This is a genomic window from Gluconacetobacter takamatsuzukensis (genome assembly GCF_014174275.1).
GTDB classification, from domain to species: Bacteria; Pseudomonadota; Alphaproteobacteria; order Acetobacterales; family Acetobacteraceae; genus Gluconacetobacter; species Gluconacetobacter takamatsuzukensis.
This window is the reverse complement of the sequence record NZ_JABEQK010000004.1, coordinates 230,687-287,752: the sequence shown is the minus strand read 5'-3', so window position 1 is coordinate 287,752 and position 57,066 is coordinate 230,687. Positions and strand designations below refer to the sequence as shown.

The 57,066-nt window shown below is 63.3% G+C and carries 53 protein-coding genes and 3 pseudogenes (2 of these 56 only partly in view); 15 read left to right on the top strand and 41 right to left on the bottom strand.

What is annotated here, in order from left to right; genetic code table 11:
* On the top strand, positions 1-290 hold the 3' end of the coding sequence (locus HLH27_RS07595; protein ID WP_182949203.1) for a glutamate racemase. It extends 529 nt beyond the left edge of the window; 290 of the gene's 819 nt are visible here — the last part of the coding sequence; the start codon falls outside the window, past its left edge; its stop codon occupies positions 288-290.
* 137 nt (positions 291-427) lie between these two features.
* On the opposite strand, the gene HLH27_RS07590 is transcribed toward HLH27_RS07595, so the two are convergent.
* Complete coding sequence (locus HLH27_RS07590; protein WP_246375608.1) at positions 428-1,504, bottom strand: polyprenyl synthetase family protein; 1,077 nt, start codon at positions 1,502-1,504, stop codon at positions 428-430.
* 43 nt (positions 1,505-1,547) lie between these two features.
* Here HLH27_RS07590 and HLH27_RS07585 point away from each other — a divergent pair, with 43 nt between their 5' ends.
* Positions 1,548-2,387 carry a tRNA1(Val) (adenine(37)-N6)-methyltransferase gene (locus HLH27_RS07585; protein WP_408870813.1) on the top strand — a complete coding sequence of 280 codons (840 nt, stop codon included), beginning with the start codon at positions 1,548-1,550 and terminating at the stop codon, positions 2,385-2,387.
* 147 nt (positions 2,388-2,534) lie between these two features.
* On the opposite strand, the gene HLH27_RS07580 is transcribed toward HLH27_RS07585, so the two are convergent.
* The 7 genes from HLH27_RS07580 to uvrC all read right to left on the bottom strand — a co-directional run bounded on the left by HLH27_RS07580 (position 2,535) and on the right by uvrC (position 9,795).
* Entirely contained in the window at positions 2,535-3,563 is a 1,029-nt protein-coding gene (locus HLH27_RS07580; protein ID WP_182949199.1) for a ribonucleotide-diphosphate reductase subunit beta, read from the bottom strand.
* A 69-nt stretch (positions 3,564-3,632) separates the two neighbouring features.
* Positions 3,633-5,570, bottom strand: coding sequence for a ribonucleoside-diphosphate reductase subunit alpha (locus HLH27_RS07575; protein WP_182949197.1), 1,938 nt, complete (start codon positions 5,568-5,570; stop codon positions 3,633-3,635).
* Positions 5,571-5,801: 231 nt separating this feature from the next.
* Positions 5,802-6,272 carry a molybdenum cofactor biosynthesis protein MoaE gene (locus HLH27_RS07570; protein WP_182949195.1) on the bottom strand — a complete coding sequence of 157 codons (471 nt, stop codon included), beginning with the start codon at positions 6,270-6,272 and terminating at the stop codon, positions 5,802-5,804.
* Between the two features lie 4 nt (positions 6,273-6,276).
* Positions 6,277-6,537, bottom strand: a complete 261-nt coding sequence (locus HLH27_RS07565; RefSeq protein ID WP_182949193.1) for a MoaD/ThiS family protein — start codon at positions 6,535-6,537, stop codon at positions 6,277-6,279.
* A 57-nt stretch (positions 6,538-6,594) separates the two neighbouring features.
* On the bottom strand, positions 6,595-7,128 hold the full coding sequence (locus HLH27_RS07560) for a hypothetical protein (RefSeq protein WP_246375604.1): 534 nt from the start codon (positions 7,126-7,128) through the stop codon (positions 6,595-6,597).
* A gap of 88 nt (positions 7,129-7,216) precedes the next feature.
* Positions 7,217-7,813 carry a CDP-diacylglycerol--glycerol-3-phosphate 3-phosphatidyltransferase gene (gene pgsA / locus HLH27_RS07555; RefSeq protein WP_182949191.1) on the bottom strand — a complete coding sequence of 199 codons (597 nt, stop codon included), beginning with the start codon at positions 7,811-7,813 and terminating at the stop codon, positions 7,217-7,219.
* Positions 7,814-7,914: 101 nt separating this feature from the next.
* Positions 7,915-9,795, bottom strand: a complete 1,881-nt coding sequence (gene uvrC / locus HLH27_RS07550) for an excinuclease ABC subunit UvrC (protein ID WP_182949190.1) — start codon at positions 9,793-9,795, stop codon at positions 7,915-7,917.
* Positions 9,796-10,126: 331 nt separating this feature from the next.
* Here uvrC and HLH27_RS07545 point away from each other — a divergent pair, with 331 nt between their 5' ends.
* The 6 genes from HLH27_RS07545 (at position 10,127) to HLH27_RS07520 (ending at position 17,108) form a co-directional block, all read left to right on the top strand.
* A complete protein-coding gene (locus HLH27_RS07545) occupies positions 10,127-10,948 on the top strand; it encodes an exodeoxyribonuclease III (RefSeq protein WP_182949188.1) in 822 nt (273 codons plus the stop codon).
* A gap of 192 nt (positions 10,949-11,140) precedes the next feature.
* Positions 11,141-12,379: a polysaccharide biosynthesis/export family protein gene (locus tag HLH27_RS07540; protein WP_220790323.1), complete on the top strand. Its 1,239-nt coding sequence runs from the start codon at positions 11,141-11,143 to the stop codon at positions 12,377-12,379.
* A gap of 77 nt (positions 12,380-12,456) precedes the next feature.
* Positions 12,457-13,647 (top strand): capsule biosynthesis protein, encoded by a 1,191-nt coding sequence (locus HLH27_RS07535; protein ID WP_182949186.1) that lies wholly within the window; start codon positions 12,457-12,459, stop codon positions 13,645-13,647.
* Positions 13,644-14,450 carry an ABC transporter permease gene (locus HLH27_RS07530; protein WP_182949184.1) on the top strand — a complete coding sequence of 269 codons (807 nt, stop codon included), beginning with the start codon at positions 13,644-13,646 and terminating at the stop codon, positions 14,448-14,450. The genes HLH27_RS07535 and HLH27_RS07530 overlap by 4 nt, the downstream gene beginning before the upstream one ends.
* Positions 14,451-14,462: 12 nt before the next feature.
* Positions 14,463-15,110 carry an ABC transporter ATP-binding protein gene (locus tag HLH27_RS07525; protein ID WP_182949182.1) on the top strand — a complete coding sequence of 216 codons (648 nt, stop codon included), beginning with the start codon at positions 14,463-14,465 and terminating at the stop codon, positions 15,108-15,110.
* A 162-nt stretch (positions 15,111-15,272) separates the two neighbouring features.
* On the top strand, positions 15,273-17,108 hold the full coding sequence (locus HLH27_RS07520; protein WP_182949180.1) for a glycosyltransferase family 9 protein: 1,836 nt from the start codon (positions 15,273-15,275) through the stop codon (positions 17,106-17,108).
* Between the two features lie 19 nt (positions 17,109-17,127).
* Here HLH27_RS07520 and HLH27_RS17055 read toward each other — a convergent pair whose 3' ends face one another.
* The 12 genes and pseudogenes from HLH27_RS17055 to HLH27_RS07480 all read right to left on the bottom strand — a co-directional run bounded on the left by HLH27_RS17055 (position 17,128) and on the right by HLH27_RS07480 (position 25,983).
* Positions 17,128-17,589, bottom strand: coding sequence for an IS66 family transposase (locus HLH27_RS17055; RefSeq protein ID WP_275943895.1), 462 nt, complete (start codon positions 17,587-17,589; stop codon positions 17,128-17,130).
* Positions 17,528-17,674, bottom strand: coding sequence for a hypothetical protein (locus tag HLH27_RS17335; RefSeq protein ID WP_408870817.1), 147 nt, complete (start codon positions 17,672-17,674; stop codon positions 17,528-17,530). Before HLH27_RS17335 ends, HLH27_RS17055 begins: the two co-directional genes overlap by 62 nt.
* 202 nt (positions 17,675-17,876) lie before the next feature.
* A pseudogene (locus tag HLH27_RS17050) lies at positions 17,877-18,062 on the bottom strand (IS66 family transposase); the annotation flags it as partial.
* Positions 17,986-18,318 carry an IS66 family transposase gene (locus HLH27_RS17045; RefSeq protein WP_246375601.1) on the bottom strand — a complete coding sequence of 111 codons (333 nt, stop codon included), beginning with the start codon at positions 18,316-18,318 and terminating at the stop codon, positions 17,986-17,988. The pseudogene HLH27_RS17050 and the gene HLH27_RS17045, both read right to left, overlap by 77 nt.
* 104 nt (positions 18,319-18,422) lie before the next feature.
* Positions 18,423-18,518 (bottom strand): IS66 family insertion sequence element accessory protein TnpB, encoded by a 96-nt coding sequence (gene tnpB, locus HLH27_RS17330; RefSeq protein ID WP_408870816.1) that lies wholly within the window; start codon positions 18,516-18,518, stop codon positions 18,423-18,425.
* A gap of 40 nt (positions 18,519-18,558) precedes the next feature.
* A pseudogene (tnpB, locus tag HLH27_RS17325) lies at positions 18,559-18,708 on the bottom strand (IS66 family insertion sequence element accessory protein TnpB); the annotation flags it as partial.
* A gap of 80 nt (positions 18,709-18,788) precedes the next feature.
* On the bottom strand, positions 18,789-19,055 hold the full coding sequence (locus tag HLH27_RS07505) for a transposase (protein ID WP_182949178.1): 267 nt from the start codon (positions 19,053-19,055) through the stop codon (positions 18,789-18,791).
* Between the two features lie 335 nt (positions 19,056-19,390).
* Complete coding sequence (locus tag HLH27_RS07500; RefSeq protein ID WP_182949177.1) at positions 19,391-21,517, bottom strand: glycosyltransferase family 9 protein; 2,127 nt, start codon at positions 21,515-21,517, stop codon at positions 19,391-19,393.
* Between the two features lie 292 nt (positions 21,518-21,809).
* Positions 21,810-22,685: a hypothetical protein gene (locus HLH27_RS07495; RefSeq protein ID WP_182949175.1), complete on the bottom strand. Its 876-nt coding sequence runs from the start codon at positions 22,683-22,685 to the stop codon at positions 21,810-21,812.
* Positions 22,686-22,732: 47 nt separating this feature from the next.
* A complete protein-coding gene (locus tag HLH27_RS07490) occupies positions 22,733-23,851 on the bottom strand; it encodes an AGE family epimerase/isomerase (RefSeq protein WP_275943894.1) in 1,119 nt (372 codons plus the stop codon).
* Between the two features lie 102 nt (positions 23,852-23,953).
* On the bottom strand, positions 23,954-25,408 hold the full coding sequence (gene rfaE1, locus HLH27_RS07485; RefSeq protein WP_182949173.1) for a D-glycero-beta-D-manno-heptose-7-phosphate kinase: 1,455 nt from the start codon (positions 25,406-25,408) through the stop codon (positions 23,954-23,956).
* Complete coding sequence (locus HLH27_RS07480; protein ID WP_182949171.1) at positions 25,405-25,983, bottom strand: D-glycero-alpha-D-manno-heptose-1,7-bisphosphate 7-phosphatase; 579 nt, start codon at positions 25,981-25,983, stop codon at positions 25,405-25,407. The genes rfaE1 and HLH27_RS07480 overlap by 4 nt, the downstream gene beginning before the upstream one ends.
* A gap of 484 nt (positions 25,984-26,467) precedes the next feature.
* Here HLH27_RS07480 and HLH27_RS07475 point away from each other — a divergent pair, with 484 nt between their 5' ends.
* A complete protein-coding gene (locus HLH27_RS07475; RefSeq protein ID WP_182949169.1) occupies positions 26,468-27,880 on the top strand; it encodes a glycosyl hydrolase family 28-related protein in 1,413 nt (470 codons plus the stop codon).
* Positions 27,881-27,910: 30 nt separating this feature from the next.
* Here the strand turns inward: HLH27_RS07475 and HLH27_RS07470 are convergent, their stop codons facing one another.
* Positions 27,911-29,416, bottom strand: a complete 1,506-nt coding sequence (locus HLH27_RS07470) for a polysaccharide pyruvyl transferase family protein (RefSeq protein ID WP_182949167.1) — start codon at positions 29,414-29,416, stop codon at positions 27,911-27,913.
* A gap of 398 nt (positions 29,417-29,814) precedes the next feature.
* Here HLH27_RS07470 and HLH27_RS07465 point away from each other — a divergent pair.
* Positions 29,815-30,586: pseudogene (locus HLH27_RS07465) on the top strand (GDP-mannose 4,6-dehydratase).
* Positions 30,587-30,719: 133 nt separating this feature from the next.
* Here HLH27_RS07465 and HLH27_RS07460 read toward each other — a convergent pair.
* Positions 30,720-31,436, bottom strand: a complete 717-nt coding sequence (locus tag HLH27_RS07460; RefSeq protein ID WP_182949305.1) for a response regulator transcription factor — start codon at positions 31,434-31,436, stop codon at positions 30,720-30,722.
* A gap of 258 nt (positions 31,437-31,694) precedes the next feature.
* On the opposite strand from HLH27_RS07460, the gene HLH27_RS07455 reads away from it, so the two are divergent.
* Complete coding sequence (locus HLH27_RS07455) at positions 31,695-32,153, top strand: L,D-transpeptidase family protein (protein ID WP_182949165.1); 459 nt, start codon at positions 31,695-31,697, stop codon at positions 32,151-32,153.
* Positions 32,154-32,192: 39 nt separating this feature from the next.
* On the opposite strand, the gene HLH27_RS07450 is transcribed toward HLH27_RS07455, so the two are convergent.
* The 3 genes from HLH27_RS07450 to guaB all read right to left on the bottom strand — a co-directional run bounded on the left by HLH27_RS07450 (position 32,193) and on the right by guaB (position 36,965).
* Positions 32,193-34,031: a cation:proton antiporter gene (locus HLH27_RS07450; RefSeq protein ID WP_182949163.1), complete on the bottom strand. Its 1,839-nt coding sequence runs from the start codon at positions 34,029-34,031 to the stop codon at positions 32,193-32,195.
* A gap of 99 nt (positions 34,032-34,130) precedes the next feature.
* Positions 34,131-35,423 carry an RsmB/NOP family class I SAM-dependent RNA methyltransferase gene (locus HLH27_RS07445; RefSeq protein WP_182949160.1) on the bottom strand — a complete coding sequence of 431 codons (1,293 nt, stop codon included), beginning with the start codon at positions 35,421-35,423 and terminating at the stop codon, positions 34,131-34,133.
* Between the two features lie 39 nt (positions 35,424-35,462).
* A complete protein-coding gene (guaB, locus tag HLH27_RS07440; RefSeq protein ID WP_182949158.1) occupies positions 35,463-36,965 on the bottom strand; it encodes an IMP dehydrogenase in 1,503 nt (500 codons plus the stop codon).
* A 117-nt stretch (positions 36,966-37,082) separates the two neighbouring features.
* On the opposite strand from guaB, the gene HLH27_RS07435 reads away from it, so the two are divergent.
* Positions 37,083-37,679, top strand: coding sequence for a nucleoside 2-deoxyribosyltransferase (locus HLH27_RS07435; RefSeq protein WP_182949156.1), 597 nt, complete (start codon positions 37,083-37,085; stop codon positions 37,677-37,679).
* Between the two features lie 145 nt (positions 37,680-37,824).
* Here HLH27_RS07435 and HLH27_RS07430 read toward each other — a convergent pair whose 3' ends face one another.
* The 15 genes from HLH27_RS07430 to HLH27_RS07360 all read right to left on the bottom strand — a co-directional run bounded on the left by HLH27_RS07430 (position 37,825) and on the right by HLH27_RS07360 (position 54,315).
* Positions 37,825-38,268 (bottom strand): cystathionine beta-lyase, encoded by a 444-nt coding sequence (locus tag HLH27_RS07430; RefSeq protein WP_408870812.1) that lies wholly within the window; start codon positions 38,266-38,268, stop codon positions 37,825-37,827.
* A gap of 222 nt (positions 38,269-38,490) precedes the next feature.
* Positions 38,491-38,946 (bottom strand): c-type cytochrome, encoded by a 456-nt coding sequence (locus HLH27_RS07425; RefSeq protein WP_182949154.1) that lies wholly within the window; start codon positions 38,944-38,946, stop codon positions 38,491-38,493.
* Entirely contained in the window at positions 38,943-39,515 is a 573-nt protein-coding gene (gene mauA, locus HLH27_RS07420) for a methylamine dehydrogenase (amicyanin) small subunit (RefSeq protein WP_182949152.1), read from the bottom strand. Before mauA ends, HLH27_RS07425 begins: the two co-directional genes overlap by 4 nt.
* Before the next feature lie 36 nt (positions 39,516-39,551).
* Positions 39,552-40,763, bottom strand: a complete 1,212-nt coding sequence (locus HLH27_RS07415) for an amine dehydrogenase large subunit (protein ID WP_182949150.1) — start codon at positions 40,761-40,763, stop codon at positions 39,552-39,554.
* A gap of 318 nt (positions 40,764-41,081) precedes the next feature.
* On the bottom strand, positions 41,082-42,641 hold the full coding sequence (locus tag HLH27_RS07410; protein WP_182949148.1) for a SpoVR family protein: 1,560 nt from the start codon (positions 42,639-42,641) through the stop codon (positions 41,082-41,084).
* Positions 42,641-43,948, bottom strand: a complete 1,308-nt coding sequence (locus HLH27_RS07405) for a DUF444 family protein (RefSeq protein WP_182949146.1) — start codon at positions 43,946-43,948, stop codon at positions 42,641-42,643. The genes HLH27_RS07410 and HLH27_RS07405 overlap by 1 nt, the downstream gene beginning before the upstream one ends.
* Positions 43,949-44,134: 186 nt before the next feature.
* Entirely contained in the window at positions 44,135-46,081 is a 1,947-nt protein-coding gene (locus tag HLH27_RS07400; RefSeq protein ID WP_182949144.1) for a PrkA family serine protein kinase, read from the bottom strand.
* Positions 46,082-46,469: 388 nt separating this feature from the next.
* Positions 46,470-47,261, bottom strand: a complete 792-nt coding sequence (locus HLH27_RS07395) for an MBL fold metallo-hydrolase (RefSeq protein WP_182949142.1) — start codon at positions 47,259-47,261, stop codon at positions 46,470-46,472.
* Positions 47,262-47,264: 3 nt separating this feature from the next.
* Positions 47,265-48,068 carry a TatD family hydrolase gene (locus tag HLH27_RS07390; protein WP_182949140.1) on the bottom strand — a complete coding sequence of 268 codons (804 nt, stop codon included), beginning with the start codon at positions 48,066-48,068 and terminating at the stop codon, positions 47,265-47,267.
* Positions 48,065-49,603 carry a methionine--tRNA ligase gene (gene metG / locus HLH27_RS07385; RefSeq protein ID WP_182949138.1) on the bottom strand — a complete coding sequence of 513 codons (1,539 nt, stop codon included), beginning with the start codon at positions 49,601-49,603 and terminating at the stop codon, positions 48,065-48,067. The genes HLH27_RS07390 and metG overlap by 4 nt, the downstream gene beginning before the upstream one ends.
* The gene (locus tag HLH27_RS07380; RefSeq protein ID WP_182949136.1) at positions 49,600-50,577 is read right to left on the bottom strand and encodes a DNA polymerase III subunit delta'; all 978 of its coding nucleotides are present in this window, start codon (positions 50,575-50,577) and stop codon (positions 49,600-49,602) included. The genes metG and HLH27_RS07380 overlap by 4 nt, the downstream gene beginning before the upstream one ends.
* Positions 50,578-51,213, bottom strand: a complete 636-nt coding sequence (gene tmk, locus HLH27_RS07375; RefSeq protein ID WP_182949134.1) for a dTMP kinase — start codon at positions 51,211-51,213, stop codon at positions 50,578-50,580. It lies immediately after the preceding gene.
* A gap of 5 nt (positions 51,214-51,218) precedes the next feature.
* Positions 51,219-52,478, bottom strand: coding sequence for a D-alanyl-D-alanine carboxypeptidase family protein (locus HLH27_RS07370; RefSeq protein ID WP_182949132.1), 1,260 nt, complete (start codon positions 52,476-52,478; stop codon positions 51,219-51,221).
* A 2-nt stretch (positions 52,479-52,480) separates the two neighbouring features.
* A complete protein-coding gene (locus HLH27_RS07365) occupies positions 52,481-53,344 on the bottom strand; it encodes an SPOR domain-containing protein (RefSeq protein ID WP_246375597.1) in 864 nt (287 codons plus the stop codon).
* The gene (locus tag HLH27_RS07360; protein WP_182949130.1) at positions 53,344-54,315 is read right to left on the bottom strand and encodes a lytic murein transglycosylase; all 972 of its coding nucleotides are present in this window, start codon (positions 54,313-54,315) and stop codon (positions 53,344-53,346) included. Before HLH27_RS07360 ends, HLH27_RS07365 begins: the two co-directional genes overlap by 1 nt.
* Positions 54,316-54,543: 228 nt before the next feature.
* Between HLH27_RS07360 and HLH27_RS07355 the strand changes: the two genes are divergently transcribed.
* Both HLH27_RS07355 and HLH27_RS07350 read left to right on the top strand, forming a co-directional pair.
* Positions 54,544-55,119 (top strand): DedA family protein, encoded by a 576-nt coding sequence (locus HLH27_RS07355; protein WP_182949128.1) that lies wholly within the window; start codon positions 54,544-54,546, stop codon positions 55,117-55,119.
* Positions 55,116-56,213: an ATP-grasp domain-containing protein gene (locus HLH27_RS07350; RefSeq protein WP_182949126.1), complete on the top strand. Its 1,098-nt coding sequence runs from the start codon at positions 55,116-55,118 to the stop codon at positions 56,211-56,213. The genes HLH27_RS07355 and HLH27_RS07350 overlap by 4 nt, the downstream gene beginning before the upstream one ends.
* Positions 56,214-56,253: 40 nt before the next feature.
* On the opposite strand, the gene HLH27_RS07345 is transcribed toward HLH27_RS07350, so the two are convergent.
* Entirely contained in the window at positions 56,254-56,721 is a 468-nt protein-coding gene (locus HLH27_RS07345) for an MlaD family protein (protein WP_182949299.1), read from the bottom strand.
* Between the two features lie 116 nt (positions 56,722-56,837).
* Here HLH27_RS07345 and HLH27_RS07340 point away from each other — a divergent pair, with 116 nt between their 5' ends.
* Positions 56,838-57,066, top strand: partial view of an undecaprenyl-diphosphate phosphatase gene (locus HLH27_RS07340; RefSeq protein ID WP_182949124.1) — the 5' portion only. The gene runs 614 nt beyond the window's last position; 229 of the gene's 843 nt are visible here — the first part of the coding sequence; it begins with the start codon at positions 56,838-56,840; its stop codon lies off the right edge, out of view.

The following is a 57,066-nucleotide window of genomic DNA, read 5'->3' as shown; positions in this document are numbered from 1 at the left end:
GCAACCGGATCGACGTGGTCGGCATCGGCTGCACCCACTACACGTTCCTGATGGATACGTTCCGCGCAGCCTCGCCACCCGGCATGATCTGGCTGGACCCGGCGGATGCCGTGGCGCGCCGGGCCGCAACGGTGCTGGAAGCCCTCCCCCCTCGGCCGGCAACCATCCCCCGGCCCGACCGGGCCTACTTCACCGCCATGCCGGCCGAACCCGCGCGCATGACGGAAGCCATGGCCGCGCTGGGCTATGGATCACCAACCCTGTTCGCACAGGAACAGGTCCCGACCTGACTGCATCGGGACCACGTCATTCCGATTGAAAACAGGGACCTGCGTACCGCAGCGCCCAGCATCGTGCGGTTGGGTTTCCAAAGGGCGACTGCCCTTTGGTGGGTCAAGGGCAAAGCCCTTGCCGGCACTCCCCCGCGTCAGCGCGCCCGGCTGACGGTATAGGACGCCGTATCCTGCAACAGGCGCCGCAGATGCGTATCGGGGAAGATATCCAGCGCCTCACGCGCCGCCCTCGCATAGGCGGCGGCACGGTCGAGCGTGATCCCGATGGCATCGGTCCGGGCGATCAGGGCCAGGGCGTGGTCGAGATCCTCGGGCGCCTGCTCGCTCTCCTCGATGACCCGCCGCCAGAACTGGCGATCTTCCTCGCTGCCGGCGGCATAGGCGGCCAGGACCGGGAGCGTGATCTTGCCCTCGCGGAAATCGTCGCCCACGGTCTTGCCCAGCACGGCCTGGTCCGCCGCGTAATCCAGCGCGTCATCGACCAGTTGGAACGCCATGCCCAGGTTGGTACCATAGGCTTCCAGCGCCAGTTCCTCGGCCTCCGGCCGCTTGGCCACCACGGCACCGACGCGGCAGGCAGCGGCGAACAGGGCCGCCGTCTTGCCGTGAATGACCGTCAGATACTGGTCGACCGAGGTCGAGAGGTCGTTCTGCGTCGACATCTGCAGAACCTCGCCCTCGGCGATGGTGGCCGATGCCGAGGACAGGATGGCCATCACCTTCAGCGAGCCGTCATCCGTCATCAGCTGGAACGAGCGGGCGAACAGGAAGTCGCCCACCAGCACCGACGCCTTGTTGCCGAACACGGCATTGGCGCTGGCCAGCCCGCGCCGCAACTGGCTCTCGTCCACCACGTCGTCGTGCAGCAGGGTCGCGGTGTGGATAAACTCCACGCACGCGGCCAGCGCGACATGGCGCTGATGCTCCGGCCCGGCCGGATAATCGCACAGGCGGGCCGAGGCCAGCGTCAGCAACGGCCGCAGCCGCTTGCCGCCGGCCGCCACCAGATGGGCCGCCAGCTGGGGAATCAGGGCAACCGGGCTGTCCATCCGCTCGACGATCGCGCGATTGCACGCGGCCATGTCGTCGGCCAGATAGTTCGACAATTCACGCAGGGCAGCCTCAGCCCCCTCCTGCGCCGAGGCGCCGGGGCCGGAATGCTTCGCGGTTGCCGTTTTCTCGGATTCCGGCAGGGTGACTGCAACGCCCAAAAGGTTAAACTCCCCGGCTCCGTTGGATTGGTCTGTAGAACATATGAGCGGCGTGAGAATGACGGTCAAGCCGAAGGACACCATACATGAGCCCGCGCCGGATCTGGCATGTCCTGCGGACGATACACCTATCGAAGCCCTGAGCGACGGAACCTTGCTCGACGGCCGCCTTCGCTACCGGCAATTCCGCGACGGCTACCGCACCGGGCTCGAGCCCGTCCTGATGGCGGCATCCATCCCCGCCCGTCCCGGCCAGCGCATTCTGGAGGGCGGATGCGGTGCCGGCGCGGGCCTGATGTGCCTGGCCTGGCGCGTCGCCGGCATCACCGGCGTGGGCGTGGAGCGCGATCCCCGTACCGCCGCACTGGCCCAGGCCAATTTCAACGAAAACGGCCTCGACCGGTTGCGCGCCCACTGCGCCACGCTGCCCGACCTCCCCGCCATCCCCGAATGTCCGGCCCAGGGTGGCGGATTCGACCACGCCTTCGCCAATCCCCCCTGGCATCGCACCGATGCCAGCGCCTCGCCCGATCCGCGCCGCGACATCGCGCGCCGCGTCGGGGCGCATGACATGCTGAATGTCTGGGTTCGCAGCCTGGGGCGGCAGGTGCGCCATCACGGCACGCTCACCCTCGCCCTGCCCGCCGCCTCGCTCGACGCCGCGATCGCCTCCATGCGCGCGCACGGCATCGGGTCGATCCGCCTGCTCCCCTTCTGGCCCAAGGCCGGCCGGCCCGCCAGAATCGTGTTGGTCCGGGGCCGCGTCGGCGGCCGGGGCGATGCCGCCTTGCTGGCCGGCATAACACTGCATCGGGCAGACGGACATTTCACGCCGGAGGCCGAGGCGATCCTGCGCGAGGGGGGGGCATTGGATGGGGTTTAAGGCCTTCTTTTTCTGAAGAAAAAGAGGCAAAAAGACTTTTATCCATTCAGGGGCGTCGTGTGTCCCAAGCACAATGCTCCTGAACGAATCAAAGTTTTTTGGTTCTTTTTTTCAAAAAAAACGAAGACCTGAAACTACTTCCGGCCTTCAGCCATCCGACTGGAAGATGCTTTCCTCGAACGCCTCTTCCCACGTCCCGGACGTCGAGGCCCGGCTATATTCCGTCGCGCGGTTTTCGAAGAAATTCGTGTGCTCGACGGCATTCAGCATGTCGTCCAGCCACGGCAGCGGGTTCGCGGGCACATGGTACATTCCATCCAGCCCCAGCAGGCTCAGCCGGCGGTCGGCCACGAAGCGGATATAGGTCTTGACCAGATCGGCATCCAATCCCTCGACCGGCCCCATCTCGAAGCACAGGTCGATGAACGCATCCTCGTGGTCGACGATGTCGCGGCAAACCTGGCGGATGTCCTCGCGCAGCTTCTCGGTCCAGATTTCCGGATTTTCATGGATGAAGGTGCGGAACAGCCGGGCCATGGACAGGCAGTGCAGGGTCTCGTCCCGCACCGACCAGGACACGATCTGCCCCATGCCCTTCAGCTTGTTGAAGCGCGGGAAATTCAGCAGGATGGCAAAGGACGCGAAGAGCTGAAGCCCCTCGGTAAAGGCACCGAAAGCCGCCAGCGTCCGGGCGATGTCGTATTTGCTGTCGACCGAGAAACCCTGCATATAGTCATATTTATCCTTCATTTCCTTGTACTTAAGGAAAGCGGAATATTCGGACTCGGGCATGCCGATCGTGTCGAGCAGATGACTGTACGCGGCGATATGGATCGTCTCGATGTTCGAGAAGGCCGACAGCATCATCAGCACTTCAGTCGGTTTGAACACCCGGCTGTAATGCTTCATGTAACAATTGTTCACCTCCACGTCCGACTGCGTGAAGAAGCGGAAGATCTGGGTGACCAGATGGCGCTCGCTCTCGGTCAGGGTGCGGTGCCAATCCTTCACATCATCGGCTAGCGGCACTTCTTCCGGCAGCCAGTGCACGCGCTGCTGCGTCAGCCACGCATCGTACGCCCACGGATAGCGGAACGGCTTGTAGACCGGGTTCGCCGTCAGCAGGTCGAAATGGGTTTCGCCCTCGGGCTGGGGCGCGTTGAGGGATTCGGTCATGTCGTCTTCTCCGCGACAGCAATGCGGCAAACAGCCCGTAGGGGTAAGGCAGCGCGCCGCCCTACCGGGTTACTGGCAGGCCAGGCACTCGTCGTAATTGGTGGATGAGGTCGGCGTGGCCGCCGGTGCGGCCGCTGCCGGCTCCGGCACCAGCATATCGCTCTTGTCCAGCACGTTGCTCACGGTATCCGCCCGCTGGATCGACAGCGAACGGCAATAGTACAGCGATTTCACGCCCCGCTTCCACGCCAGGTAATGGATCTGGTGCAGGTCGCGCTTGTGCACGTTCGCCGGCAGGAACAGGTTGATCGACTGCGCCTGGCAGATATAGCCGGCACGGTCGGCCGCGTGCTCCACCACCCAGCGCTGGTCCAGTTCGAAGGCGGTCTTGAAGACGTCCTTCTCCTGCTGGGTCAGGAAATCCAGATGCTGGACACTGCCCTGGGTCAGGGTGATCGACGACCAGACCTCGTCCGTGTTCTGCCCCTTGTCGATCAGCAGCTTGGTCAGGTGCCGGTTGCGCACGGTAAACGAGCCGGAGAGCGTCTTCTGCAGGAAAACATTGGCGGCGATCGGCTCGATCCCCGGGCTGGAATTCCCCGCGATGATGGAAATCGACGCCGTCGGCGCGATCGCCAGCTTGTTCGAGAAGCGCTCCATCACGCCATATTCCGCCGCGTCCGGGCACGCGCCGCGCAGTTCCGCCAGCTTGCGCGACGCCTTGTCGGCCTGCTCGCGAATATGCTTGAAAATCCGCTTGTTCCAGACCTTTGCGATCACGCTCTCGAAAGGCACGTTGTTCGCCTGCAGGAAGGAATGGAACCCCATCACCCCCAGCCCGACCGACCGCTCGCGCGAGGCCGCGTATTTCGCGCGCGCCATGTCATCGGGCGCCCGGTCGATGAAATCCTGCAGCACATTGTCGAGGAACAGCATCACGTCCTCGATGAACTGCGGATCGTCCTTCCACTCTTCCCAGGTTTCCAGGTTGAGCGAGGACAGGCAGCACACGGCCGTCCGCTCCTGGCCGTGATGGTCGATGCCGGTCGGCAGCGTGATCTCGGCGCACAGGTTCGAGGTCTTGACCTCCAGCCCCGCCAGCTTGTGATGCTCGGGCCGGGCGTTGTTCACATGATCGGAATAGATGATGTAGGGCTCGCCCTGCTCCATCCGCGCCGTCAGGATACGGATCCACAGCGACCGGGCGGAGACGTGGCGGATATGCGCGCCATCCTTGGGCGACAGCAGCGCCCATTCCGCATCCTCGGCCACGGCACGCATGAAGGCGTCCGAGACCAGCACGCCGTGATGCAGGTTCAGCGCCTTGCGGTTCGGGTCGCCGCCGGTCGGGCGACGGATCTCGATGAATTCCTCGATCTCGGGATGCCAGACCGGCAGGTAGACGGCGGCCGACCCCCGGCGCAGCGACCCCTGGCTGATCGCCAGCGTCAGGCTGTCCATCACGCGGATGAAGGGGATCACGCCCGAGGTCTTGCCGTTGCGGCCGACATTCTCGCCGATCGAACGCAGATTGCCCCAGTAGGAGCCGATGCCGCCGCCCTTGCTGGCCAGCCAGACATTCTCGTTCCACAGGTCGACGATGCCGCGCAAGCTGTCATTCGCCTCGTTCAGGAAGCACGAGATCGGCAGGCCGCGCGTCGTCCCGCCATTGGACAGCACGGGCGTCGCCGGCATGAACCAGTGGCGCGAGATATAGTCGTACAGCCGCTGCGCATGCCCCGGATCGGCGCCGTAATAGGACGCGACCCGCCCGAACAGGTCCTGGTAGCTCTCGCCCTCCAGCAAGTAGCGATTGTCCAGGGTCGCCTTGCCGAACGGCGTCAGCAGCGCGTCGCGCGACCGGTTGACCCGCACGGGGTGGTGGCCGGGCAACTGGACGACATCATCGAACATGTCGGGCGTCTGGCCGGATTCGTGGTCCTGAAACAGGCCACGCTCCTCGGCCGGACGATCAGACACGGTTCCGGATACGTCATCCAGGCTCATCCATCATCTCCGTGAAAATCGCCGGGACACGGCGTCTGTGCCTTGTGTCCAGGGCGGCATTATGACGCTACATATCGCGTCAGGGCAACCAAGAACGCACTAGATATATGAAGATGACGAGACAGCAAGGGCACGTTTTTCCGCGAAGTCAGGACTTTCCGCGTCAAGCAAAAAGTTTTTTTTCTTCGCCTGCCCTCACCGGCACCGCAGCCCCCCGCGAAGCCGGAATCGTTACGATTCCGTCGGCCCGTCCATGCCCCATCGGGCGGCAGCGGCCTCGTCGCTTTCCCGCGCCGCGACCCACCGCCCCTGCCCGTCCGGAAACTCCTCGCGTTTCCAGAACGGTGCCTGCGTCTTCAGCCAGTCGATCACGAATTCCGTCGCCTCCAGCGCCGCCCCGCGATGCGCCGCGGCGCACAGCACCAGCACGATCGGCGCCCCCACCGGCAGCCGCCCCACCCGGTGGATGACCGTGCAGGCCAGAAGGCCGAATCGGGTCCCGGCCTGCGCCACGATTCGCGCGATCATGGATTCGGTCATGCCCGGATAATGTTCCAGGACCAGCGCCGCCAACCCCCCATCCCCCCGCACCAACCCCATGAAGAGGCCGATTCCGCCGACATCGAGTCCCACCCCGGCCAGCCGCGCCAGCTCGGCATCCAGCGAGAACCCCTCTTCCTGCACACGGATATCGACCAGCACGGGATTATCCCCCCGTCATGGGCGGAAAGAAGGCCAGTTCGTCTCCCGCATGCACGGGCGAATCGAGGGCCGCGAATTCCTGGTTGATGGCACAGCGGATCGGCCCGCCCCCTGCGGCAAATACCTCTTCATAGGCCGCGCCGCGCCGGCGCAGCCCATCCATGATGTCCCGGACCGAGGGCACCCCGTCATCAGGCAGCACAAGCGTCTCCCGCGACCGGCCCAGCCGATCCCGAAGCCACGCGAAATACAGGATTTCCACCATGCGCGCTGCCTCCCCGTCATCGCCGCGCCGCCTCCCGGCCCGACCGCGAGGCTGTTCCTATCTGGAAACGCCTTGCGTGTCCCGCACCGTCTTCACGGTCCCGTCCGGGGTGATGATCGTGCTGGTCCCGTCGCCATTGGGAATGACGATGGTCGAGGCCGCCTGGCCCGATTGAGCAGGCACCGCATCCTCATGCCCAGCCGCCGGGCTCGGCGCCCGGACCGAAGGCACCTGCACGCCGCCACGAATCTCGGCCTGTTCGCCCGCGCTCAGCGTGCCGCCCTCGGGCAGGTCGGGGCCGGTCGCCGCGTCGGCGGGTAATCCGTCATCGGCGCCATGATGCTCCCGCGTCGCATCGCCCAGGGTGGGCAGCGGCGCGGGCGGACCGGGCCACATATTGCCCCCCTGCGGCAGGATCGGCCGTTCGGCGACCCCTTCCCCCCGCGCGCGGCGCAGATTTTCGGCATCCCCCGCCGGCAGGTTCGGATTGGCACCGGGAAACGTCGCGTCGTCGGCCATCAGCTTGCCGAAGCCGGCACAGCCCGTCTGCAATACCAGCAGCGAAAGCACCACCGCCCTGCGCATCATCATTCCCTCCGTCCGCGCCCGTTCCGCCGACGCCTGGAAGTCTGCCTATTCGTCTCTGCAACCACAAGTGGCATGAAATATGATGATACAATCAGGACGCGATTTTCGACGCACCGTCCTGCCGGCCGATATGCCGCAGGGCGGTCAGCAGGTAATCCCACCCGGTAACGACCGTCAGCACCGCCGCGATCCACAGCAGGACCGACCCGATAAGGCCGACGGGAAGCCACGGCATATGCAGCAGCACGCCCGTCCCGTCCCCGGCCAGCAGGAAGCCGATCGCCGTCATCTGGATGCCCGTCTTCCACTTCGCCAGGCGCGTCACCGGCAGGCTGATCCGGGTGGAGGCCAGGAATTCGCGCATGCCGCTGATCAGGATTTCCCGCGCCAGGATGATGATGGCGGGATACAGCGCCCCGAATGGCAGATTGTCGGTGCCGGCCAGCATCATCAGCGACGCCCCGACCAGCAGCTTGTCGGCGATCGGATCGAGCATCCGGCCAAGTTCGGAATATTGGTGGCGCGCGCGCGCCAGCCGACCGTCCAGGTAATCGGTGATCGCAGCCGCGATAAACAGCAGGCACGCGGCGAGGTCGGTCGTCGCGCTGCCCATCGCCACAAGGGCGACCAGAACGGGAATCGCCCCAATCCGCGACAGGGTCAGGATATTGGGCAGGTCGGTCAACATCGGGACACACCGTACAGCAAGACAGAACGAACAGGAACGGTACTTCACGCCGGTCTGATGAAGAAATCGCTCACATCTGCCGCACCGCCGCCAGCGGCAGGTTATCCGCCGTTCCAGCCGGGATGGAAATGGCCGTAGACGACGCGCGCGGTCTCGCGGTTGATCCCCGGCGTCGCTTCCAGTTCCGCCAGCCCCGCCTGCCGCACCCCCCGGGCCGAGCCGAACTGGTTGAGCAGCGCGCGCTTGCGCGCCGCGCCGACACCCGGGATCTCGTCCAGCTCCGACTTCACCAGCGTCTTGGATCGGCCGGCGCGATGGGTGGAAATGGCGAAACGGTGGGATTCGTCGCGCAGCCGCTGCAAATAGTACAATACCGGGTCGCGCGGCGGCAGCTGGAAGGCCGGGCGATCGGCCACATGGAACCATTCCCGCCCGGCATCCCGATCCGGCCCCTTCGCAATCGCCACCAGGGTCACGTCCGACACGCCAAGCTCGTCCAGGATCGCCCGCACGGCGGAATACTGGCCCGCCCCGCCATCGATCAGCACGATATCCGGCCAGTCCGCCGCCCCTCCCTCCGCCTCGCGCTCGCGCAGGGCACGGCTGAAGCGCCGCTCCAGCACCTCGCGCATCATCGCGAAATCGTCCCCCGGCGTGATCGGCCCGCGAATCGCGAATTTGCGATAGCTCCGCCGGTCGAACCCTTCCGGCCCTGCCACCACCATCACGCCATAGGCATTGGTGCCCATGATATGGCTGTTGTCGTAGATCTCGATCCGGCGCGGCGCGGCATCCAGCCCGAACAATTCGGCCACCCCGTCCAGCAGCCGGGCCTGGGCCGTGCTTTCGGCCATCTTGCGTTCCATCGCCTCGCGGGCATTCGTCTCGGCATGCTCGACGACCGCGCGCTTCTCCCCCCGCTGCGGCACCAGGATCTCCACCTTCCGGCCGCGCTTGATGCCCAGCGCGTCGGCCATCAGCTCGTGCTCCGCCAGTTCGCAGTTCAGCAGGATCTGCGCCGGCGGCGGCTTGTCGTCATAGAATTGCGACAGGAACGCACTCAGCACATCGCCCGGCGCCTCATCCCGCGCATGGATGGGGAAGAAGGCGCGGTTGCCGTTGTTACGGCCGCCACGGATGAAGAAGACCTGGATGCAGGACTGCCCCGCCACCTGGGCGATCGCCACGATATCGGCATCGTCCAGCGAAGCGGGATTGATGACCGACGAATCCTGCATCGCCGCAAAGCCGCGGATCCGGTCGCGGATGGTCGCCGCGCGCTCGAATGCCAGGCTGGCCGCCGCCTCCTCCATCTCTCGCACCAGCTCGTCGCGCAGGCCGTTGCGCTGCCCGGACAGGAAGGCCCGCGCCTGCTCCACCAGATGGGCATACTCCGCCCGGTCGATGCGCCCGACGCACGGCGCCGAGCAGCGCTTGATCTGAAAGAGCAGGCATGGCCGCGTGCGCGCGTTGAACACGGCGTCCGAGCAAGATCGCAGCAGAAACACCCGCTGGAGCAGGTTCAGCGTCTGGTTGACCGCCCAGGCCGAGGCAAATGGCCCCCAGTAGGATGCCCCCTTGACCAGCTTGCCACGATGTTTCGCGATCTGCGGAAACGCGTCGCCATCGCTCATCACGATCCATGGATAGCTCTTGTCGTCGCGCAGCAGGATATTGAAGCGCGGCTTCATGCGCTTGATATAGTTGGCTTCCAGCAGCAGCGCCTCGGCCTCGGTATGCGTGGTGACGATCTCCATCGTCACCGTCTCGGACACCATCCGCCGCAGCCGCTCGGGCAGCTTGCCGATATGGGTATAGGACGTCACCCGCCGCTTCAGCATTCGCGCCTTACCGACGTACAGTACCTCTCCCTTCTCGCCGATCATGCGATAGACGCCGGACGAGAGCGGCATGGTCTGCAAGGCCTGCTGAATCGCCTCGACCCCCCGCAGGCGCGGGGCGGCGGTCGCGTCGCCATCCATCAGGCGCCCCCCTCATTCATCCACCGATCATGTGGATAAGTCTGTGGAGCAGGCACGGGCAGAATCGTGCGGCGGGCAGTTTTCCTGCCCCCGGCTTGGATTGCATAAAAAAACAGCACAGAAAATAACCCGCTGATAATTATAAAAATTATCCCAATCCAACCTTGATGCCCGATGAACTCCAGGCAACCCGCCGAAAAATCGGGAATCGTTCGTCCCCTCCCGACAGGGCCCTGCACCATCCACCGCCCGGCCGCAACCCGATCCCCTTTTGTTCCTGACAGCGGGAATCGCTCTTGCCAGCCGGCGCGCGATGGGCAATGCCACTGATATGCGCATCGTGACGTGGAATATCAATTCGCTCCGCCTTAGGCTGCCCCTGCTCGCCCGCCTGGGCGAGGACCTGCGACCGGACATCATCTGCCTGCAGGAAACCAAGGTCCCCGACGACCTGTTCCCGGCCGATGCGGTCCGCGCGCTAGGATATACCCATATCCTGTATCGCGGGATGAAAGCCTATAACGGCGTCGCGATCCTGTCCCGTGTGGAACTCACCTCGCTCGACGACACGCCGGACTGGTGCGGGCGCGGCGATTGCCGCCACATCGCCGCGTCGTTCCCGCTCGGGGGGGACGCGGTCGAACTGCATAATTTCTACATCCCCGCCGGCGGCGACATCCCCGACCCCGAGGCCAATCCCAAATTCGCGCACAAGCTGGCATTCGTGGACGAAGCGACCACCTGGTTCGCCAACCGCCCCAACCGCCGCACGATCCTGGTCGGCGACCTGAACATCGCGCCGCTGGAGCAGGATGTCTGGAGCCACAAGCAATTGCTGACCGTCGTCAGCCACACCCCACCCGAAACCACCCGGCTGCTGGCCTGGCAGCAAAACGGCTTCGTCGACGCCATGCGACATTTCGTCCCGGCGGACGAAAAGCTGTACACATGGTGGTCCTACCGCAACCGCGACTGGAAAGCCTCCAACCGCGGACGCCGCCTGGACCATGTCTGGATCACAGCCGATCTGACGGATCATCTGGCCGGCATGACAGTACTACGTGACGCACGCGACTGGCCCACCACGTCCGATCACGTCCCGGTCGCTGTGGATTTCCGGGATTGCGAGCACGGGATCGGGGGCCTGCCCTAGCCCCCCGACTAGCCTGCGGCAGCAGCGATGGGTGACCGGGTGTTTTCTTGTCAATCTGTCCAACCTTTGACATAGAGCGTTGGCAATCTGACCAGAGGCGGATTTTTCTTGGTGGTATGTCGCGTGGTTCATATGATTCCCCAACACTCTCGCTTACGCACTGGCACCGCCAAATACCGTATGGCAGCACAGATGTCCGGCGTGCTGGCGAGCGGCCTGCTCTTCCTGTCAGGCTGTAGTTCCCTGCCCAGCAGCGGTCCCACAGAATCACAGTTTATTAGCGCACAAAAAGACCCGAAGAAAAACACGCTGGGGTTCGGCCTTGTACAGATCAGCTCCGACCTCCTGACAATTCTTGCCGGTGATTCTCCAACCCCGCTCTCCACTCTCGACAAGGTGACCGACCGGCCGACGAGCAACGACATGATCGGTCCAGGCGATACGATCCAGGTTTCGATCTACGAGATCGGCAACGGCCTGTTCGGCGGCGGGGGCGGCAATGCCAGCGGCGCGTCGATGGCCGCCGCCATGGCGGGCGGTTCTACAACCACCCAGAGCACCGGCAGCATTCTGTCGTCCGGCGGCACCGGGCAGGACCCCCAGAGCGCCAAGGCCATGCTCAGCAATCTGCCGCCGCTGAACGTCAGTGCTGATGGGACGGTCATCGTCCCCTACGCAGGCACGCTTCATGTAGCCGGGCGAACGGTGGATCAGGCCGCCGCGATGGTACGCGAGGCCCTGGCACGGAAATCGCAGGCGCCGCAGGTCATCGTGCGTGTCGTCCAGAGCGTAACCAACTCCGCTATCGTCTATGGTAACGTCGCGCGTCCTGGGCGCGTACTCCTCACCCCCACGCGTGAGCGCCTTATGGATGTCATCGCTTTGGCGCAGGGTAGCCCCCATCCGCCGGAGGATTCCGTCATTCAACTGACGCGCGGCAGCCATGTGGCGCGCGTGGCGATGAGCGTTCCGGAAAACGACCCATCGCAGAATATTGCCGTTCATCCCGGCGACCGGATCGAGGTCATCTACAAACCCAGAACCTTCACCGTCTTCGGTGCCACCGGCAGGGTGTCGGAAGTTCCATTTACAGTGCCTGAACTCTCCTTGTCCGAAGCCATCGCCAGGACGGGTGGCCCGCTGGACCAACAATCCGATCCCAATGGCATTTTTCTTTTGCGCTACGAAGACAACGACGTTGTCCGCCGGCTAGGCCTGCCCGTGACCGAGGGAAAGCCGGTCACGCCGATCGTATATCAGATCGACATGATGAATCCCGGAAACTATTTCCTGGGGCAGCATTTCGCCATGAGAGACAAGGACATGCTGTACTACTCCAACGCCAAGGCGAATAATTTCTACAAGCTGTTCGCCCTTATCAGCACAATCATCCAACCGGGTATTACGGCGGGCTACATGGTGGCGCGCTAACGCGTAAGCCAGGAAGCCCGCAACGAAACAGGATACGTGCAGTTTTTCGATTGAGGTTGGAGCAGGAAAGTCTTTCGATGTCAGATGAGTTTCAGGAACACCCTTCATTAGCCTTGGCACCCGCATCCCGGCCCGCCCGTATGGCGATGCCGTTTGCGAACGGCGTGGCTTTCGTTCAGAATAAGATCGGGACAGGACTTTTCTTTACCGTTATCGTGCCCAACATCTTGCTGTTTCTTTACCTTACACTCATTGCCACCCCACAATATATTTCCGAAGCCCATTTCATGGTGCGCGGCGAACATAGCATGGGCAGCATGCCGCTTTCCCTCGCGATGCAGACCGGCGCAGGCGAGTCCGTCACCAGCGATGATACGTTCGCCGTGCAGGACTATCTGATGTCGCGCGACGCCATGGCGCTTTTGCTCCGCAACGATAATCTCGCCCAGGTTTTTTCCCGTAAGGAGGGGGATTTCCTGGCCCGCTTCCCGAACTGGTATTCGCGACAGGACCTGGAGAGCTTCTATAAATATTACAAGAGGCACATCAAGGCTCAGATCGATTCCGACACATCCCTGTCCGTTCTGACAGTCCGGACCTTCAGCGCGGACGATTCACAGCGGATTGCAAAAGCGCTGATCGCGGCGGCGGAAGATTTGGTGAACGACATCAATCGCCGGCAGCGCGCGAATCTGGTTGACGCCGCGCAAAGGGAAGTGACCGAAACGCTGGATCAGATTCGCGACCTACAGACCCGCCTTGCTTCGTTCCGCAATACGAGTGCGATGATCGATCCAGAAAAGCAGAGCGTGCCGCTGATTTCGACGCAATACGCGCTGCAATCGCTGTTGACCGCCACACAGATGCGTCTGGACCAGACCCGTCAGACCTCTCCGGACAGTCCGACCATAGAGGTCTATCAGCAGCAGATCGAGAACCTGCGCAAGGAACTGGACGCAGCATCCTCCCGCCTGACGGGGGACACGCACTCCCTGGTACCGCAGTTGACCGAATTTGACGCCTTAACTATCCAGCGGCAGATCCTGCAGCAGATTCTAGCGGCGGAAGTGACCTCGCTGCAGAGCGCGAAGGCCCGGGCAGACCATCAGATGGTATTCCTCGAAGAGGTTACGCAACCCGACAAGCCCGATTATCCCACCTATCCGCCAACGATCGAGGTGATGGCGGTTTCCATCCTCTGCTGTTACGGTATTTTCATCATGGGACGGCTTCTCATCGCGGGCGCGAGGGAGCATCGGATCACATGAAGCGGCAATCGAAGCGGAGCAATACGCTCTTCTCCCATTTCAGGCTTCAATACAAGGTTATCCACGCCCTCATTCTGCGAGAAATCCATACCCGCTATGGACGCGACAATCTGGGCTTTTTGTGGGTCATCGGCGAACCCATCCTTTTTTGCGCAGGTGTCGCCATTGTATGGACGGCAATCCGCCCTGCCCGCGAACATGGATTGACCATGACGGCTCTCGTGGTGACGGGGTATGTCCCCCTTACCATGTGGCGCCATTGCATGGGGCGTGCCATCAAGGCGTATGAATCCAATGGTAGCCTGCTTTTCCACAGGCAGGTAACGCCTTTCGACATCATCACGGCACGCACATTCCTGGAAATCATAGGAACGATCATGGCAGGGATCATGGTGCTGGGCGGGGCTGTCGCGCTCGGCTACATGAAACCGCCGGAAAATTACGGCCTTATCGTTTTAGGACTGATCTATCAGTCCTTTTTTTCCTATGCCACGGCCCTGCTTGCGGCGTCCCTGAGCGAAATGTCCGATCTTGTCGAGAAAATCGTGGCCGTTATTTCCTACCTGTCACTCCCGTTTTCCGGGGCATTTATCATGGTCGCCTGGCTTCCCCTTCGTTACCAGTGGATTCTGATGCTGTCCCCTATGGCCAACAACATCGAGATGATCCGGGGCGGCCAGTTTGGCATCGAGGCCAGCGTCAGGTACGATCTTTTCTATGACACATGGATGACCGTCCTATTGATGCTCATCGGTATCATTCTGACCGCAGGCGTCAGAAAACATCTGGAAATCACGGGGTAAAGTCGTGAAGCGATGATAAAGTGCGTCGACATTGTCAAGGAGTTTCATACATCGTCGGGCGTGCGCCGTGTACTCAACGGCGTGAACTGCACGGTCCAGCGCGGCGAGAAATGGGGAATCCTGGGACATAACGGTGCTGGCAAATCAACTCTGCTCCGCATTATCGGCGGCGTCGACCTGCCAACATCTGGGCAGGTCGAACAGGACATGTCCGTCTCCTGGCCGTTGGCGTTTGGCGGCGCGTTCCAGGGCAGCCTGAGCGGGCTGGACAACCTTCGGTTCATCGCACGCATCTACGATCGCGATTACGGGGAAATGCGCCGCTTTGTAGACGATTTCGCGGAGTTGGGTCAGCATCTTCGGGAACCGGTCAAAACCTATTCTTCCGGCATGCGTGCTCGGCTAGCCTTTGCTCTGTCCATCGCGATCGAGTTCGAGTGCTATCTGATCGATGAGGTCATTATGGTCGGTGACGCCCGCTTTTCTGAACGGTGTCGCCGTGAACTTTTCGAAAAGCGCGCGGACCGGTCGCTCGTGATCGTTTCCCATAGCATGGATTTTATCAAGGATACCTGCGACCACAGCATGGTTTTGCGAGATGGCAAGATGACCATTTGTGACAGCGTGCAGGAAGGCGTGGATATGTATAACAGTTTTTAGCCGACCAATTTGGGGAATGCATCGTGCCTTCTCTCGATACCCCAGCCTGGCGACAGGGGAGACACTTACTTTCAACACCGGAGCAAGTGACCAAAAGGCGCCTTAGGCAGAGGCATGGGCGCTTTCTGAAGCAGGCTCAAAAACGGAATTCTACTAAGAACGATGGTAAAACAGACGAGCGGGTATCCCGAGCCGCCCCAAAGTACGCTCGACACGCGTGCCTGTTCCGCAGCCTCCTATCAGGGGTTGGATACGGACCCGGATGCCCCCCTGCCCTCTCTGAGCGACAGAGAAACGCAGTCGCCGTTTTCCGATCTGATGACACTTCCCTTGCCACGCAACGTCAAATGGTTCCTGACACGTCTCGTACCCGCAATCAGCCAGAAACTTCCCCGCGTCGACAGGCTATTGTCCACACTCTGTTACGCGTTCATCTTTTTGTTTGTCGCCTTCAGAACGCGTATCACACTGATCCAGATCGGAAGCATGAAGGCGGCAACCGGTCTCCCGATTTTATCAGGCGTGATCGCTTTTCGTGTTCTCGTTTTGTCGCGCCATGACCTAACGCGAGCCTGTGTCAATCCCGATGGCGCCACAACTGATATTGCCATGGCTACCCCGGTCCCGGTCCGCAAGATCGGCTCCCTGAAAATTTGGGTTGTCAACGCTTGGGTGGATACCGCCCGCCTGCCGGTTGGCCGACAGAAATTGCATCTCAATATTTATGCAGGCTCGCGTCATGCCGGGCACATTCGTCGCTTCGTAACTATCCGGCCGCAGGAGGATATTGCCGCCTGCCTTCCCGACGGCATCCAGGATTCTGATGCCTTCGTTCCCTCCCCATCTGACAAGACGATGGGGACGATCGATCACGTCCTGTCCTTGCCGGTCGAGCGGCATCGACCCCAGAGGCAGATTTTTTCCGGTGCTATCCGCTCCATTCTGATCCTGCGTACGGACCAGTTGGGAGACGTTTCGGCCTCGCTGCCCGCCATGGCGCGACTGAGGACGCTCTTCCCCGAAGCGCGCATCACCGTCCTGTCGCAAAAGGCCATTGCGCCCGTTCTGGTCGCCTCGGGGGTTGCCGACGAATATCTTTCGCTCTCGCTCTCCTACAACAGCAGAACCGAGCGGCGCTTCCTGACCGCCGAGGCCGAACATGCGGTGCGCGACAGCCTGCGCGGGCGAGAGTTCGATCTGGCGATCGACCTTTCTCCCGGAACCGAAAGTCAGCCCCTGATGCTGCTGTGCGCCGCACGCTATAGGGTGAGCTTCAAACCCGGCCAGTTTCCTTTCATTGATTTCGGTATCGAAGTTACCTCACGCGACAAGATAAATCGCAAGGCCGTCGTCAATCACGCGGCCCATGTCAGCATGCTGGTCTCCGCCCTCGAGGGTGCGATGCACATGCGCCAAACTGTCGTCCCCCGCCTTCCGTCGAACAGTGACGCCTCCATTCTTGGCGATCATGGGGTGGAGAAGAAGGGATACATTGTCGTGCATTCGGGCGCACGCCATCCCATCAATCGATGGCCGCTGCCCAATTTCCTAGCATTTTGCGCAGATTTCCAGGCCGTCGCGCGCATTCCGATTCTGTTGTTCATCGACAAGGATGATCTGACGGACGCCATAAAAGCGCAATGCGAGGGCCTGGATGGCGTCAAACTGATGCCATCCATCGACATGAATGCATTCGATACGCTTCTGTCGCATACCCTGCTTCTGGTCGCCAACGATACCGGACCAAAGCACCTGGCGGCCACCCGGGGCGTTAATGTCGTCAGCATCGCCATCCCGCGCGTGAACTGGCAGGAATGGGGGCAGAATCGCGGTGGTGTCATTCTCTCGCGCCGCGTTCCCTGCGCCGGTTGTGGCCTGAACGACCGGCATGCCTGTGGCATGGACGCGGCGTGCGTCGTGTCGGTACCCGTCGCAACCGTCCTGGAGGCCGCACTGGAAGAAATTGCTTATGGGAAGGGGGACACCCGGTCTGATTGACCGTGTACCGCGTGGGTAATTAAACCCGGATCAATCTGCTGTAGGCCATGGCCGCGGCAACGGGAACCTTCTTTGACAGGCGGGCACAACTCTCACGCATCCAAGCCAGCAGGTCATCGACCATGGGCGCGATGTGCTCCTGCCGCGCGGCGAGACGCTGCACCAGCGTTGCGGCATTGACGGCGCGCTCGGCCTCGAAGATCGCGTCGATCCTACGCACGGCTTCCACGGCGAGCGGTGCCTTACCGAGTTCGGCCAGCTTGAATAGGCCGCGCCGCGCGTGAGCCCAGCATCCCGCCGATATGACGGGCGCGGGTTTGCGGTCGGCGTCGAACAGCCGGTTATAGCCACCATAGGCGTCGGATTGCAGGATGCCGCTCCAGCCGGCGAGATGGTCCGTGGGATGTTTGCCCTTGCGATCACGGGAGTAGCGGAACCAGGCAGCGGGCGGTGCCGGTCCGCCGTTCCGCCGCCAGCACATGGGCGCGGACCAGCGCGAGCAGCGGCGCCAGGGTGGCAGTGCTCGCCCCCACCCAGTCGGCCAGCGTGGAAGTGTCGAGGTCGATCCCTTCGCGGGCAAAGGCCTCGCTCTGGCGGGTCAGCGGCAGGTGATCGGCAAACTTTGCCGGTTAGGATCGTCGAGAGCAGCCATGGTCCAGCGCAGCCCAGGGTGATCGGATGGAACGGTGCCGGCGGCTGGGTGATGCTCTCGCAGTCCCGGCAGGAGAATCTCTCCCACACCGTCTGGATCACCTTGAACCGGCGCGGGATCACCTCAAGCGTCTCGGTGACGCTCTCGCCCAACTTCGCCAGACGGGATGAACCACAGCACGGACAACGCGCGGGCGCGGGGATGACGACCCGCTCACGCGGCAGATCAGCAGGAAAGGGCCGACGCGGGGCGCTGCCGTTCGGATACCACTTCAGGCGAGACAATCGCGGCGCCCGGCACATTGGACGGATCATCCTCGGCGATTGCCGCTTCCAGATCCTCGAGTTCGAGTTCCAACTGGTCGACCAGACGCCGGCCGCGCTCCGAGGACGCGCCGAAGCGGTCCAGCCATATCTTGGCGATCAGCAGCTTCGGGTGCGCGACCATCGCCTCGGCACCCGTGGCGCACTGTTCCGCTTCCTGGCATGCCGCCTCGGACGCCGCCAGGACCGCCCGTAGCCGATCAATTTCCGACCTGTCGGTTTCCATGTCGACCATAAAAACACGGATCGGCCCGGTTGGGTATCAGCAACCGCGTCAGCCCGCCAATTCCGGCCGCCATACGCGCTGCGGATGCCGCCAGTCGATCCCTTCCAGCAAGGTTAACCGAGCTGGGCGGCAGAAAGAGCCACCACGCCATCTGCCGGAGACGGCCAGATGAACCGGCCGCGTTCCAGCCTCTTGGCGTAGAGCGACATGCCCAGCCCGTCGTGCCGGAGGAACCTTGATCAGGTCGCCGCGCCGGCCCCGGAACACGTAAAGACCGCCCGCATGCGGATTGCGGCCCAGAGTCTCCTGCACCCGCAGCGCCAAGCCCGGCATGCCAAGGCGCATGTCCGTCGAACCCATCGCCAGCCAGACCTGACCGCCCGATGGAACCGGGATCATCGTCGCAGCAGCGTCAGCACACGCTCGACCAGACCAAGATCCTTCCTGGCCGTCACGCGCAGGTGCAACCCATCAGGCAGCTAAATCTCCAGCCCCGCGTCAGTGCCCCCATCGGGCAATGCTAGACCGGACGGCAAGGCCGGGATCGTTACCGCCAGGAATTCCTGATCCGTCCTGCCGCCAAGCTCACCCCGCCGCAGTTGCCGCCGCCACGTCCAGAGCAGAGCCCGGCTAATATCATACAGCCGCGAAACCCGCGTCACGCTGTTGACCGGCGCATCACCCTCCACAACAAGCCGGAGCTTCTCCTCCACGCTCCGCCTTTCCATACCCGTGATGATTTCCATCCGATCTTCCGCTCTTAAAAACGTCCTTAAGCTCGCTCTTAAGATCAGAAATCACCGTTCACCACAGCAAGGCGGCTTTCACCGGACGGATACTCTAAATGAGCTATGCTGGGTTGTCGTCGTGTCGACACGTCTGATGACGTCGGCGTGTTCCTCGACACCAAAGGTTATGAGAATTAATTATCCGCAATCTAGCGGCCTATCCAAGAAATTCTCATGAGAATTTCTTGGATTAACAGAATACTAAAATATTGCGCATGCTTTCTCCATGTGTAGGGTAGCTACGAAACGATCATTGCCGCAACGTGCCTCCCTACCAACATGTGCGTTTGGGGCTAACCAACTTGTCCCAATACAGACATTTTTCCTTTTTCTTTCGGTTCCAGAAGCATTTTTTTTACTTCGCCGAAAACCTCGTCCACCGTGATGTATTTAATGCATGCTACATCATGCCCACATTCTTCGTAGTCATGATGCAATGAACAGCCAGCACATGGCACACGCCGGCTAATGGCTACTCCCGTCAGTTCCTGACCCCATTCAACCCAGCCAATCCGGGAAGAATGAATGCTCACCACTTGTGCGCCCCGCAGTGAAGCTAGGTGTTTGGGGCCGGAATCATTGCCGACGAAAACTGAAGCAAAGGATAAAAAGGCGTCGAAATCGTCAAATGGAAGCTTCTGATTGATATAAATGATGCGCCCGTCGGCCAGCATCGGCGCGGGCAAAAGGGCTTTCTGGTCCTCCGTCTCCGCCATGAAGACAACAACCTTGCCGAGTTCCTCGACGATCTTGCGGGCAAGGTCAGTATAATGCGGCCATTGTGTGAACTTGATCCGCGAGCCACTGTGGAGGACCACATAATCGACATCCTCCAACAGACCGTAGGAAATTAATGAAGTGCGTGAGAGATCGTCGCGCCGGACAATCTTCGCGCCGCTGTTTACGGACAAGGCAAGAGCTTCAACGAGCATCCGGGTACGCGCCGAATGCTTCATGAAGTCATTGCCCGTGCGGGGGTCATGACTGGAAATACTGACTTCGATTGATTTAAGACTACCACCGAAGCCGACTGTAAGCGGAGCCCCCACCAGCGGCAGCAGTCGGAACGAATTGCCGCTGACAGGCATGTCGATGACGAGGTCAAATTTGTATGGCTCGAGTTGGCGCATCAGGGCTTCCTGCCCCTCACGCTCCATGACGCGCATCTGCTGGTAGGGGTCATCCGGAAAATCGACGATAACGATATCGTCGAACACGCCCAATGTGCGTGCAAGGCCCTCATTCGCGTGACTGAGCAATCCGGTGATCTTCGTGTCCGGGAAGATCTCCTTCAGACGCATGAGCGCCGGCACCGACACCACCATGTCGCCAAGCTGGTCGGGACGAAGTACGGCGATATGCTTCGGCTTGAATGGCAGCGAGTTGGGCGAGCATTTGTGAACGACGCTCGGACGTCCATTGATCTGCTCGACAAGCGACCTAGATGAGTTCGGGTCGGGCGGTGCCACCACTCCGTCGGAATCGCCGAACAACACTGAGTCCACCGGATCGGCGACGATGATTCGATCGCGCCGCCAATCCACTCCCTCTCGCATGTCGCCGCGGATGTTCACGGCGCGGAACACGAGGTCGTGCCAGCCTCTTGAGACGTCACTAAAATCTATCCACGCATTATATACATATTTCTTGATGTTCCTGTTCGTCTTTTCCCGGCGCTGTGGGGCAGCGATAAGGTCGCCCTTGTAGATCCGTTTCCCATCAAGAAAAATTTCGATATGGGTATAAAGAATGTCCGAGACGATATAGCCGCGCAGACAATCTACGCCCCGGACAGTCGCCCCCCGGCCCCAACGGGTAATCTGATTGAGCCCATTTCGCGTAAAAACGAAGGCCTCGCGATGCTCGATATAGAGTTCGTCCTTGCTACGGGCAAAGATCTCCGGATCTACCAGCGGGTTGAGCGTGGGATTGTCGATCTCGTCGCCACGAGCAAGAAGCAGCTTCTCTGCCTCGATCTGCTGGCGTTCCTCCTCGCGTTGAAGTTCGAAACTTGACCTCAGATTCTTAAGTTCGCGGCGAGGTTCATCCCAGTCCGGCGCAACGATCAACGATCGCTGATAATACCGCTCAGCGTCCTTGAAGCGGCCAACCGTCTTGTAGAAATGGCCCAGTTGCAGGAGAATTTCCTTATTGTCTGCGTCTAGCGCATCAGCTTGGAGATATCGCTCTTCGGCGGCGGGAAAATCGCGCGCCTCCTTATGCATATGCCCGGCCTGAAGAAGAGTCCCCGCCGTAACGCCGCCGCAACGCAGAACTTCCTCGTAGAGTTCAGCAGCTACCACGTAACGCTTCTGCTCACGCGCTGCTTCGGCCCGCCGCAGAATGTCGCGCCGGGTTGCCTTGCCGAGGAGCCGCAGGTTATCGACGATATGTAGGAAGTGGGACTTACTCTTTGTCAAGAAATCACCTGTCTGTTCTCGATTGAATATTGCCGATGTGAAAGTCGTTGTGTTTTTCACAGGAAGCCTGCCCTGCACCGATGATTCGTGTTAAACATATCCTCCCGATGGCTATGGTCGGTCTATCATTCGTCCATTCACCCTCAACTCTTTTTTAAATAACTTTGATAATGTCTCAACTTCTTCTCTCTATATGAATTGAAACTCAATAGCATCATGAAACAAAAACTCATTGTAAACACTTTAGCAGGTTACGAATATCAGAAGTCTATGTCACATGTCACATGTCACGTCAGGACGTGACGCGCCAGACCTTCTGATACCCGCAATAGAGAACGGTAGCCCCAATTGTCGTAAGAAATTGATTGACGATCAACCCTTTGCCACCCAGCCCGAGGGGGGCGACGTCAAAGTCGTCAATGCACACAATCGTCCCCGAACCGATAAGCCGGCGAGCTGCCATGACCTCCATGGCATGATGAATCGCGCTCGGCATCGGATTCGCGATGTCGAGGTCAAACGAATCAAGATAGATCAGCGCGGCTGGCTCCCCCGCTATCGCCCCGAGCATATCGAGAGCAGCGACCGAGTCATTCAGGATAGTACTCGTGGCGCTGCTGCACGCACGCCTGGCGCTGTCGATGCTGCGTTCGTTGACGTCGATCGTAACGACCCGCCCCTGACGTTCGCGGACATACCAGTCGAACTGGAAGGTACTTTGTCCATCTCCCTCCCAGTTACCTGGAACGCGGAGACACCCCGTCTCGATGATCAGGGGGTTCGCATGCGGATCGAGCGCATCAAAGATCGCAGCGAAGCCATCCGCCCGCTTACCGAGACGCCCGCGCAGATAGGTCTCAAAGCCCGTGCGAAAATCGCACCGCGAAGCATCCGGTGGTAAACCGACATATTCATAATCCGCTTGCGTGACCCAGTCTATGCCGCCGGTATTCGTCCGAGCCAGTTTTGACAAAATCTCGACCGACGGCCCACTCGCGATCTCGGCCGCGAGCGCTTCCACAGTCTCGGGTCCGTCATGGAGTCGGGACAGGAAAGCTTCCCCCTCGCCACCGCTCAGCTTGTCCATCAGTGCTAGCAGCCGGCCTTTTTTCGTTCCGGAAAACTGGGTATCGGACGCCTTCTGTCTGCGAACTGGTTTCCTCGCCATGCCTCTCTCCGGGAGCATCCTGTGAATCTGTTCGGGCGGAAACTGTCCTAATCCGGCAATACCGTCTCGAACCGTACCATTTCTCGGCCCGCCCCATAGATATGATAAAGCGAACTGGCAGGCATATGATCGACGAGAGGCGCGCCCGCCTCGTCAAGGCGATCAATCCATCCCCCCCCCAGACGGACTGGGGCGTAGCGCTCGAGAAACCCCAGGCTGATGCGATGTGTCAGCACACCGTCATTCCTGCCTAGATCGCGTCGGCGGCAAAGCAAGCGTAATAGCTCCGTTTGAGGCCAGATGCGGGTGGATCGCTCGAAGACGACGCCGTCATCGGTCATCGCGTCATACACGAAGCCGGTACGTGATGGATCGCTCCCCTTAGACAGCCCCACATGAAACAACCGCTCCGTCGTCGCATGCAGCAGGTCCGCCTCTGCTCCGCCTGGCGCGGCAAGGCGCTCATATTCATGCAGTAGCCATGCCCATTCGAAAAGATGTCCCGGTTCGACCCTATTCCGGCCCGCAGGCTCGGACGGCAGCCACCCGCAGTCGAAAAATTCAAGCAGCAGGCCCGACCGAGGATCGATCAGATGATCGAGGCCGAGCTTCGTGAGAGCGCGGATCCGATCATGATAGAATGCATCGCCTGTCACCTCGAACAAAACGAGATAAGCTTCAAGCAAATGCATGTGCGGATTTTGCCGACGTAGCTCGTCCATCGCCGGAACGACATCCTTATAACCGCCATTTTCGGCCGCAAAAATGCGCTCGATCTCGTCGGCCGTGCGGCGAGCGATGCGCCGATAGCGATCTTCGCCGGTCAGGCGGATCGCCCAGCCATACGCAAATAGTATGAAAGCATGGGCATAGAGATCACGCCGCCGATCCGCTGGGGCCCCATCTGCCGACAGCGAGAAGATCCAGCCAGGCGAGCCGTCGCTGCCGTGGTAGAGGCGCTCCACTATGTCGAGGCAGCGTACCGCCGCCTGCGAAATGTCATGAAGGCCGTCGAGAGCGGCACGGCAATAGGTCGCGACTTGACGGGCCTGGACCATCAGGCGTAGCGCCCCCATGGGCACCGGACTTCCGTCCCAAGCGAGGCGCTCGTGGAAAAGGCCGCGATGGTGATCGAAACCGTCACCGCACCATAAAGGCAGTGCCATGGAGACGAGCCAGTCTCTCCAAGCCACGTTCGGGGGCGTTCCGTTCGTGGACGGACACACCGAAGCATTATCATATTCTGGCATGATTATTTGGTTCATACCTTAAACTGCGGCCTGCGCCATAGGCACGCCCTGCATTTTCTGGACAATGGAGGTCGTCGAGCGTCCGGAAATAAGGTCGACGAGTACGACGGAACCACCATAAGATTTCACGAAATCGCCGCCAACGACCTCATGTTCCTGATAGTCAGCACCCTTGACAACAACGTCTGGCCGAAGGGCCTGGATGGTTTCGAGCGGCGTGTCCTCATCAAAGACTACGACCAGATCCACGTCGCGAAGCGCGCCGATAACGGTCGCCCGCGCCTGCTCGTCCTGAAGCGGGCGGCTAGCCCCCTTCAACCGCTTGACCGAAGCGTCGCTGTTGATGGCAACGATCAGTTTGTCGCCGTGGCCGGCTGCCGCTCGGATCAGCGCGATATGACCGGGATGCACGAGGTCAAAACAGCCGTTGGTGAACACCACCCGAGCGCCATGATGGTGCCACTCATCGATAATGGCGCTGGCGCGACCGAGCGCGACGGTTGCTCCGCTCTCCTTCATTTCCGCCATCAATGCGGCGCTCAATTCGGCGCGCGAGACTGTCGCCGTGCCGAGCTTACTGACGACAATCGAGGCCGCACTCGTGGCGATGACGACAGCCGTTTCCAGGTCCTGACCCGCCGAAAGCACGCTGGCCACCGTCGCGACCACCGTGTCCCCTGCCCCGGATACGTCGTAGACTTCCGATTTATGCGCGTGGACATGGGTGACTTGCCCCTCACGTCGGAACAGGGTCATACCCTCTTCCGATCGCGTCACCAGAACATTACCGCCGAACTGTGCTGAGACCACACGAACAGCTTGCTCAATCTCGTCATCGGTGCGTAACGGCAACCCGGTTGCTTCGGCAAGTTCGTTACGATTGGGCGTAACGAGGAAGGCGCCACGATAGGCCGAAAAATCCTTGCGTTTGGGATCGACGATCACGGGAACGCCTCGCGCGCTCGCGATGGCAATCACCGCTGCCAAAACGTCATCGGTGAGCACGCCTTTGGCATAGTCCGAACATACGACGACGTCAGCCTTGTCGATAGCGATGCGCGCGGCCTCGATAAGCCGGCTACGCGTCGCTTCCGTCGGCAATTCGATCCGCTCATCGTCGATCCGCACGATCTGCTGGCGCCCGCTAAGGACGCGTGTCTTGGTAATTGTCGTCCAATCCGGATCGGCCACAATCCCGGCAATGTCGATACCAGGTGTCCCCACGAGTACAGCCCTCAGCGCCTCCGCCGATTCATCTTGGCCGACCAGACCAACCAATGTGACGGAACAACCAAGCGTCGCGGCATTCATCGCCACGTTGGCCGCGCCTCCAGGAACGGCAGTCTGATGGGCGCGCAGCAGCACGGGCACAGGTGCCTCGGGGGAAATCCGGCCTACCGAACCATGGATATAGCAGTCAAGAAGGAGGTCGCCGATGATCGCCACCCGCCCAAAAGTGAAATCATTAATCATGAGCCTGTTCCAGTGACCGTCACAGAGAGGAAAGAAGAAAGGAAGGTGGACAAATCGCCTCCTGGAAAAAGCTGGCCCGCGATTCCGGCCGCCGCCGCAGCATCGATATCGGTCTGCTTGTCGCCGATCAGGAACGACTTCGCACGGTCGATTGGCAAATCGGCAATGGCCCGAAGAATCATACCGGGATTCGGCTTGCGATCCGGATGGTCGCAACGGTAAGATTCAATTATGGCATCCGGATGGTATGGACAAACATAGAAAGCGTCGATCGAACCGCCTTCCGAAGCAAGTGCGCGGGCCAAATGTGCATTGAACCGCGCGACGTCATCCTCGCCGAACAGTCCGCGCGCGACGCCGGACTGGTTCGTGACGACGACGGTCAAATAGCCCAGCTTTTTCGCCAGTGCGATGGCCCGCGCCGCGCCAGGAATGAGTACCATGTCTTCCAGGCAGTGCGGATAGCCCGTATCGACGTTGAGCACGCCGTCGCGATCAAGGAATATGGCAGGCTGGAGGATTACTCCCCCTCCGTCTTCCCTATGAGCGCCATTCGGCAAGACAGACACGCCCATTAAGCACCTCATTTCACGCCTGATCGTATCCCCAAGCGGCGCCCTTCGACGATGCCATCGAGGGCATCGATCACCTCATCGTGGTAATGCAAACAGCATCTCCGGTGCAAGCGGAGACGGCTTCCTTTATGTCATTATAGTGCGGAGGCGCCTCGGCCACCATATCGTTCGGACCGGGAGATATATATCGCGTACAACGATGCGAGTTCTTCCGCCGGCAATCCTTCCATCAGCGAGAGTCCGACCCTTTCCCTCGTTCGACCGCCTCATTCACATTGTCTTTATCCGCCCGTTCCGGGCACGTCAGGTCGCGACATATCTTTGCGCATGAGGACACCCATTCCGAAAATGCCCAGCAGCAGTCCGGCATGATCCCGGTGCGATCTGGAGAAGAAAGGACAATCTGATGAATGAGTCGGGAGGAAAGAGAGCCAACTCACGGTTTTCCCGAATAGTCTGGAGGATCACTCTTGGACTGACCGCCATGATGGTGATCACCTTCGCCACCGGTTCGCAGTCCGATGACGGCGGCGGCCCTCTACGGTCGGCAGCCGAGGCTGTTACCGTCCTGGATTTCGGCGCAAAGGGCGATGGCGTCACTCCCGACAACGCTGCGATCGCTCGGGCAATCGTGGCGTCCTGCTCCCGGCCCAACAGGGGTCAAATCCACTTTCCGGCGGGAGATTATGCCGTCGCCGCGAATGCGCCGATTACGATTCCCTGCCCTGGCATCGCACTCGTGGGTAATGGTGGAGGGGCACAGCAACGTGGCGGTACGCGCTTCGTCATTGTCGGCAGCGGACGAGAGCCTATCTTTCGTTTCGCGGCTCCGGTACGGCCAGGGGACCGCTATTTTTATGGTGGCGCTATCCGCGATATCGCCTTCCTGTTTCGAGACAACAGCATGGCAAGTCAGCCGCAATCGGGTCCGGCAGTGCGCTTTGATCATTGTTGGGGCTGTCTCGTTGAGAATGTCTTCGTCGCCGGCGCACAAAACGCGTTCTGGGTCTATGCTGGCTTTCACATCCATTTCCACGACGTCTTCGTGACCCAAGCGGTTAGCAACGGCTACGCCTTTACCTTCAGCGGCGACACGAGTGGCAAGAACTGCAATGCCGATATCGGAAATTGCACGACGAGGCTGGACGTGGTCGACCTTACGGATTTTCATGTAGATGAAGCACTCTCGGGCCACGTCGTCCCCGGAGGATGTATCCATGTGACCGGCTTCGTCGCCACAGTTTGGGTGCGGAACGGCACCTGTAATCAAACTCATATCGCGGTAAAGACCGACTGTCCCCGCGAACTTTCCCATGACATCGGAACCTGCCCTCAATTCATCGATCTCTATCGCTTGGAAAGCGAGATCAATGCCGCAGGCGATCCGGGCGATTCGGCTTGTATCCTGGCACTCGACATCGTGCATTTTCATGCCAGCGCGTATCAATGCTACGGCTATGGACCGCCCGACAATCTCATGGTCTTTCGTGACGCGAATGACTCTGGTTCCGCGCATGTGGAGCTTGACAATCCCTATATTGCCAATGCGCGGCACGACTGCATCATAGATTCCGTGTTGGATTTCAAACTCTCGGGCGGAGACGTCATTGGCTGCGGCACCGAAGGGACAACGCATGCTGGGGCGCGACATGCCGGACTGCACATCTCAGCGAGACCGTCCAGCCATGTATCGAAGGGAGCCACGATCGTGAACGGGACAAATTTCTGCACGGGTTACAAGGAGAAAGCGGAAACCTCCATGGTCGGTGTTCGGATCGACGAGGGCATTGACTACGCATCGATCCAGAACAACATCTTTCGTGGTTGTATAAAGGGGGTCATCATGCCGCCTACGCGAAATACGACCAATATCGTGACGGGGAACACGCCGGAATAATCCCATGACGCGTTCCGCCAGCAGGGCTTCTCAGTCCAGTTTTCTCAGTCGCACGCCGTAGAATTGCATCTCCAGATCCGGCATATGCCCGTCGATATAGATCCGGAACTCAAGCGAGGCGTTTGCACGGTCTGTTGTGAATTCCAGCATCGCGATCCTTTTCTGGATCAGCGCATCACGCAATGGCACACGCGTACTCTCCCGGAACGCAGATGCATCGTCAACGACGTCGTAGACCAGATCAACCGGCAGATTTCCGTCAAATCGACCAAGAAACTCGCAATCAAAAATCAAGCGATAACGCCCCTCCGGAACAGTGATATATGGTCCATAGACAGCATGCCCCTCGGTTTTCGCAATAGCGAAGATCAGGGAATGGTCACCATAATCCTCTCCTCGATGATGGAAGCGTCGATGAGTCAGGATGATCTCATCATCGCGGGCAAGCGTTCCGACCTTGTCCGGATCGACAATGAGCGTTCTCACGGGAGCGTCGGAACTGTTAGCAGGGTTCTTCCCGAACCTTGCTTCGATCCGATCGAGGGCCATGTCCCGCTGACCCGTGACGATTGGCGCGACATCCACGACTGTATCTTCGCCAAGAAAGGTCTCAAGCAGAGACGTATGGTACGCCCTGTCATGACGCAACAGGTCGTATTTCCATAGGCCACCGGCCATATACGGCGTCAAAAGGTCCGATCGGCCATCGATCGAGAAATGCAGCACCTGGGACCGACACAACAGCGCCGCGACTGTACCATGCACTCGAAAGGATACAACTTTACGAGCCTTGCTGTAAGCCTCAACAAGTTCTGGGGCAGAGCCCGGTATAACAACATGAGCGCCCCCCAAGGAACGGATAAAGAGAATATCCGTCTCTTCGTGGCAGATGAAAAGGGCATCTGGATATCGGGAAACGACGGATCTTACGAGATCCACGTAATCCTCCCGCCTGTCGGCCAGATCATCTGCGAATACCTCATGATCCGGAGGCATGACGTTAATCGCAATTTCATAAGCCGGCTCTGCCTGCACAGGCGGATTATAACCTGACGGACACAGCAGAAGCGTTGGATCCAGACCGAGCATGTCGAGAAAGTGCCAGCTCAGCGGATCTCGAGGCAGGAAGAGTACATTCTGTTGTGACGTGTAAAAATCCCGATTCGTCCGATACCTCACCATATCGCTGGCAATAACGAGGCGATTGCCTCGTATCGAGTAGCCTGTCCCGCCGCCCACGTTGAAAGCCGGTGTTTCTCTTGCGAACTGTTCAAGCAAAGACCGCCAGATTTTCTCCTGGTCACTGAGCCGATTCCGAGCACCGAATTGCGGCATGCCAGCGTACACCAACATATCTACCCTATCCGGAAAATCATCTTCGATATAAAATGATCTATTTTTCCAATAAACAGAAATATCATATTTTATATCAAATAACTCCTTCACACCGTTACTGATTAGAAGATCTCCGGCATTTGCCGTATAGGTATGAGGTGGTTTATCTCGCAGGAATACCCCGTGAAGTTTTTTGTCCATGATCTTTCAGCAGCCACCAATTATTGTTTTCTTTTTTATTATAGAATTGAAATTACATTCTGCAAGTCTTCACTTGTATCAAAGTGAGATGGTCACTTTCTGAAAAAAGCAACGACTTTTCGTCTCTTTTTCAAATAATTAAAATAAAAATCCAAAATTATCTGCTATCATCGTGTGATTTTCAGTAATTATATTTAAATATTGAATTCAACCGCCGACTCAGCCGCGTGCGGAATTCCCCAGGCACACATCCGCCCGGCCCCTTGCTTCTTCCATGAATGGCGCCGTCTCGCCACATTAGACGATGCCCTCCATAATCCGCCTCGCTCGGGCATCGTGTTCATTGCCGTCTGCACGCTGGATTGACTTTGTAACCAGTTACCGAAAGGGACTCCGTCATGCGTTGTCTTATTACTGCCGGCGCCGGCTTCGTCGGCAGTCATGTCGCTGTCAGCCTGCTGGACGCCGACCATACTAGCCCATCGTGGCCGAGGGACCGTGGGATGCCGTTCTGCATTTCGTCGCGCTGTCGTTGGTCGGAACATCCATGGCCGAGCCGTATCATTATCTGCGCCTCAACACGGTCACATCCCTCAATCTGATCGAAGCCTGTGCCGGACATGGCGTCAAACGCTTTGTCCTCTCCTCCACCGCGCGGCGCTGTTCGGCGGGGACAGCAGGCCCCCGCCGATCACCGACGATGCCCGCATCGACCCCGGTTCGCCATACGGAGAAAGCAAGTTCTTCATCGAATGCGCGCTTCTGTGGGCGGATCGCATCCACGGCATGCGCCACGCCTGCCTGTGCTACTTCAACGCCGCCGGCGCCGATGCCAAAGGCCGGCTCGGCGAGGATCGCCGTCCGGAGACGCATCTGATCCCTCTGACCATCGACGCAGCCCCGGGCCGGCGCCCGGCGCTGAAGCTGTTCGGAAATGACTACCTGCCCCCCGATGACACCGGCATCCGCGATAGCGTCGCGCAGATTTCGGGCCACGACTTGTCTTGGGAGGGGGCCCCGCGTCGTGAGGGCGATCCCAGCGTGCTGGTTGCCGATTCCTCGCGCATTCGCCGGGAAACCGGCTGGACGCCCCGCTTTGCCGATCTCGACACGATCATCGAAACCGCCTTTCAGTGGCGCGTCGATCACCCGGAGGGGTACCGCAGGTGATCGTGGCTTCGTCGAGAATCGAAAACCGCACGCGCCTTGGCGTGGTCACCCGATCGCGTGCGACAGCCTGGCAAAACGACAGGACCGCATATCTTTTCGATCGGCGCCCGGCTGCGCGCCAGAGGAAACGCGATCAGGACGCCCGCACGCCTCCTTCCGGATCAAGACGATAACCACCGCCCTCGGTCACCAGCAGCGACGCATTGGTCGGATCGGGCTCGATCTTCTGTCGCAGGCGGTAGATATGGGTTTCCAGCGTATGGGTGGTGACGGCGGCGTTATAGCCCCAGACCTCGTTCAGCAGAACCTGGCGCGGCACGGGCCGCGTCCCGGCCCGATAGAGGAACTTCAGGATCGCCGCTTCCTTTTCCGTCAAGCGGATCCGGCGGTTGCGGGCGGGTTCCTGCAGCAGCTTGGCCGAGGGGCGGAAGACATACGGCCCGATCGAGAACACGGCATCCTCGCTGTTCTCGAAGATGCGCATCTGGGCGCGCAGCCGCGCCAGCAGCTCGGCAATGCGGAACGGCTTGGCGACATAGTCGTTCGCACCGGCATCAAGCCCGCGCACTACATCCGTCTCTTCGTCCGAACCGGTCAGGATGATGATCGGAATCCGCTTTCCCTGCCGCCGCAGCTCGGCGCAGAAATCACGGCCATCGCCGTCGGGCAGCGTTACATCCAGGATGATGGCATCAAAACGGGCTCCGGGCGCGTTCAGCTTCTCCCAGGCATCAGCCACCGACTCGGCCTCGATCGCCTGGAATTCTCCCTCCAGCTGCAATTGTTCGACGAGCATATGACGTAACGTCTGATCGTCATCCACTATCAGAATGGGACGCGCACCTGCCATCGAACCCTCTTTATTTTGACCGGGCCCCATTCACGCGGGGTCGGCATCTTTATCCTATATCATCCCCGGGATGGAAACGGCAGCACCCGGCTCAGCCGATATGACACCTCACTCCCCATCCCGGTCACATCCGCCGTATCCAGATCTCAGGCCCGATAGTCTAGAACCGATTCAGGGCAAAAAGCGATCCAGTTGGAGCGATTCATGATACGCGCGTTACTAAAAACAAATACAGGGTCCGACGCACGCCTGCATTGCATGGGCGAGGAAATCCCGGCCATCATCGGCGCCGCTGGCGTCCGCGTCCACAAGCAGGAGGGCGATCACGCCACCCCGGCGGGCAAGCTGGCGCTACGGCGGGTCCTGTATCGCGCGGACCGGGTTCCCGCGCCCGCCAGCCATCTGCCGGTCGAGCCCCTGGCACCGAATGACGGCTGGTGCGACGACCCCACCCATGCCGACTACAACCGCCCGGTCACGCTGCCGCACCCCGCCCGCCACGAGCGGATGTGGCGTGACGATGACGTTTACAATATCGTGATCGTCCTAGGCTACAACGACTCTCCTCCGGTCGCCGACCGTGGATCGGCCATCTTCCTGCATCTGCAATCGCCCGACCGGAAACCGACCGAAGGCTGCATCGCCTTGCATGAGGCAGACCTGCGCCGCCTGCTCGCGGCCGGCCTGTCGGAAATCGAAGTCCTCCCGCCCACCTGACGGCACGTAGCCGCCAGTCACGCATTTCCAGACAGGCTCTCAGGCCAGTCCGGTCTGTTCCGGGGGCGCAGGAGGCTCCATGACCACATCGATGTCACCGGCCATGGGCTCCACCGGCGTCGCATCCTCGGCCGAGCAGATCCAGATCGCGGTTCCCTTGCGAAGGGTCAGGATCATCAGCCGGTTGCCGTCGGCCGAGCTCGACGGCACGGCGGCCCCACCGGCCGCAGGCGCCGGAACGGGCGGCATGGCGCGAAAGCGCCACCCGCGTTCGAACAGGGTTTCGAACAGCGTGAAGTTCCATGCCGGTTCTCCCAGCACCCGCCCGCGCGAATCGCGACTCAACCCACGATACAGATCCAGCCGCGCCACGCCGGGGCTGACCTGGAACACGCGCTGGCGCCCGAAATCGGGAGCCAGCCGGGCGCAGACCAGCCCGTTATAGATTGAGTCGGGCGTGGCGGCGATCAGATAGTCGGCCGGCCGCTCCTCCAGGCTTTCCATCCCTTCGTCGGACAGCAGCTCCGCCCGCAAGGTGGGAATGCCCGCCCGCATCGCCGCCGCCAGCGCGCCGGCATAGGTATCCACCAGCACCACCGGGCAACCCAGGCGATGCACTACCCCCGCCAGGTCGGTGGACCAGGCGCTGGCCCCCACGATGGCCAGCGCGGGGTCGTCCGACAAGGTCAGCCGCAGGGCGCGGGCGATCGGGCGAAGAGAAAAACCATGCAGGATCATGGTCGTCGCGATCAGCGCGAACACGCCGGGCATCACCAGGTCCGCACTGGGATAACCGGCATCGCTCAGTTGCAGCCCCGCCGCCCCCGCCACGGCGGCGGCGACGATACCGCGCGGCGCGATCCAGCCGACGAACAGCCGCTCCTGCCACGACAGGCCGGAACGCATGGTCGAAAGCAGGATGCCGACCGGCCGCACCACGAACAGCACCGTCAGCGTCATGGCCACGATCGGCAGCGACAGCCGGGCCAGCACCTCGCGATGCAGGTCGGCCGTCAGCATGACGAACAGGCACGACACGACCAGCACGCCCAGCGATTCCTTGATGCGCCGCAACTCGCTCATGCCCAGCACATGCAGGTTCGCCAGCGCCATGCCGAAGACGGTGGCCGCCATCAGCCCCGCGCCTTCCATGAAGAAATTGCAGATGGCAAAGACGCTCATCGCCAGCGTCAGAATGATCGGAATCCGCAGGATTTCCGGGATCAGGTCGCGCCGGGAGAGAAAGCGCACCAGCACCGCCGGAAAGACGCCGCAGCCCAGCCCCATCATGGTGGCGAACAGCAGGTGCGGCACGATTTCGGCCACGAACATCCCCGAATGCCGGTTGCCCTGGATCATCAGGAACTCCAGCACCAGCGTCGCGAGGATGGCACCGACCGGGTCGTTCAGGATCGCCTCCCACCGCAGGAAGGCCGCCACCCGGGGCCGCAGCTTGGTGTGGCGCAGCAGCGGCAGCACCACGGTCGGCCCCGTGACCACGATGATGGCGCCGAACAGCCAGGATGCGCCCCAATGCAGATGCCCGACGAAATGGGCCGCCAGCGTCCCCAGCACCAGGTTGATCGGCAGCGCCACCACCGTCAGGCGCAGCACCCCCTCGCCCGCCGCGCGCCACTGGCGGAAATCCAGCCCCAGCCCGCCCTCGAACACGATGAAGGCAACAGCCAGCGAGACCATCGGGTGGAAATAGGGGCCGATCGCCGCCGACGGATGCAGCAGGTTCAGCCCGGGGCCATAGATCAGCCCCAGTGCGAACAGCAGGACGATGGCAGGCAGCCGAAACCGCCAGGCAACCCACTGGGCCCCGATGCCACCACCCAGAACGCACAAGATCCCAATGGCCAGATTATCCTGCATACACCTATCCCGGACGGTTGGTTCGAAGAACCGGAGAGTACCAGATTATGTCGTGCGACGTGAGCAGGATAGGACGCCGCGCCGGTACGGCGCGGTCTTTCAGCCCACCCGTTCCAGAACGGCCGCGAAGAACCCGTCGGTGCCGTGGCGCAGGGGCGACAGCGCGATCATCCCCTCCTGCGCCAGATCGGGCGGCAGGCCGCAATCGGGCTCCGGCTGGGCCCGGCGGAATTGCGGCGATGCCGCCAGGAACGACGCGATCCGGTCCTGGTTTTCCTCGCGCAGCACCGAACAGGTGGCATAGATCAGCCGCCCGCCCGGCCGCACCAGCGTGGCGGCGGTCGACAGGATCTCGGCCTGTTTCGCCGTCAGTTCCTCCAGGTCCCGCTCGGTCAGGCGCAGCCGCGCGTCCGGATTGCGGCGCCAGGTGCCGGTGCCGGTACAGGGCGCATCGACCAGCACCCGGTCGAAACTGCCGGCCCGCCGCCGCGCCCAGCGGTCGCCCGGCACCAGCAGATGCCGCTCCGCGTTATGGACCCCAGCCCGGCGCAGCCGGCGCACCGCGCCCTCCAGCCGGGGCTCGGACACATCGCAGGCCACGATATGGCCACGATTCTGCATGGTCATGGCCATGCCCAGCGTCTTGCCGGCAGCACCCGCGCAGTAATCCAGCACGCGCATGCCCGGGCGCGCATCGGCCGCCGCCACCACGATCTGGCTGCCTTCGTCCTGGATTTCCACCAGGCCGGCCTTGAAGGCCGCCGTCGCCGTCACCGGCTGCCGCCCCGGTACGCGCAGCCCCCAGGGGGAAAGATCCGTCTCCTCGGCGTGGATGCCCCCTTCCGCCAGCAGGCGCGCCGCTTCCTGGCGCGTCGTCTTTAGCAGATTGACCCGCAGGTCCAGCGTCGCCTCGCCCGCCAGCGCCGAGACCTCATCCTCCAGCGCGGCACCGAACGTCTCGGCCAGCCGCGGCAGCAGCCAGTCCGGCACTTCCAGCCGGACCGCCTGCGGCATCGCGGGGTCGGCGAGCGCCTGGCCGCGTAGTCGGGCGCCCAGTTCCTGCTCGGCCGCCGTCAGCGGCGCGGGCCCGTACCGGTCACCCGAAAACAGGACCACCGGGGCCTCACCCGGCCGGGGCATCAGCTGCATGGCGGCAATCAGGCGCGTGCGCGGGGTGGCCGGCACCCCCGCCTGCTCCAGCCACCAGCCAAGATGGCGCCAGTGCCGCAGCACGGCCCAGACCCGTTCGGACACCGCACGGCGGTCCCCGCCGCCGATATAGCGGCGCTCGCGAAAGAAGGCGTTGGCAACGGCGTCGGCGGGACGACGCGGCGTCGCCTCCATCTCCGACAGCAGATCGATGGCGGCAGCAAGCCGCGCGCTGGGCGTCATAGTCGTCCTGTCAGTCGGAGATGGCGATCGAGGGTGGGATCAGTCGCGCCGATAGTTCGGCGCTTCACGCGTGATCGCCACGTCATGGACATGGCTCTCGCGCAGACCGGCCCCGGTAATCCGGCGGAAGCGCGCGCGCACCTGAAGGTCGGCAACGGTCGCCGAGCCGGTATAGCCCATGCCGGCCCGCAGGCCACCGACCAACTGATGCACCACCGCATCCATGCCGCCCTTGAAGGCCACGCGTCCCTCGATCCCCTCGGGGACCATCTTGTGGGTTTCCTTGATTTCCTGCTGGAAATACCGGTCGGCCGACCCACGCGCCATGGCGCCCAGACTGCCCATGCCGCGATAGGATTTGTACGAGCGCCCTTCATACAGGAACACTTCGCCCGGCGCCTCCGCGGTGCCGGCCAGCAGCGAGCCGACCATCACGACATCGGCCCCGGCACCGATCGCCTTGACGATATCGCCCGAGGTGCGGATGCCGCCATCGGCAATCACCGGAATATCGCGCTCATGGCAGGCCACAGCCGTTTCCATCACCGCGGTAAACTGGGGCACGCCCACGCCGGCCACGACGCGCGTGGTGCAGATCGACCCCGGACCGATTCCCACCTTCACGCAGTCGGCGCCGGCCTCGATCAGGGCAATGGCCGCCTCGGGCGTCGCGACATTGCCGGCAACCACCTGGATGCGGTCGTCCAGCGCCTTGACCCGCGCCACGGCCTCCATCACGCCGGCCGAATGGCCATGCGCGGTGTCGACCACGACCACGTCCACCCCGGCCTCGATCAGCGCGCGGGCACGGTTGAACCCGTCCTCGCCCACGCCGGTCGCGGCGGCGCAGCGCAGGCGCCCCATCTCGTCCTTGTTGGCCAGCGGATACAGAACCGACTTTTCCATGTCCTTGACGGTGATCAGCCCGATGCAGCGATTTTCGTCATCGACCACCAGCAGCTTCTCGATCCGGCGGCGGTGCAGAAGCTGGCGGGCCTCCTCCCGGCCGACATCGGCGCGGACGGTCACGAGATTGTCGCGCGTCATCAGCTCGTCGACCCGCTGGTTCGGGTCGGTGGCGAAGCGCACGTCGCGGTTGGTCAGCACGCCGACCAGCCGCTTGGTGTCGCGCTCGATCACCGGCAGGCCGCTGATGCCGTGGCGCGTCATGATGGCATTGACGTCGGCCAGGGTCTGGTCGGGCCACACGGTCACGGGGTTGACGACCATGCCCGATTCGTAGCGCTTCACGCGCCGGACATGCTCGGCCTGCTCGTCGATCGACAGATTCTTGTGGATCACGCCCATGCCGCCCTGCTGGGCCATGGCGATGGCCATCGCATCCTCGGTCACAGTGTCCATCGCCGCCGAAATCAGCGGAATGTTCAGGCCGATGCGGCGCGTCAGGCGGCTGCCGGTGGATGTCTGCCCGGGCAGAACCCGCGATTCCGCGGGAACAACCAGAACGTCGTCGAATGCCAGGGCCTCGCGAATGCGCTCCTCGACACGGGATACGGAATGCTGATGGCTGGGGGAAGACATCGTGCTGGAACCTCATCTACCGTTGCAGGGGTCCCAGTGCCTCGGGTACCCGACCGTTGGCGCTTCCACATAAGATGCGAATCGGATCGTGGCAAGAAAAAGGAGAGCAGAAGCCGCATGACAGCGAAGAGAACCGTCTATCTGGCTGGCGATCTGGTCTTCCGCCCCGGCGCGGTCGCGATTTTCGACCGGCTGCGCGCGCTGTGCCACGACGTGGGGCTGGAGGGCCTCGCCCCCTTCGACGGCCAGGCCGGCATCGAATCCCTGCCGCCGGGCCTGGACACGATCCTCAAGATCGTGCGCGCCGACCGCGCCCTGATGGATCGCTGCGCCGGCGGCATCTTCTGCCTCGACCCCTTCCGCCGGAGCGCCGACATGGACCCGGGCACGGCGGTGGAAATCGGCTACATGATGGCGCAGGGCAAACCCCTGGCCGGCTACACGACCGACGGCCGCCCCTACCCGGAGAAAGTCGCCGCCTACCGCCGCGCCGCATGGCACGACACCCTGCGCCCGCGCGTCACCCAAGACGCCCCGGTCGGCTCGGGCGCGATGGAGGACGCCGACGGTATCCTCGCCCATTCGGACGGCATGGTACAGAACGGCATGACCGAGGGCTTCATTCGCCTCTCCGGCGGCAAGGTCGCCGTGCATGACGATTTCTACCAGGCCTTCGCCATGGCCGCGGCCGACCTCGCCCGCCGCCTCCCCTAATAATGCGGGCTGGTGGCGATCCGACGCGCGTTTCCTGCGCGCCGGTGCTCGGAAACACACGGCGGGCGCGGCCCTCAGGGCCGCTCTCGCCCACCAGCGCGCATTTCCGGACCGGCTCCGCCTTCTTTAGCCCACGTGGCGTTTTTTACCGGTGGCCTGCCGCACATGCGGTAGCCCGTGCCCAGACCTGGGCCCTTACCGCCGGCAGGTCGGTGGTGCTCAACGGGTGGCCGCGCTGGGTATGAACCTCTTCCGCCGTGAAGGGGCGCGTGCCGGCCGGCGTGCTGTGGCCGCCGAGATCGAACAGCACAAAATTCATCACCTGCGCCATCAGCGCATCGTCGCGAATCAACGACATCGAAACGCCGGGCACGGTCAGCAGATAGGCCCGGCCCTCCGGCGTGCAGCTCAACGTCCCGATCCGGTCGCGCAGCGTCGGAATATAGGTCTGCCCGGATAGCCCCTCGATCCCATGGCAACCGCCGCATTTTTCCAGATAGGTGGTGCGCACCTGGTCCAGCGCCAGCGCAGCCTGCCCCGACATCATCAGCCCGGCCATGGCGGCCATCACCACGCCCGACCGCGTCACGCGCGCAAAACGCCCACCGGACCTTGAACACACCTGAAAAATCGATCGGCCGAGCAAGCGCACCCCATAGCGGCACGCAAGGCGTGTATTCTTGAACATCGAAGTCGCATGGCCTTCATCGCCACCGACCCGAAGGCGCAGGAAATGCGCATTGGTACCGGCGGCAGGGTAACGTGCAAATACGCGCAGGCTCGCCGCCCGCGCGCATTTCCAGTCAGGCTCTTATGGCAGCGGATGCGCCGCGTTCAGCTCCTTGCGGGCCGCCGCCACGGCCGAGGAGGCCATCGGCGCGGCGCGCGCGGCCGCCACATCCGCCGGCGTGACCACGGGCGCGGGCTTGGTGCCACCCAGCGACGACAGATAGCTCAGGATCGCCGCCACGTCGTCATCCGACAGGCTCTTGAAGCTGGGCATGAAGCCGACATAGGTCATGCCGGCCACGTCGATCGAGCCGGCCAGACCGTTCATCAGCACTTCGGTCACGTATTTCTTGCCTTCGGGCGTCGAGACGATCTTGTCGATTCGGTTGGCCAGCGGCGGAAACTGCCCCGGCGCGCCGACACCACCGCCCTGGTGGCAGATGCCGCAATTGGCACCGTAGAGCGCCTGGCCATCCGGCGCGGCAAAAGCCGGGGTCGCGGCACCCAGACACAGGGCCAGGGTAAGGATTTTCTTCATTCGGCAGTTCCTACAATCACGGCGGTCGAACAATTATAAAGCAGCGAGCCGGTCCCGAAACACCAGATGATGTCGTTATTGGCCTGCGGACGATAGGTCGGCAGGTCGCCATCGGTGCCCAGGCAATTCTGCTCGTTGCAGGCATCCTGCCCGCAGCAATCGCGATAGGCGATCAGGTACGCGCGACGGTCCTGCGGGTTGAAACAAGTGCCGATCCACGAGGTCGGCGACGGATGCGTCCCCGGCGGGCAGCTATGAACGCCACCGCCGCAGGTGGTGCACAGATTGCCGTCAATGGCGCAATAACGCCAGTAATCGCACTTCGTATCGTCCTTGGCCTGCGCCTTGGCGGCAAAGGGCGACGGCGCAGCAGGCGCTGCGGCCCGCGCGTCGCGCCGCCAGACCGGCAACAGCGGAAAGGCCGGAATCGCGGCGGCCCACCCGCCCAGCCGCGCAAGCGCGCTGCGGCGGGAGGAACGGCCGGCAAGATGGCGGGCAAGCCGTTCGGCCATGGTGTCGAGGCCGTTCCGCGTCACGCCGACGGCCCCCCTGTCTTCAGGATTGGGCATATCGTTTCTCCGTCACGCGGGGATCATTCCGGGGGCTCATTCTCCAGGCGCCGCCGTAAAGATCAGCGCATCGCCCAGCGCCCCAATCTTGCGCACGGGCTTGCCGTCGGCACCGTCCAGCACCATCAGGTCGCCGGCTTCATCCGTCAGCATGATGCGCGACTGCGCATCCTGCGTCACGCCGACCATCATGCTGCGGGCGGCCAGCGGAATGCGCCGCACCAGCCGGTGCGTCTTCAGGTCCAGCTCCCACAGTTCGGAGCCCGCGTCCTTGTGGGTCCAGAACGTACCCTTATGCATCAGCACGAACAGATGCGAATCGCGCGCCCGCAGCGCCGCAAGCTGCCAGCCGCCGGGCCGCCACGTCACCTCGAACGGGGCGCGGGTATCCGACGCTGCCTTCAGGCCGGCAGCTTCCTGGATCGACCACGGCTTGGCGACGCTGGACTGCGCGCCCAGTGTCGTCTCATAGATCAGACCGCTGTATGAAATAAACCAGACATGCCCGCTGGCCGCGACCTCCGGGCTGTGCTCGAAGACCGGGTCGCGATCGGGCACGAAAAACGGCGGGGTCCGCGTCAGAGTCGGCGCGCCTTTGGCGTCCATCTGCACGTTCGCCAGCGACCCGTCGCCGCAGATCGACGAAAATCCGGCATTGCCCCACGGAAAGATCAGCCCGCAGCCCGGCACGTCCACCGTCCGCACAACCGATTTCAGGCCGGTGTCATAGACATGGACCGCATTGGTCGGGCTGGAATCGTAGACATAGACATAATGCCCATCGGCGCCGATCGCCATGTCGGGCTTCTTGGGCGTGATCAGCGCCCGGCCCGGCAGGTCGATATCCGCGACCTGTTCCAGCGTGCGCGGATCGTAGGCCGCCAGGATGTCGTGGCGCTTGCCGCGATTGCCGCGCTCCCACGTCGTCTCGGCGACATAGAACGCCTTGCCCGCCGGATCGGCCACCATGTTGGCGTTATAGGCCGCCTGCACCATGCCCAGCAGCCGCCCGGTGTCCAGGTCCACGACATAGACCCGCCCGTCCTTGCTGTGGCGATACACCCCGTCCTCGACCAGCACCCGATGCGGGCCGCCGGGAGGCAGGGTGACGATGTCGCTTTCCTCGGTCTGCAGGATCGGCTCGGCGGCATGCGCCGGCCCATGTGCCGCGATCGCCGTCAGAACCGAGGCGACCGCTAGGGAGCGCGAAATACGCCGCGCAACGCGAGACCGCCGATCAGCCAACATGCGACCGTCGGACCCACGAAGGAAATATCATGTTCATCCCGCCAACCCTGCTGTTCGCCCCACCACACCCGAACCACGATTCGGACGCCCGAAGACCGGGCGGACACCGCCCGCTATCCAGTTTGATGTTCTTTCGATACAAATTTTCGGCCGGGCTGGCTAGTCTTCCACTTTCCAAAAATCGCAAGTGAATTTCATAATTTTCATTACCAACAAAATATTGTTACGAACGGACGCGAATAACAGACATATTCCGCATGCGCCTGCCAAAAAAAACGCGCACCGGATCACCGCCGGCGCGCGTTTCCCAAAAGCCCCCTACGGCGCGGGCTCCGCCGTGTGGGTGGCCAGCACGGCGCCCGTCTGGGTATCCACCTCGTTCAGAACCACGCCATACCCCCACAGGGCGGCGAGGTAATCGAGCGTCTGCCGCGCATCGCGGGCCTGGAGCAACTGGCCGGTCCGGGTCCGGTGCTCCAGCTTCAGGGTGCGGTCGCCCAGCAGGTCCACATCGACGATCTCGATCTCGGTATAGAACGTGCCGGGATCATAGACGCGCGCCAGACTGCGGCGGATATCACGATATCCCGCCTCGTCATGAATGGCATCGACCAGCAGATAGGGCTGGGCCGTATCGTCGCTGAGGCGGAACATGCGAAAATCGCGGATCACTTTCGGCGACAGAAATTGCTGGATGAAGCTCTCGTCCCGATATTCCGCCCAGGCATGGCGCAGCGTGCCGATCGCATCCCCGTTGCCCGCGATATCGGGAAACCATTCCCGGTCCTCGGCGGTCGGCTCGGTGCAGATGCGCGCAATATCGGTCATCATCGCATAACCCAGCGCATAGGGATTGAACGACGCCCCTCCCCCCATGTCGAATCCAGGCTGGTTGATCACGTTCGACGTCGAATGGATGACTTCCAGATAGGCTGCGTCGTCGATCCGCCCCAATTCGTGCAGGCGCCGCATGATGTAGACATGCACCCAGGTGGCGCAGCCCTCGTTCATCATCTTCACCTGGGGCTGCGGATAGAAATATTGTGCGATCATCCGCACGATACGGATGATCTCCCGCTCCCACGGGGCCAGGCGCGGGGCATTCTTCTCCAGGAAATACAGCAGGTTCTCCTCGGGAAGCCCCAACAGGCGGCGCGCATGGGCCCCCTCGGCCGCCCCCGCCGCATCGCCCGCCTCGGTCGGCAGGGTCCGCCACAGATCGTTGAAGACGCTGTCCTCATAGGCCCGCCGCTCCTTGGCGCGCTGCTGCTCGGCCTTCAGGTCCAGCTTGCGAGCGCCGGAATGGCGGTTGACCCCCTGGTTCTGCAAGGCATGCGCGGCATCGAGCACACGCTCCACCGCCCGATGGCCATGCCGCTCCTCGCACCGGGCGATATAGCCACGGGCGAACTCCAGGTAATCCAGGATGTCGGACGGGTCCGTCCATTCCCGGAACAGCCTGTTATTGCGGAAGAAGTGATTATGCCCGAACGCCGCATGCGCGATTACCAGCGCCTGCATCGTCGCCGAATTCTCCTCCATGAGATAGCTGATGCAGGGATCGGAATTGATGACGACCTCATAGGCCAGTCCCATCAGCCCGCGCCGATAGGCATTCTCATGGCCGATAAAGCGCTTGCCGAACGACCAGTGCTTGTAGCCCACCGGCATGCCGTGCGCGGTATAGACATCCAGCATCTGCTCGGAAGTGATGATCTCCACCCGGTTGGTATAGGTCTCCAGCCCCAGCTCGCCGTGCGCGATCTCCTCGATCGCGTCGTAGCAGTCGCGGATGATCTGGAAATTCCAGTCATTGCCGGAATAGAGCAGCCCCCCGGACCGGGCCGGCGTGCCGCCCCCTGATATGATCTGATCCATCAAGCCTCCGCCGTATCGCGCTGACGGGAAAACAGGTCGCGGAAGACCGGGAAAATCTCCTTGCGGTCGCCGACCTGGCGGATCGCCAGATGATCGTTCTCATCGGCGATGGCACGATAGCTGCGCCACAGATCGGTCTCGCCACGGATCACCGCCCCCGATCCCGTGATTTCGATATAGGCATAATATTGCACCGCCGGCAGGATATCGTCCCGCAACAGGGTGGCGGTGCGCGTGGTGTCCGACGACGCATTGTCCCCGTCCGACGCCTGGGCGACATAGATGTTCCAGTTGGCCGAGGGAAAGCGCTCCCGCTGGATGGTATGCATCAGTTCCAGCGCAGACGAGACGATAGTGCCGCCGGTTCGCGGATCGTGGAAGAACGTGTCCTCGTCCACCTCCTCGGCGCTCTCGGCATGGCGAATGAAGACGATTTCGACCTTCTTGTACCGCCGCTCCAGAAACACATGCAGCAGCAGGAAGAACTGCTTCGCCAGATCCTTCATCCGCTCGGTCATCGAGCCCGAGACATCCATGATGCAGAACATCACCGCCCGCGTCGCCGGCTGCGGCGTGATGGTATAGCGCCGAAAGCGCAGGTCCACCGGATCGACCCACGGAATCCGCGCCAGACGCTGGCGCAGCATGCCGCGCCGTTCGCGCAGCCCTTCCAGCTCCTCCAGTTCCTCGGCCGAGGCCGGCCGCAGGGCCTCCAGTGCCGCGATCCGTTCCTCGACCTCCTGCAGTTCCACGGGCTTGGGCCGCCCCAGCCCCAGACGCCGCGCGATCGAGCGCCGCATCGTCCGCCCCAGGTCCAGATGCGACGGCGCTCCCTCGTTGCTCAGGCCCGCGCGGGCCGGCACGCCGTTTTCGGTGGTCGAAATCTCGCGTTTGAGCAGGTCGGGCAATTCCAGATCGTCGAAGAACAGGTCCAGGAATTCGTCCCGGCTTAGCACGAAGCGGAAGGAATCCTCGCCGCCCCCCTGCTCGCCGGCCTGCCCGGCCCCCGAACCCTGCCCCGCCCCGCCGCTCGGCGGCCGTTGCAGCCGGTCGCCGCGCGAAAACTCGCGGTTACCCGTCAGCACGATCTCGCGCATGCCCTCCGAGAAGACACGATGCAGCGAAGGTTCATGCAGCGCATCCGCCGGGACCGAAATCGCGTTGCCCTGCCCCACTTCCCGGATCTTGCCGCGCGCCACCGCGTCCCGCACCGCCGTCTGCACGGCCGAGCGGGCGCGTTGCAGCACGCGCCGCCGGTTCTCGAGGTTTTTCCCATGGGGATTGGGACGTCTGTCAATGATATCCACTGGCCGGCACCATTCCCGTTCAGAGGCTGTTTCGAAAATGCTGATGCTGCGTCGGCAGCGGGCCGCCTGGGGCTACGTCCTTGCGGGTTTTGCGCCTCGCAGCCGGACGGCCTTTCCGGGCCGGCCGCCGCGAGGCGCGAAACACAGGCAGGGACTGGCCGGCAGCGGCGCCGGGGCAACAGCGCCTCAGGCGGATTGCTTCACCCGCATGTACCATTCAACGAGCCGGCGGACCTGACGTTCCGTATATCCCCGCGAGACCATCCGCTCGACGAACTCGTCATGCTTGCGCTCGGTCTCGCCGTCCTTCTTGGACCCGAAGCTGATGACCGGCAGCAGATCCTCGACCTGGCTGAACATCCGCTTCTCGATCACGTCGCGGATCTTCTCGTAGGATGTCCAGGACGGATTGCGCCCCCCATTGCCGGCCCGCGCGCGCAGCGAGAACTTCACCACCTCGTTACGGAAATCCTTGGGGTTGGCGATGCCCGCGGGCTTTTCGATCTTGGTCAGCTCCGCGTTCAGCAACTCGCGATTGAGCATCTGCCCGGTATCGGGGTCCTTGAAATCCTGGTCCTCGATCCAGGCATCGGCATAGTCCAGATAACGGTCGAACAGGTTCTGGCCATAATCGTTATAGCTCTCCAGATACGCCTTCTGGATCTCATGGCCCAAGAATTCGGCATAACGGCCCGCCAGTTCCGATTTCAGGGTCGCCAGATAGTTCGCCTCGACTTCCGCCGGAAACTGCTCGCGCCGCACCGCCTGTTCCAGCACATACATCAGATGCACCGGATCGGCCGAAATCTCCGCCGAATCATGGTTGAAGGTGGCAGACAGCACCTTGTAGGCAAAGCGGGTGGAGACCCCGTCCATCCCCTCATCCACCCCGGCGGCATCGCGATATTCCTGCATCGTGCGGGCCTTGGGGTCGGTCTCGCGAATGTTCTCGCCGTCATAGACGCGCATCTTGGCAAACTGGGTGGAGTTCGGATGCGGCTTCAGCCGGGACAGCACCGCGAAACGGGCCAGCATTTCCAGCGTGTTGGGCGCGCAGGGCGCATTCGCCAGGCTGGAGGACTGCACCAGCTTCTCGTAGATCTTCGTCTCCTCCGCCACCCGCAGGCAATAGGGCACCTTGATGACGCATACGCGGTCCAGAAAGGCCTCGTTGGTGCGGTTGTTGCGGAAGGTCTGCCACTCGGCCTCGTTCGAATGGGCCAGGATCACGCCGGTAAAGGGAATGCTGCCGATATTCTCGGTGCCGACATAATTGCCCTCCTGCGTCGCCGTCAGCAGCGGATGCAGCATCTTGATCGGCGCCTTGAACATCTCGACGAATTCCAGCAGTCCCTGGTTCGCGCGGTTCAGCCCGCCCGAGAAGCTGTAGGCATCCGGATCGTTCTGGCTGAAATGCTCCAGCTGGCGGATATCGACCTTGCCCACCAGCGCCGATACGTCCTGGTTGTTGTCGTCGCCCGGCTCGGTCTTGGCGATCGCGATCTGGCGCAACCGCGACGGATGCACCTTGATGACGGAAAAGCGCGACAGGTCGCCGTCGAATTCCTCCAGCCGCTTCAGCGCCCACGGGCTGGCAACGCCGCCCAGCAGCCGGCGCGGAATGCCGTACCGTTCCTCCAGCGCCTCCCCCATCCGGTCGGGGTCGAACAGGCCCAGCGGGCTTTCGAAGACCGGGCTGACATGCCGCCCGGCCTTGAGCACATAGATCGGCTCCTTCTCCATCAGCGCCTTCAGCCGCTCGCCCAGGGACGATTTGCCGCCCCCCACCGGGCCGAGCAGGTAGAGGATCTGCTTGCGCTCCTCGAGCCCCTGCGCCGCATGGCGGAAGAAGCCCACGATCTGCTCGATCGTCTCCTCCATGCCGAAGAAGTCCGAGAACGCCGGATAGATGCGCAGGGTACGGTTCATGAAGATGCGCGACAGGCGTGGATCGCGCGAGGTATCGACGCTCCTCGGTTCGCCGATGGCCTTCAGCATCCGCTCCGCCGCGGTTGCATAGCAGGACGGATCGGTACGGCAGGCTTCAAGATAGTCAGACAGGCTCATCTCGATTTCGCGACGCTGATCGCGCATCGCGGTAGCCAGAGAAAACACATTGAAATCAGAAACCATCCTGGGAAGTCTCCGAACCGGCGCCAGAATCCGTCACTCTGTCTGGACGACCATGCACCATGGATACGCATTTCCTCCGGGGAGCGGGCCCCGGAGACGGAAGAACCGTCAGTTCCGTTCGCTCTGCAATCGGGTGGTCAATACACAATCCCCCTTGCTGTCTGGCCCATTTACAGGCAGATAGGCACGCTGCCGCCCCAGACAAGGGCGGCCGGCAGATGGCGGAATCGCAGTCAGGTATCGCGCTGCGAAATCCTGGGCCGTCACCGCCGAGGCTATCGCTCCCCGCGTTCGGGATTCAACCTAAATCGCGTGCACTCCGGAAACACACACCCGGACAGCAGGGGTTTTCGAAACGACCCGCTGCCCGCCCCGGGCCGGTCACGCCTCAGCGAAAGCCGATTCGCATCCCGTCGAAGGCCGCTTCGACTCCCTCCGGCAGGTTGTCGCGCATCCAGGCCCAATCCATGTCCGGCCCCATATGGGTCAGGATCACGCGGCGCGGTTCCAGCCGGGCGCGCCATTCCAGCACCTGCTCCAGCCAGGCATGGGCATTGTGGGGCCCGGAACGCTGGAAACAATCCACCAGCCAGGTCTCGACCCCTTCCAGCGCGGCAAATGCCTCGTCGGCCAGGTCCATCACATCGGTGGAATAGGCAATCGTCCCGCACCGCACGCCCAGCGACAGGGTGCGGCCGTGTATCTGCTCGAACAGGGTCAGCCGCAGCCCGGCGATCTCAAGCGTCTGGCCGGCATGCACCGCATGCGGCACCACGACCGGCCGATAGAAACCGGGCGGCGACCACGGGCGGAACGCGTAATTGAACCGCGCTTCCAGCTCCCCCAGCACAGGCGGCGTGGCATAGAGCGGCAGGGGGCGGTCGATCGCCCGGTTGATCGCCCGCACCTCGTCCAGTCCCGCGATATGGTCGGCATGGGCATGGGTGTAGAGAATCGCATCAAACCGCCCGATGCCCTGCGCCAGCAACTGTTCGCGCAGGTCGGGCCCGGTATCGATCAGCACCGCCTGCCCGTCATCGCCCCGCAGCAGGACCGAGGCCCGGGTCCGGCAATTGCGCGGTTCCGCCGGGTCGCACAGCCCCCAGTCGCCCCGTCCGTCCGGCCCGCCGATCATCGGCACCCCGGCAGACCCGCCACATCCCAGGACGACCAGCTCCATCGCTCAGATCGCCCGGCTGAACAGGCGGCGGAAATTGGTCGTGGTCTGCTCCGCCAGATGCCCGGGCGTCATCCCGCGCTCTTCGGCCAGGCGCTGCGCGGTATGGGCCACCAGCGCCGGCTCGTTGCGCTTGCCGCGCCGCGGCACCGGCGCCAGGTAGGGCGAATCGGTTTCGACCAGCAGCCGGTCCGCCGGCACATCCCGCGCGACCGCCCGCAGCGCGTCGGAGCGCGGAAAGGTCAGGATGCCCGAGAAGCTGATATACCCGCCCAGTTCCAGCCCCACCCGCGCCAGCTCGGGCCCCGAGGCAAAGCAGTGCAGCAGGAAACGGAACCGCCCATGGGCCTCCACCTCCTCGCGCAGGATCGCGGCCACATCCGCATCGGCCTCGCGCGCATGGATCACCAGCGGCAGGTCCATCCGCCGCGCCGCCGCGATGTGGGCGCGAAAGCGCGCCTGCTGCAACGGACGCACCGCCTCGGCACCGTGGAAATAATCCAGGCCGCTCTCCCCGATGCCCACCACGCGCCGGTCGTCGGCCAGCGCGATAATGCCCTCGGCATCGGCCACCGCGCATTCCTCGACATGGTCGGGATGGGTGCCGACCGTGCACCACACCCGCACATCCGGCCGGTCGAAGCGCGTCAGGTCCTTCTGCTGCTGCGCCCGCGACAGGCGGGTGCCGATCGTCACCATCCCGTCGACACCGGCCGCGCGCGCCCGGTCCAGCAGCTCCGGGATCTCCTCGTCGGTGAAATGGTCGAGATGACAGTGCGAATCGATCAGCCCGGTCGCGGCCCCGCTCATTGCACCGCTTCCTCCACATGACGCGGAAAGATCCCCTGCGGCGCGGGCAGCGCGCGCCCCTCGGGCAGCGGACGTTCCAGCGCCGCGAAATCGCGCTCGTCCTCCGCCACGCCCAGCTGGGTCAGCATCGCATCCATGCTCCCGGGCATGTAAGGCTGGAGCATGGTACCGATCACGCGCAGCGCATCCACCAGCACGCGCAGCACCACCGCCATCCGCTCGGGGTCGGTCTTGCGCAGCGCCCAGGGGGCCTGATGGTCGATATAGGCGTTGCAGGCCCGGATCACCCGCCACACATCCTCCAGCGCATCGGTCAGCGCATGACGGTCGAGATGCCCCTGCATCAGCGTCGGCAGCAGCGCGGCCTGCGCCAGCAGCGCGTCATCGGCCTCGATCCGCACCCCCTGCGCGGGCAGCACCCCGCCGCAATTCCGCGCCACCTGCGTCAGCGTCCGCTGGGCCAGATTGCCCAGATCGTTCGCCAGCTCGACATTCAGCCGGTTGATGATGGCCCGGCGGCTCAGGTCGCTGTCGCCGCCGAACGGCATCTCGCGCATCAGGAAGAAGCGCACCGGATCGACGCCGAACTGCCCCACCAGGTCGCGCGGGTCGACGACATTGCCCAGCGACTTGCTCATCTTCTCGCCCTCGATGGTCCACCACCCATGCGAGAACACGCATTCCGGCAGTTCCAGCCCGGCGGCCATCAGCAGCGCGGGCCAGTAGACCGCGTGGAAGCGGACGATATCCTTGCCGACCAGATGCAGGTTGGCGGGCCAGAACCCGGCGCGCGGATTGTCGGCATCGGGAAAGCCGATGGCCGACAGGTAATTGGCCAGCGCATCCACCCACACATACATCACATGGTCCGGGTCGCCCGGCACCGGGATGCCCCAGCGGAAGCTGGTGCGGCTGATCGACAGGTCGCGCAGCCCCTGGCGGACGAAACTGGCCACCTCGTTGCGCCGCGACGCGGGCTCGATAAAGCCCGGCCGCGTCTCGTACAGCTCCAGCAGCCGGTCGGCGAAAGCCGACAGCTTGAAGAAATAGGACGGCTCGCGCACCCACTCCACCGGCGCCCCCGTCGGCGCCACCTTCGTGCCGTCCGGGCGGGTAACCAGCTCGTCCTCGTTGTAGAAGCTCTCGTCCCGCAGCGCGTACCAGCCCTCGTACGCCCCCAGATAGATATGCCCGTTCGCCGCGATCCGCTCCCACAGCGCGGTGGCGCCGGCAATGTGCCGGGGCTCCGTGGTGCGGATGAAATCGTCGTACGAGACATTCATCACGTCGTACATCGCACGGAAATCGGCCGAGACCTGGTCGGCGAACGCAATCGGCGCCACCCCGGCGGCCTGGGCGGCCTGCTCGACCTTCTGCCCATGCTCGTCGGTACCGGTCAGGAAGAAGACATCATGCCCCGCCAGCCGCTTGAAGCGCGCCATGACGTCGGCGGCGACCGAGGTATAGGCATGACCGATATGCGGCGCCCCGTTCACATAATAGATCGGTGTCGTGACGTAATAGCGCCCTGTCATCTTCCACTCACCAAAGTCAGGCCACTCAGCAGGGCCTGTTGTTTATCCAGATTGAACCGCTCCGTCTCGACCCGCAGGTCGGTCAGGCGCCGCCACAGCTCCGCCATGCGGTGCGCCGACAGCGATCCGTCCGCGTTTCCTTCCCCGCGCCCATCCCCCAGGGCAAGCGCGCGCGCATGCTTCGATATGGCATCACACAGCAGATCGAAGAAGACCGGAAAGCCATTTTCCCGCTTCAGCACGCTCTCGGCAATCTCGTACATCGCCCCGGCATCCGGCGGGGTTTCCAGCACCCGCGCCACCAGCGCGCCCAGCGCCGCCCCGTCGCCGGCCAGCAGCGCCAGCGCGCGCCCGGGCGAGCCATGGGCCAGCGGCGCCACCCGCGCGATATCCTCGGGCGGCACGTCCGCCGCCACGCGGGCCAGCACCGCCTGCATCTGCGCCGGCAACAGCGGCTCCAGCCGCAGCGTGCGGCAGCGGCTGCGAATGGTCGGCAACAGGCGCCCCGGCGCGGCGCAGGTCAGGATCAGGATCGCGCGGGGCGGCGGCTCCTCCAGAATTTTCAGGATCGCATTGGCGGCACTGCGGTTCATGAAATCCGCGCCGTCCACGATCACGACCCGCCATCCATCCTCGGCCGCCGTGCGGTGCAGGAACTGGCCGATCGGGCGCACATCGTCGGCCACGATCTCGGCCCGCATCCGCTGGCGCTTCTCGTCCATCCCCCGGGCGATGTACAGCAGGTCGGCATGGCTGCCGGCGGCAATCCGCCGCGCGGCGGTACTGTCCGGTGCCGTCGCCTTCAGCAGCACCCGCGCCATCCAGAAGGCGAAGCTGGCCTTGCCGATCCCCTCGGGCCCCGTCAGCAGCCAGGCATGATGCAGCCGCCCGGCACTTAATGCTTCCTCGAACGCCCGGCGGGCCTCGTCATGCCCCACCGGCTCCTGCCCGTCGCGTGGCGTAGTGCCCACCATTCAGGCGGGTCCCGCCAGCCGCGCATCCACCAGTTGCGCGACATCCCGCGCGATCGCCTCCGCCGCCCGGTCGGCCGACAGGCGCACGCAGCGCCCGGCATGGGCGCGGGCAATGGTCTCGAACCCCTCCGCCACCCGGGCATGAAACGCCTCGTCCGCCACTTCGTACCGGTCGGCGCGGCCGCCGCGCGCATGCAGGCGTTCCAGCGCCCGCGCCCGGTCCAGGGTCAGCACCAGCGTCAGGTCGGGCACCAGCCCCACCTGCCCGGCCAGCACGTCGATCAGCCCGATCGTGGCAGCGTCGCCCCGCCCGATCCCGTATCCCTGATAGGCCATGGTCGAATCCGCAAACCGGTCGCAGATCACCACCGCCCCGCGCGCCAAAGCCGGCCGGATCAGCCGGTCCACATGCTCGCACCGCGCCGCGAAATGGGTCAGGATCTCGGCGCGGAGCGACAGGTCGTGCCCGCCGAACAGCAGGAAGTCGCGCAGCGCCTCGGCCCCCGGCGTGCCACCCGGCTCGCGCGTGCGCACCACCTCGTGCCCGCCGGCACGCAGATGCGCCTCCAGCAGCGCGGCCTGGGTGGATTTGCCGGCGCCCTCGCCGCCCTCGAAGGTAATGAACAGACCCGGCACCGCTTTCAGTGCCGGCTCAGTTTCTGGCCCAGCACTGTCGAGGCCCGGGCCAGCAGGCCCAACCTCGGCACCGACTGCCCGGCCACAAGCTGCATCCGGATGTCGGGCAGGCCGGGGTTCGTCAGCACCAGGTCGCCCAGCACCTGCCCCGCCACCACCGGCGCCGCGACCGGCGCCTGGTAATCCACCCCGACATGCACCCGTGTCCGCCACCCGTGCGGCAGCGTCATCACGACATCCCGCGTGGCCACCAGCGGCACGGTCGGCTGGGTACCCAGCCAGACCGAGGCCTGCTCCACCACATCGCCCTTGCGGAACAGGGTGGCGTTCTCGAAATTCGCGAACGCCCATTCCAGCAGCCGCTCGCCCTCATGCGCGCGCGCATTGCTCGACGGCATGCCGTTCAGCGCCAGCACCACGCGGTTGCCGCCCCGGTCGGCGCTGGCGCACAGGCCGAACCCGCCGGCATCGGTGTGGCCGGTCTTCAGCCCGTCGGCCAGCCCCTTGTCCACCAGCACGTTGCGGTTGCCCTGCGAGATCTTGTTGAAGCGGAAATCCTTCTCCGAGAAGAAGTGATAATATTCCGGAAAATCGCGGATCAGCCGCACCGCCACGGTCGCCACGTCGCGGGCGCACATATAATGGTTGTCCCCCGGCCAGCCGGTGGCATTCACGAAATGCGAATTGACCAGGCCGATCTTGCCGCCCACCTCGTTCATCTGGGCGACGAACTGCTCCTCGGAGCCCGAGATCCCTTCGGCCAGCACGATGCAGGCATCGTTGCCGGACTGGATGACCATGCCCTGGATCAGGTCCTGCACCGGAATGCTCTCGCCCAGCGGCACGAACATCTTCGAACCCTGCATGCGCCACGCCTTCTCGCTGACCGGCAGCGCCTGGTCCAGCTTCAGGCGGCCCGATTTCAGCATGCTGAAGACGATATAGGCCGTCATCATCTTGGTCAGCGACGAGGGCGGCATGCGCTCGTCGGCCGCCTTCTCCAGCAGCACCGTGCCGGTCGTGACATCCACGATGCAGGCCCAGCGGGCGACGGTATCGACCGGCCCGATCAGGCTGGCGGCCGGCGGCCCGGCGGGGGCGGCGGCCTGGTCCGGGCCGGATTCGTCATCCGATTGCGCGGCGGCCGGGGCACCTTCGGCCCCATGCGCATGGCGCCGGCGCGGCGCGGCCACGGCAGCCAGAGAACCGGTGGCGGCCAGCAAGGCCGTCCCGGCCAGAAGAAACCTTCGGGTTTGCACGTTCATCCCTATTCGACGACGATCCGGGCGCCGGTCATCCCGGCACCCAAAAGCTGGTCCAGCGCCCTGTCCGCCCCGGAGACATTCATGAAGGGCCCGACATGGACCCTCCAGGCCGCCCGGCCGCGTTCCTGCACCGGGATCACCCGGCCGCCGGTCCGCGCGGCGGCCACCTGGGCATAGCGCAAGGTGGAAAAGGTCCCGGCATCCACCCACAACATCCCGCCCTGCACATATCCCTGCCGCAGCGCAGGCGGCAGGTCGCGCATCAGGGCCGAGACATCGGTGGTCCCGACCGCACCGGTGGGCGCCGAAACGATGGTGCCCCCGCTGCCGGGCCGATCCAGCGACTCCGCGCGGATCTGGTCGACCGGCGCGGCCGAAACGTCCAGATGCTGGCCGCCCGGCAGGGCCTCGGCCAATTGCTCGTTCTCGGCCTCGTGCCCGATGACCTCGACCTGCACCGGATTGGCACCAACCCCCAGCAGCGCGGCCACGCGCGGGGTCAGGCCGATCAGGCGCCCGGGCTCTTCCGGCCCCCGGTCATTCAGGCGGATGGTCAGCTCCCGCCCGTTCTCCAGGTTGCGCACGGTCACGATGGCCGGCAGTTGCAGGGTGGCATGGCGGCCGGTCAGCGATTGCGGGTCGTAATGCTCGCCATCGGCGGTGACATAGGGCGTCTGGTCGGGGTCGGCGACCGCCAGCCCGGTCTGCCGATAGCCGAAATCCTCGCGCGGATAGTGCCACACCCCGTCCATCTGGTAGGGCGCGCCCACCACATAATGCGGATCGGCCGGTGGCAGCGGTGGTTCGGCCCGATGACAGCCCGCAAGTCCCAGCACGGCCAGCGTCGCGGGCAAGGCACGCCGCATCACGTGACGTCGCGACCCAGCAGGCCGACGGCCAGCGCATAGAAATCCGATGGGTTGTAGCGCCGGATGACCGAGAAATTGCGATAGACCATGAAGGCCTCCCCTCCGGGCCCATCCGGGCGGATCACCGCCCCGCGAATATCGGTGCGCGAAAACGCGCTGCCATCGGCCCGGCGCACGCCCTGTCCCATCCACTCTTCCAGGGTGCGGACATTGGCACGCCCCAGCTCGCCCTGCGCCAGCGTCGCGGGCACCGAGACCTCCTGCCCCCAGGGCTCGCCCGCAACCCAGCCGCAGCCCGACAGGTAATTGGCGATCGAGGCCATGACATCCGGCTCGCTGCTCCAGATATCCCGGCGGCCGCTGCCGGTATAATCGACGGCATAGTGCAGATAGGCACTGGGCATGAACTGCGGCTGCCCCATCGCGCCGGCGTAGCTGCCCAGCATCGAATCGGGTTCGACATCCCCATGGTCCAGAATCCGCAGCGCGTTCATCAGCTCGCCGCGGAAGAACGACGCCCGCCGTCCGTCATAGGCCAGCGTGGCCAGCGCATCGGCGACATGAAACGTCCCCATCCGCGTGCCATAGGCCGATTCCAGCCCCCAGATCCCCACCAGCGGCTGGCGGTCGACGCCGTAATGCGCGCTCACATCCGCCAGCAGCGCGGCGCGGGCCGCCGCCGCCGCGCGCCCGTCGGCAATCTTCTTCGGCGTCAGCACCTTCTGGCGATATTGCGCCCAGGTCAGGGTAAATTCGGGCTGGTGGCGATCCAGCTCCAGCACCCGCGCATTGGGCGCCTGCAATGCCAGCGCCCGGTCGACGGTCGCGGCCGCCAGGCCATGGCTCACGGCCTCGGCCCGTACCCCGGCCAGGAAGGCGGAATAGGATTGCTGCGCCGCGCGCGCCGTGGGCACGCCGGCGGCGAAAGCGGCCGAGGCCGACAGCAGGAAATCACGGCGTCCGATCATGACCGAAGCTGTGCCACAATCCGCTGGCGCCTTTCAATCCTCGCCGCTGGCGGCAGGCGATTTGGCGGTGATGGCGAAGCGTGCCACAAGGTCCCCAATCCGGGCACGGCCCCGGCCGGTTCGCCCGGCCACCGCGCGGAACGGGTTCCATGGGCAAGAGGTTCACAACGTGCGGATTCCGACCCGATTCTTTCTGCCGTTCCGGGACTGAACGGCAGCACCCCGGTCATGTTTCCCTCGCTCTCCGCCCTGTTCGCCAAGGCCGGCGCCGCACCCGCCGTCCAGGCGCTGGTCATCATCATCGGCACCTTCATCCTCGAGGACGCCGCGACCATCCTGACCGCGATGGAGGTCCAGACCGGCCAAGTCGCCCTCCCTGTTGCCCTACTCGCACTTTATGTCGGGATCGTGGCGGGCGACCTGGGGCTGTACGGCCTGGGCAGGCTGGCTGCCCTGTGGCCGGCGGCCCGGCGCTGGGTCAAGGTCCCCGGCGACGAGGGCGGAGAAAACTGGTTCGGCCGCAACGTGTTCCGTATCGTGTTCATCAGCCGTTTCATCCCCGGCGCGCGGCTGCCGCTCTATACCGCCTGCGGGTTCTTCGGCGCGTCGCTGCGGCGCTTTGCCCTGGCGGCGGTGCTGGCAACCCTGATCTGGACAACACTGCTCTTCGCCCTGTCGCTACAGGTCGGCCATTTCCTCATCACGCATCTGGGTGCATGGAAATGGGCCGGAATGGGAGGATTCGCCCTGACCATCCTTCTCGTCGGCCGGATCGTGGCCAATGTGCGGAGTCCGTCCCGATGACCCATGTCTCCACCGCAACCACGCGCCCGGCCGATGCGTCCCGGACGCCGTCGCCGCTGTCGATGTTCGAATTCTGGCCGGGCTGGGCCTTCTACACGCCCATCGTGCTGTACTGGATCGCGATGGGCCTGCGCCACGGCGACCTCAGCCTGCCCACCGCCGCCAATCCCCGTATCGAGACCGGCGGTCTGTGCGGCGAAAGCAAGACCGATATCCTGGACATGGCGGGCGACGTGGCTCGCGAATGGATCGCCCCCTACACCACCGTCACCACCGGCTCGGCCGACGACGCCGCCGCCGCGACCACGGCCCTCGCCCGCGCCGGGCTGGCGCTGCCGGTGGTGGTAAAGCCCGATATCGGATGCAACGGCACGGGCGTGAAGCTGGTCACCACCCCCGACGAGCTGGCGCGGGCACTGGCCCTGTTCCCGGCCGGCATCCGGCTGGTGTTGCAACGCCTGATCCCCTTCGAGCACGAGGCCGGCGTGTTCTACATCCGCCACCCAGACGAAGAACGCGGCCGGATCACGTCCCTGACCTACAAGGAAGCCCCGGTCCTGGTCGGCGACGGCCGCTCGACCGTCCGCCAGCTGATCGACGCCGACGCCCGCACCCGCCTGGTGCCGCATCTCTACCTGCCCCGGCTCGGCGCGCGGGTCCACGACGTGCTGGCGGCGGGCGAGACGATGCGCCTGGTCTTCGCCGGCAATCACTGCAAGGGCTCGATCTTCCGCAACGGCGCCGACGACATCACCCCGGCCCTGACCGAGCAGATCGACCGGATCATGCGCGACATCCCCGATTTCCATTTCGGCCGAATCGACCTGAAATTCGAATCGCTGGCCGCCCTGCGCCTCGGCCGGGGGTTCGAGATCATCGAAATCAACGGCGTGGGGTCCGAGGCGACCCATATCTGGGACTCCCGCACCACGCTGCGCGAGGCCTATGCCGCGCAGTTCCTGCATTACCGCGAAACGTTCCGCATCGGCGCAAAGAAGAAAAAGGCAGGCTGGCGGTCGTCGGGCGCCTTCACGATGCTGCGTTACTGGCGCCACCAGAAGAAACTCCTGGCCTCCTATCCGCTTAACGACTGAGCGGCCGTCCGTTATCGCTGCCCGGCAATCCGGCGCGGGGCTACGGCGCCGAATCGGAGGGCAGGCCACCATTCCCGAAGATATAGTTACTGACCTGCTGCTCCAGGCTGACGGCTTCCTGCGCATTGGTAATCACCGCGCCGGGGGCCAGCCTGTCCTTCGCCGTGCCCGGCTGGATCATCAGCGAATCGTCGCTGGTCATGGTCGCGCTGCCGATCATCACCCCGCTATCCGCCGGCAGCGACAGCGCCCGATCCACCGTAAAGCGCACATTCGCCACCGCCATCACCGGGTCGAGGACAATGTCGGTCACGCGCCCCACGGGCACGCCGGCCAACTGCACGTCCGCGCCCACATGCAGCCCGTTGGCCGAAATGAACCGCGCCGTCAGCGGATAGCGATCGTGACTCGGATCGGTCAGCGAGGCCCGGGCATAGCCGTAGAATACGACCGCAACCAGCAGCACCAGACTGCTGAAGACGATCGCGCTCCCTTTTTCCCGCACCAAATGCCCCACTCCCCGTTTCCCTCGGCCCGGATTTCGCCATACTCTCAGGCAAGTGCTTGCCGAGCTGGTGAAAAATGGGCACCACGCCAGTCTAAATCGCCATGGACAGCCGGACAATGACAGTTTTCCAAGCCATCATGATCGCGATCCTCCAGGGGGCGACCGAACTCTTCCCGGTCAGCAGCCTGGGCCACGCCGTCATTGTCCCCGCCCTGCTGGGCTGGGTGTTCGACGCGCAGGGGGAAATCTTCCTGCCCTTCCTGGTCATGCTGCATCTGGGAACGGCGGTGGCGCTGCTCTATTTCTTCCGCAGCGACTGGATCGCCATCTTCCAGGGCATCACCG

Bases quoted from the DNA above. Each gene is read 5' to 3' on its own strand.
- metG (WP_182949138.1), bottom strand. From the start codon at position 49,603: ATGACAGGGCGCTATTACGTCACGACACCGATCTATTATGTGAACGGG.
- HLH27_RS07535 (WP_182949186.1), top strand. From the start codon at position 12,457: ATGTCAGATGAGTTTCAGGAACACCCTTCATTAGCCTTGGCACCCGCA.
- pgsA (WP_182949191.1), bottom strand. From the start codon at position 7,813: ATGTTGACCGACCTGCCCAATATCCTGACCCTGTCGCGGATTGGGGCG.
- HLH27_RS07520 (WP_182949180.1), top strand. From the start codon at position 15,273: ATGGTAAAACAGACGAGCGGGTATCCCGAGCCGCCCCAAAGTACGCTC.
- HLH27_RS07445 (WP_182949160.1), bottom strand. From the start codon at position 35,423: ATGACGCCCAGCGCGCGGCTTGCTGCCGCCATCGATCTGCTGTCGGAG.
- HLH27_RS07390 (WP_182949140.1), bottom strand. From the start codon at position 48,068: ATGAGCGGGGCCGCGACCGGGCTGATCGATTCGCACTGTCATCTCGAC.
- rfaE1 (WP_182949173.1), bottom strand. From the start codon at position 25,408: ATGATTAATGATTTCACTTTTGGGCGGGTGGCGATCATCGGCGACCTC.
- HLH27_RS07435 (WP_182949156.1), top strand. From the start codon at position 37,083: ATGACAGCGAAGAGAACCGTCTATCTGGCTGGCGATCTGGTCTTCCGC.
- HLH27_RS07575 (WP_182949197.1), bottom strand. From the start codon at position 5,570: ATGAGCCTGGATGACGTATCCGGAACCGTGTCTGATCGTCCGGCCGAG.
- HLH27_RS07400 (WP_182949144.1), bottom strand. From the start codon at position 46,081: ATGGTTTCTGATTTCAATGTGTTTTCTCTGGCTACCGCGATGCGCGAT.
- HLH27_RS07460 (WP_182949305.1), bottom strand. From the start codon at position 31,436: ATGGCAGGTGCGCGTCCCATTCTGATAGTGGATGACGATCAGACGTTA.
- HLH27_RS07425 (WP_182949154.1), bottom strand. From the start codon at position 38,946: ATGAAGAAAATCCTTACCCTGGCCCTGTGTCTGGGTGCCGCGACCCCG.
- HLH27_RS07580 (WP_182949199.1), bottom strand. From the start codon at position 3,563: ATGACCGAATCCCTCAACGCGCCCCAGCCCGAGGGCGAAACCCATTTC.
- mauA (WP_182949152.1), bottom strand. From the start codon at position 39,515: ATGCCCAATCCTGAAGACAGGGGGGCCGTCGGCGTGACGCGGAACGGC.
- HLH27_RS07395 (WP_182949142.1), bottom strand. From the start codon at position 47,261: ATGGAGCTGGTCGTCCTGGGATGTGGCGGGTCTGCCGGGGTGCCGATG.
- HLH27_RS07350 (WP_182949126.1), top strand. From the start codon at position 55,116: ATGACCCATGTCTCCACCGCAACCACGCGCCCGGCCGATGCGTCCCGG.
- HLH27_RS07505 (WP_182949178.1), bottom strand. From the start codon at position 19,055: ATGGAAATCATCACGGGTATGGAAAGGCGGAGCGTGGAGGAGAAGCTC.
- HLH27_RS07530 (WP_182949184.1), top strand. From the start codon at position 13,644: ATGAAGCGGCAATCGAAGCGGAGCAATACGCTCTTCTCCCATTTCAGG.
- HLH27_RS07480 (WP_182949171.1), bottom strand. From the start codon at position 25,983: ATGGGCGTGTCTGTCTTGCCGAATGGCGCTCATAGGGAAGACGGAGGG.
- HLH27_RS07455 (WP_182949165.1), top strand. From the start codon at position 31,695: ATGGGCGAGGAAATCCCGGCCATCATCGGCGCCGCTGGCGTCCGCGTC.
- HLH27_RS07415 (WP_182949150.1), bottom strand. From the start codon at position 40,763: ATGTTGGCTGATCGGCGGTCTCGCGTTGCGCGGCGTATTTCGCGCTCC.
- HLH27_RS07565 (WP_182949193.1), bottom strand. From the start codon at position 6,537: ATGGTGGAAATCCTGTATTTCGCGTGGCTTCGGGATCGGCTGGGCCGG.
- guaB (WP_182949158.1), bottom strand. From the start codon at position 36,965: ATGTCTTCCCCCAGCCATCAGCATTCCGTATCCCGTGTCGAGGAGCGC.
- HLH27_RS07365 (WP_246375597.1), bottom strand. From the start codon at position 53,344: ATGCGGCGTGCCTTGCCCGCGACGCTGGCCGTGCTGGGACTTGCGGGC.
- HLH27_RS07560 (WP_246375604.1), bottom strand. From the start codon at position 7,128: ATGATGATGCGCAGGGCGGTGGTGCTTTCGCTGCTGGTATTGCAGACG.
- HLH27_RS07410 (WP_182949148.1), bottom strand. From the start codon at position 42,641: ATGGATCAGATCATATCAGGGGGCGGCACGCCGGCCCGGTCCGGGGGG.
- HLH27_RS17055 (WP_275943895.1), bottom strand. From the start codon at position 17,589: ATGTGCTGGCGGCGGAACGGCGGACCGGCACCGCCCGCTGCCTGGTTC.
- HLH27_RS07470 (WP_182949167.1), bottom strand. From the start codon at position 29,416: ATGGACAAAAAACTTCACGGGGTATTCCTGCGAGATAAACCACCTCAT.
- HLH27_RS07585 (WP_408870813.1), top strand. From the start codon at position 1,548: ATGAGCGGCGTGAGAATGACGGTCAAGCCGAAGGACACCATACATGAG.
- HLH27_RS07475 (WP_182949169.1), top strand. From the start codon at position 26,468: ATGATGGTGATCACCTTCGCCACCGGTTCGCAGTCCGATGACGGCGGC.
- tnpB (WP_408870816.1), bottom strand. From the start codon at position 18,518: ATGTCGCTCTACGCCAAGAGGCTGGAACGCGGCCGGTTCATCTGGCCG.
- HLH27_RS17045 (WP_246375601.1), bottom strand. From the start codon at position 18,318: ATGGTCGACATGGAAACCGACAGGTCGGAAATTGATCGGCTACGGGCG.
- HLH27_RS07355 (WP_182949128.1), top strand. From the start codon at position 54,544: ATGTTTCCCTCGCTCTCCGCCCTGTTCGCCAAGGCCGGCGCCGCACCC.
- HLH27_RS07545 (WP_182949188.1), top strand. From the start codon at position 10,127: ATGCGCATCGTGACGTGGAATATCAATTCGCTCCGCCTTAGGCTGCCC.
- HLH27_RS07380 (WP_182949136.1), bottom strand. From the start codon at position 50,577: ATGGTGGGCACTACGCCACGCGACGGGCAGGAGCCGGTGGGGCATGAC.
- HLH27_RS07450 (WP_182949163.1), bottom strand. From the start codon at position 34,031: ATGCAGGATAATCTGGCCATTGGGATCTTGTGCGTTCTGGGTGGTGGC.
- HLH27_RS07495 (WP_182949175.1), bottom strand. From the start codon at position 22,685: ATGGCGAGGAAACCAGTTCGCAGACAGAAGGCGTCCGATACCCAGTTT.
- HLH27_RS07525 (WP_182949182.1), top strand. From the start codon at position 14,463: ATGATAAAGTGCGTCGACATTGTCAAGGAGTTTCATACATCGTCGGGC.
- HLH27_RS07360 (WP_182949130.1), bottom strand. From the start codon at position 54,315: ATGATCGGACGCCGTGATTTCCTGCTGTCGGCCTCGGCCGCTTTCGCC.
- HLH27_RS07490 (WP_275943894.1), bottom strand. From the start codon at position 23,851: ATGGCACTGCCTTTATGGTGCGGTGACGGTTTCGATCACCATCGCGGC.
- HLH27_RS07540 (WP_220790323.1), top strand. From the start codon at position 11,141: ATGTCCGGCGTGCTGGCGAGCGGCCTGCTCTTCCTGTCAGGCTGTAGT.
- uvrC (WP_182949190.1), bottom strand. From the start codon at position 9,795: ATGGATGGCGACGCGACCGCCGCCCCGCGCCTGCGGGGGGTCGAGGCG.
- HLH27_RS07370 (WP_182949132.1), bottom strand. From the start codon at position 52,478: ATGAACGTGCAAACCCGAAGGTTTCTTCTGGCCGGGACGGCCTTGCTG.